The sequence below is a fragment of the Lacticaseibacillus thailandensis DSM 22698 = JCM 13996 genome (assembly GCF_001312865.1).
GTDB lineage: Bacteria > Bacillota > Bacilli > Lactobacillales > Lactobacillaceae > Lacticaseibacillus > Lacticaseibacillus thailandensis.
Genome location: NZ_BBER01000003.1, coordinates 115,344 through 173,014, shown reverse-complemented (window position 1 = coordinate 173,014; position 57,671 = coordinate 115,344). Strand labels below are relative to the sequence as shown.

Here is a 57,671-nt window from a genome sequence, read left to right as displayed (position 1 = left end):
CGGTTTGGTGCGCTAGTGGCTTGGTGTTGTTGTTAGCGGACCGGTGACCCAGGTAGATACGCTTCGTCCGCGGACCAATAACATCCATTAGGGCCGCTGCCCCATCCGCATTAGATAGGTGCCCCTCAGCACCCATAATTCTTTGCTTCAATCCCCACGGATACGGGCCCTCACGCAACATGGTGAGATCGTGGTTGGCCTCCATTAGGTACGCATCACTGTCACGGATAGTTCCCGCCAGCCGGTCGGAAACGTACCCCGTATCGGTCAGAATGGTAAACGCCTTGTCATCGTGGTGAAACTGGTAGAACTGGGGTTCAGCGGCATCGTGCGATACACCGAAACTCTCAATGTCGAGGTCGCCTAGGCTTAACGTGGTGCCCCGCTTGAAGATGGATAGCTGGTCATAGGGCAACTTGCCCACGCTCTTGGGCAACGCCGCAAAGGTGCCCTCATTGGCGTAAATACGCAGTTTCGGGTAGCGTCGAGCGAGCACCCCCATCCCCTGTACGTGATCCGTATGTTCATGGGTGATAAATAGGCTATCCACGTCATTCAGATCGCGCCCGATGCTAGCTAACAACGCCGCAATCTTTTTGCCGGAAAAGCCCGCGTCAACTAGCACCTTATGCTGAGGGGTCTCGATATAAGTAGTATTACCAGAACTGGAACTTGCTAGTACGCATACCCGCATACCGAAATCAGCATCTGCTGTCGTCAACATTATTACCTCCGTTGTGCGGCTTGCCAAAACAAACCACTATTGGTGCCATTCTATCACTTTTATGATGGTCTGTATTGCGGGCGCACGGTTCGCAATAGCGGTCTTGGCACCCTTTCTAACCCTGCTCGCGCACGCTAGCTGGGGGTGCCCATGACTGCGCTGTGCGCCTCACGCCCGTACCGGGCTAGCACGAACCGGGCGCAGTGTGGCAAGCCATAGTGCAGTCGCCAGTTCCAAATTCAAACAGCTAAATAACGGCTAACCATCCACACACAAAAAAAATCCATTCCCCAAGTGTTTCACGTGAAACACCGCGAATGGATTTTGGCTTAACGTTCCTTAATGACGGCTTTACTCATCGCGTTAACTTTATGCACGGTCACGTTCTTCGAGTTTTTACTCGAAATGCCCACGGACCACGTCGGAATATACACCGTGGTGCCCTTCGTCGTTAGTAGCTCCGTGTACCCCAGCTTGGTCCACGTAACCGACGAATTATTCACAATTTCATTATCCCGGTACAGCGTCAACACCGCTTCCCGCGCGCTGATCAACTTCTGCGCGTGGTGCATCGTCTTCACGTTGGTCACGTAAGTCTGCGTGTACCCCGTGATCTTGTGGTCGCGCACGCTGACTGCCAGCCGCCCGTGGCCATCGACAATCACCCCGTACTGAGTTTTCTGACAAAAGACGTAGTTGGTTCTGCTACTCATGTCCGCTTCAAATTCATACTGGTTACCACGCCAAACATTGTTGGTATCCGTCACAAACTTACGAACCTGCGCTGCAATCCCTTTGTGGCCTAATGCCAAGGGGGTCTTCAACTTAGCGGTGAGTTGTTCCACGCCGTTAGTAGTCTTCACCGTCGTCTCCGTGTTGCTCTCCCGCACCCGGTCAGCAGTACTGTTTTGTAGCACCTTATTATCACTATTACCGGCCAGGTACGAACCACGACTATTCGTCTTGCTGAGTGACGGCAGTGAAATCTGGTCCCGCTTCATTTCCGACAACGTTTCGGTCGTGGCGCCGGTGGCTGTAGTGGACATAAACACCTGCCGGTTCTGGGCCAAGCTCCACCCGAGGAAAATATCCATGCACAAAAAGACGACCAGTAAAATCCACTCGATGCGTCGAAAGTCCATTGGTATCCCCCCTAGTTGTCCGAATTAATAAGCGTTGACAATGCTACTTTGCCACTCAACAAATCGTTATAGTCCACAAACGTGCCGTTAATATTAACGTAATACGTTGGCGTTAGGTTCACCACCAGGCCGCTGTTCGTATCGCGCTCCCACTTATACGCCACCGTCAAGTCATCAATGTCACTCGGCTGGGCACCCATGCTGGCCAATTTATTCAGTACGTCCTGCCCAGCTGGCAGCTTCACTGCCGTTTGGCTAGTGGGAATCGCCGCCTCCAGGTTACTACCGGAAAACTCGATACGCTTACTGCTCGTGTTGTGTACCACGCGCACGGTGCCGTTGGATGTCTGGTTAAAGACGGGCACCCCGCGCACGTATGTCCGGAAGGTGACCGCATTTTCCTGCGTATTATACCCAAAGTAGCGGATGCCCTGCTTGCTAGCAAAGCTCAGGCTCGATAACGAAGTGAACGCCGCGCGTAACACCCCACGGTAGCTGGTCGCTGGGGCCGCGGCCGCGAAGTCCTCGTACTGCATCAAGCTATCATTCTTGTCGACCGCCAGCCGCTGGTTACTGTTCACAGTGTAAACGGTCTGGTTACCTATTTGCTTGGTGTCCACCGCACTGGTCGACGTGTTATCCGTCATCAGTAGTGCAATGTAATGCGTGGCGCTTTGCTTATCGATCAAATAGGTTTGCGGTGTGACCGCAATGCTTTGGTCCAGCAACGCGACCTCGTGGTGGTCAAAACGCTGCTCAGTGACCGCATACTTGGTAGTAGCATCCCCGAGCAGGTCCGCTATCGCCCCGTAATTAGGCTGCTTGATCGATAGCGGCCGCACCGTTTCGTGGTAGTCGTTGACTAGGTACGTCCGCTGGTTCCGCGTATCAAAGACGATGCGGTCAAAGACGTAGTTGGCGGCCGCCTTGGTCGTGCGCTTAAACAGGAGCGTACGAATCAGTGACCAAGAAACACTGCCCTGATATGTTAGTTGCAGCGACTGCGGTAACGTCAGGAGGTGATTGTACGCGTTGACCGATAGCTGCTTCACCGGTCCCACTTTGGTGACTTGCCACTTGGCAAGTTTAGTCCGCGCCTGAGCCGGCACGCCATTCCCCTTAGCGATGAGCTGATACTTTTGGTTACTTCCTTGCCAGAGGGCCTCCGTAGGGAGAAAGGTGTTCCGTTCGACCGCCTCGTTGGTGGTCTTAGTGGCCTTCTGTACGGTAACGTTACTGCTTTGCTGGCGGGCAAAGTTGGACGGGTTGTACCAAATAAACCACGTCAACAGGAGACTAATGGCAACCAGGCCGGTCAAACAAAGTCGTAATATTAGGCTTCTAAGCTTCATCCCAGTCATCCCCCCCGTCAGCAATATCTTCATACGGTAGGGAAATGTAGAAGGTACTGCCTTTGCCTTCTACCGAGTCGACCCAGATGCGGCCGCCCATTGCCTCAATAACTTCCTTACTGATGGCCAGGCCGAGACCCGTACCACCCTGCTTCCGGGACCGCGCCTTGTCGACACGATAGAACCGCTCAAAGACGTGGTTAATATCTTTGGCGGGGATTCCCAACCCCTGGTCGCTAATTGAAAGAATCACGTGGTTATTCGTTTCGACCAGCCGGGCCGTGATGGTACCCCCATCAGGTGAGTACTTGATCGCGTTGTTCATGATGTTGTCCACCACTTGCATAAACTTGTCCTGGTCCACATCGACCCACAGGCTGCGCTTGGTGATCTCCCGCTTGATGGTGTAATGCTTGTGCGGCTGACCCTGGTCATCCAACAGGGCGTGCCGGGAATCACCCGCGTGCTCATTATCGGTCTGCAACATCATGTCAAAGCGATTCAGGATGTAGTTGAAGAACTCATTTAAGTTGATGGTTTCAATGTCCATCTTGCTGGTCCCCATGTCCAGACGGGACAGCGACAGCAAGTCGTTGATCATCCGGATCATGCGGTCGGTTTCATCCTGGGTCACCTTGAGAAACTTTGGGGCCAGCTTGGGGTCCTGCCATGCCCCGTCGTTCAGGGCCTCAATGTAGCTACGCACCGAGGTGAGCGGCGTCCGCAGTTCGTGACTCACGTTCGACACGAACTGACGCCGTTCGCGTTCGTTCTTTTGCTGCTCGGTAACGTCGTGTAGCACCACGACCAACCCACTGATGAAGCCAGTCTCCCGCTGAATCATGGAAAAGTCCGCGCGCAGGATCATTTCCTGGTGATCCTCGGTCTCCATGTTCAGGAGCAATTCCGTCTGGCTATCCAGTAGGTCACGTAAAGTGTATTCTTTGTTGATCTTGAGCATCCGTAGAATCGACATGCCAATAGCGTCCTCATTCTTGATGTTCAAGAACTCGAGGGCGGTTTCGTTGATGATAATGACGTTACCCCGACGGTCGGTGGCAATCACCCCATCGGTCATGTGCGCCAGCACGCTATCCAGCCGCCGGCGTTCGGCCTCACTGGCTTCCTGGGCTTCCTCCACACGCACGGACAGGTCGTTGACCGCAATGGCCAACTGCCCTAACTCATCTTGGCTGTATACCCGCACCTGCCCGGAATAGTCGCCCTGGGCCATGCGGCTAGCCTGCCGCTTCATGGCGTCGATTGGCCGGGTAATTGCCCGGCTAATGACAATGGCGATAAAGATGCCTAACAAGACCGCCACCATGCTGGCAATAAAGAAAATACGGGTGATCGAGCTAATGTTGTCGTAGACCGAATCCATGTTGGCCCGGATGTAGATGGCACCAATAACACTGTTATCGTCACCAGTTGAGTTACTGCTCTTGAGCGGCGTAATTTTTACGTAGTAGGACGACCCGCCCGCCTTCGTAAACCCCTCGTAGTTTTGGCCCGTATACAGGGTGTTCTTAACCTGAGTGGACCCATTTTTTTTGCCCAATGACCGTCTGGGAGTTAACGTTACTGTCACCACGCAAAACTCCCTTCGCGTCCACCACCTGGATATCCGCGGAGTTCACAATGCTTGATTCATTTAAGGCATTACGAATTTGGCGGTCAGCCTTCGTGGTGTTACTTTCCTCGAGGGCATTGATCACCTTGTCTTCAACGTAGGTCTCAATCGTAATCTGCGACTTAAAACTATCGATATTCTGTTGCTCTAGCTGTTTGACAAAATACGCCCCGATCACCTCGACAGTCACGACGACTACAAGGATGAACACGAGCGCAATTTTGAAGTGAATCGAATGGAAAAACCGGATCTTTTTATTCATGCCGGCCACTTACCCCTGATCAGATTCTGGACTCCGTAAGTAATAACCCACACCCCGACGTGTCATCAACCAATCGGGATGACTAGGAGTGTCCTCAATCTTTTCGCGAAGCCGCCGCACCGTGACGTCGACCGTGCGGACATCACCAAAGTAGTCGTAGCCCCACACCGTCTGCAACAAGTGCTCACGGGTCATGACTTGCCCCTGGTGCCGGGCGAGGTAGTGCAACAATTCAAACTCACGGTGGGTGAGTTCAATGTTTTCACCACGCTTATTCACCGTGTAGGCTTCTGGCTTAATGACCAGGTCACCCACTTGAATATCCTTGTTTTCCTCTTCCTGCTCGGTTGGTGCTGGCGTTGAATTCTGGCGCCGTAAGTTGGCCTTCACGCGGGCGACCAGTTCCCGGTTGGAGAACGGCTTCGTGACATAATCGTCGGCACCAAGTTCAAGACCGAGCACCTTATCGATCTCGCTGTCCTTGGCCGTCAGCATAATAATCGGCACATCGCTGTCCTTACGAATCCGCCGGGCGACTTCCAAACCATCGATCTTTGGTAGCATTAAGTCCAGTAGGATGAGATCAGGCTTTTCATCAGCAAACTGCTGTAACGCCGCTTCACCATCAAACGCGGTAACAACGTCAAAACCTTCTTTGTTCAAATTAAACTTGACGATATCCGAAATCGGTTTTTCATCATCAACCACAAGTATTTTCTTAGCCATAATCGGCCCTCCATTAGGTGCTGTTCTGTTACTATTATACCGGTAAGACCGGTGAGTCGCAAAAATCACCCACCACAAACACACCGATAATTATTTCCCGGGAAATAATGGCGCAAGGAGGAGCAACATGTATCTAACAGTCAACCACACGACACTTTACTATACCCAGCATGGACACGGACACCCGCTGATCCTGTTACACGGTAACGGCACTAGCCACGCCATCTTTGCAGACCTCATTCCCCAGCTGGCGCCAAACTTCACGGTGTACGCGTTGGACGCACGCGACCACGGCCAAAGTAGCACCACGGATTACATTAGTTATCAGTTAATGGCCACGGATGTCAGGGACTTTATCCAAACATTGAACCTGCGCGCACCCACCGTCATTGGTGTTGGTGACGGTGGTATCAGTGCCCTCTTGGTCGCCAGCGCGCATCCTACCATCATTGGCCGGTTGATCCTGGCAGGTGTCCACACCCAACCACGTGACCTGCGGCTACGCAAGCGTATCGCCTTGGCGGCCGACTACTTCTCCCGTCCGCGGAAGAAACTGGGACTACAAATGTGGGGCCACATTACCAATGAACAGCTGGCGCGGGTCAGCGCACCCACCTCATCTTGGCGGGCGCCCAAGGTGACATCCACCTCCGGGCAGCACGGCACCTCGCCGCAGGCATTCCGGATGCCCACCTACGCTTGGTTGCGCATGCCAACCATATGTCCTACATTGAGGACACTGACCGTTTCTACAGTTTGATCCACGCCTTTCTGCAGGCATAAACAGGCCACCGGATGTTGGCGACGTATACGTCGTCGCACCCGGTGGCCTGTTTGTCGCTCAGGACTATTTATTTTCTTTACGGCCAAACCGCTTGGTGACGTTCTGCCACAGATTGTGGAACCGCTTGTTCATGGTCCCAGTCAACGTCGCCGCCTTGACGAGTTTGGCGCTACCTAGGTGGTCCCGCATGATTCGCAGCGCCTCCACGGCTTTGCTGGCTACAAAGTTGAAGCTGCGCCCGTCGTCAACATCAATAAAGAAGCCACGTATGTGCGTCTTCATGTAGACCTGTGCGCGCACCCGTTTGATGTTGGCCCAAGGAATCATGATGTACCCATGCCCACTATCAGCACGGAACTCGAGCCCCCCGTCACCCAAAATCAGAAAACCCGGTTTAGGGTCACTGGCACTCACCATGGAATTGACTTTAAAGGTCCCCTCCGCGGTATGGTTTAATATTTCGACTTCCACCATGATGTTTCCTCCTCATCGACAGCAACTATTAATAATTATGCCCTGATTATAACAAACCTCGTGAAAATAAAAACAGAACCGGCCTATTGCCGATTCTGTCGTTCAATAGCACATTGACGAGATTATGCGCCGAGGATACCTGCCCAGTAGGCCAGAATACCAACAACGAACAGTCCCAGAATGATAACGATTGGACTAACTTTCTTCCGTAGCAACCATACACATACCAGGGTGAGCAGCAAAGGCATCAGACCTGGAGTCAATTCATCAAAGATATCACCAAGAGTGGTAGTCTTTGTTGGCGTGACGGAGTTACCAGCGTTAACGGAAGCAATGACAGCGCGAATCTTGCCAACAGTCAGGTGACCGTGGTTAGCGGCATTGATGACTGGCTGGAAGTTAACCTGCGCGTCCTTGTCAACCTTAACGTTAGAAACAACGGCTGGGAAGTTCATGGTCATCCAACGAGGAACTAGGACACCCATGATGAACATACCTAGGACAGAAGCACCAACAGTGATCTTCTGCAGCAAACCACCAGAAACGTCGTTAGTGATCGCTTCACCTTGCTTGTAACCCATTTCTTGCGTGAACCACAGGAAACCCATACGGATAATCTGCCATACAACGAAGAACAGGATTGGACCAAGCCAGCTACCAGACAAGGCAAATGACGCCGTGAAGGCACCGAGGATAGGACGAGCGGTCGCCCAGAACACTGGGTCACCAACACCGGCCAGAGGGCCCATCATACCAACTTTAACACCCTGGATGGTTTGGTCGGTAACAGGAGCCCCGTTAGCACGACTTTCTTCCAGAGACATTTCAACACCAAGAATAGGTGCAACCAGGTATGGGTGCGTGTTAAAGAATTCCAGGTGACGCTTCAAAGCAGCGGCACGGTCTTCCTTAGTCTTGTACAACTTCTTCAGCGCTGGTGCGAGGGCAAAGGCCCAGCCAACGTTCTGCATACGTTCGTAGTTCCAGGAAGCCTGGAGGAATTGACTGTTCCAGAAGACCCAGAAACGGTCTGTTTTAGTTAACTTAATTTCATTAGCCATTATTATTTCCTCCCTTCCTAGTAATCATTCAGGATGTCGTCGATTGGGTCGCCGCCATCACTAGATGAAGAACCGCCGGACGTCTTGTTGAATTCTGGGTCAACCTGCAGGAACAGCAGGGCCATAACAACACCGATAATACCCATACCGATCAGAGTAATTTCGGATAGTGCAGCCAAGGCAAAGCCCAGGAAGAACCATGGCCACAGAGCAGGCGTAGCCATCATGTTGATAACCATGGCGTACCCAACGGCAACGATCATACCACCACCGACTTTCAAACCGTTGGTGACAACGTCTGGCAAAGCTGCCAGCAAGTCAGTCACAACGTGAGTTGGTACGGCAACGATCAGGCTGCAGGAATCGCGATACGCAGACCCTGCAGGGCCAAAGCGATAAAGTGGAATGCGTAAACACCAGCAAATGAACCGCGCTTACCAGCACCGTCAGCACCATGAGCCAAGAAGGTTGCAATGGTACGAACGATAATGGTCAGAACCAAACCGGCAACAGCCAGTGGAATGGCCAACGCGACACCGTTGGAAACACTGGTACCCTTAACACATACCAGGATTGCAGCGGCAACGGATGCCAGGGCGGCGTCAGGTGCAACAGCGGCACCAATGTTCATCCAGCCCAAGGCGATCAATTGGAGAGACCCACCTAATGCCAAACCTTCAGCTGGGTGGCCAGATACCAGACCGATCAACGGGCAAGCCAAAATTGGCTGATGGAAATCGAATTCGTCCAAGATACCTTCCATACCAGCAAGGAATGACACGATTAGGATCCCAATAACAGAAATAAATGACATTGTGGTCCTCCTTATATAATTGCGGACGCGAAGACGCGTCGATTAAAAGTCAAATCCCGCTTTCTTAAGCAAGTTACCCAAGTTCTCAGGGCTGTCAGCAGGCACCTTGCGAACATCGAACTTAACGCCCTTGTCCCGCAATGCCTTAAATGCGTCAACATCCTTTTGGTCAACCGAGAGAACCTTGTTGATAACCGTCTTACCTTCCGAGTGCGCCATGGAACCAATGTTCAGGGTTGGAATATCAACACCCGCATTGACAACTTCCAGTGCATCCTCAGGAGTTTCAAACAGAATCAACGCCTTCGTGTTACCGAACCGAGGATCTTTGCAAACGTCGATGAACTTCTTAATAGGAACGACGTTTGCCTTAACCCCAGGCGGTGCGGCCTCCACAATCATGGTCTTACGTAACTTGTCTTTTGCGACACCATCAGAAACAACGATAATCCGGTTCGGGCCAGTAGTCTTGGTCCAAGTCGTTGCAACTTGCCCATGCAACAGACGTGAGTCGACACGTGCGAGCACAAGCTTGATCTTACCATCACCGACAACCGTGCCTTCAGGCAATGCAGCTGCGTGCTTCTTAGCAGCAGGTGCGGCCTTTGGCTTCGGTTCGAGGGCTTCTGGCTTAACCTTGACACCATCGCGTCCAGCGGCAACTAGATGTGCGGCCAGTTCGTGAGCGGAGTTCATCGTCAAACGAGAACCGTATGCTTCAATCAGCATCGGTAGGTTCAGGCCAGTAACGATTGCCCACTTGTCCTTGTGTTCCTCAAAGATTCCGCTTGCCTGATTGAATGGTGAGCCACCCCACAAATCAATCAGAAACAGTACGTCGTCTTCGGGGTCGAACTTAGTCGTAGCATCTAGAAGATGTTGCTTCAGATCGTCAGGACTTTCGCCGTTCTTGAACGTGACAACTTCGACCTTGTCCTGCTCACCGAAGATCATTTCACCAGACTGCTTGATGCCTGCAGCGAATTCGCCGTGGCTGGCTAGAATGATTCCGACCATTGTTTCGCCTCCCAAAATATATTTATTTAGAAAGCCCCACACTTTAGGTTTACCTAAATAATGTACAATTGCTACTAAACTCGAAATGTAAGGGGTTTTCTTAACAGTGTTAAGTATGCGCAGATAGGGCACGTTTTGCAAGCCCTTTCTTGACAAAACCAACTTGTGTTTCATGAAAAGTCACTAATAGCAACCAAAAGCTCAAAAAAAATTTTTTTCGAATTTTGTTTACTTTGTTTGCCTAAAGGGCAAAATGCGCAACACCATACCCACAAAGGGGTACAGCATTTTTAGTCATCCCTAATCCACCGATACTCATTCCATCACTACCCAACATTGGCGCGGAGAGGGGCAGACACGTCTTGACAGGTTGCGTAAAACCGGGTAATTTTAGAGGCAACATGATATATACCACGACGAAATAGAGGTCGCGGGGACGACCACAGCTAGACGAGTAGCGGATACGATGACTCTAGTTGAAAGCAACCCCGCCGAAACGACAGTTGCTCCGCAGCAACTGTCGTTGGGCCGGTCGACGAAAGTCGCCGGACTGTCTTGCCACTGGCAAGGAGCGCTATGATTGTTGGTTTTACTACTTATATAGTGAGATTAGCGGGCCCATTGAGTTGTTCATTCAATTCAATGGGTCTTTTTCATACCCCTGTTTCCCCTCACGGTATGTGGGCCGCGCCCAACGCGTAGCTTGATCGACCGTTAGCCACGGTAGTCAGATGAAGGGAGAACACCAATGAAGAAAGTTTGGTTCGCAATTGTGAGCGCACTGATACTGACCGGGCTGTGGGTCACCGCGCCTAGTCACCAAGTAAGTGCCGCCAGCAGTAGTCAGTATTACAAAATTGGTATGGAGGCCGGGTACGCACCCTTTAACTGGACACAAAACTCTAGTAAACACGGCGCCGTAAGAATCCAGGGTTCAAAACTCTGGGCCAATGGGTATGACGTACAGATGGGCAAGAAGATTGCCCGTGCGTTAGGCAAAAAGCCCATCGTCGTTAAGACAAAGTGGGACGGACTGTTACCGTCATTAACCTCCGGCAAGATTGACGCTATCATCGCCGGTATGTCCCCCACACCAGCCCGGCGCAAGTCGATCGACTTCAGTAACACTTACTACGCATCTAAACTAACTATTGTTGTACGCAAAGATTCCAAGTACGCCCACGCCACTAAGTTATCGGACTTTAAAGGCGCCAAGCTAACCGCACAACTATCCACCTACCACTACACCGCCATCAAGCAGATCAAGGGCGTTAAGCGTCAATCCGCCATGGATGACTTTCCGGCCATGCGGGTTGCGCTGGAATCCGGTACCATTGACGGGTACGTCTCCGAAATTCCGGAAGGGATCACAGCAGAGCACGCCAATAACAAGCTCACCTACATCCACTTTGCCAAGAACAAAGGCTTCAAAACGGATGCAAGTGACACCGACCTCGCCATCGGCCTGCGCAAACAGGACCCTAATGAAGCCAAGATCAATCAAGTTTTGGCGGGAATTTCCACCAAGGAACGGAACCACATGATGACTCAGGCCGTCAAGGATCAGCCCGTCACCAATTCGAGTGGCAATTGGTTCACGAACATTCTTAAGCAGTATGGTGCTATGCTACTGCGCGGGACCGGGATGACATTGCTGTTAGCGTTAATTGGTACGCTCGTTGGGTTCATCATTGGCCTGCTAGTCGGCATCGTCCGGACCATTCCCCGTGCAAAAAAAGCCCGCCCAGCGGGGCTTGATGGCTATCATCAACTGGCTGTTATCCGTCTACATTGAGGTCTTCCGGGGCACACCAATGATTGTTCAGGCGGCCGTACTTTACTACGGGGCTGCCCAGGCCTTTGGGGTCAATATGGACCGGACCGTTGCCGCCCTGGTCATTGTATCGATCAACACCGGGGCCTACATTTCCGAAATCATCCGTGGCGGGATTATTTCCGTGGACGAGGGCCAGTTCGAAGCGGCCCACGCGCTCGGCTTCACCCATTGGCAAACCATGACCAAAGTCATCCTGCCACAAGCCATCCGCAACAGTTTGCCAGCCGTGACCAACGAATTTATCGTTAATATCAAGGACACTTCGGTGCTGTCCATCATCAGTGTGTCCGAACTGTTCTTTACCGCCGAAACCATTTCGGGGCAAAGCTTCCAGTTCTTCCACACCTACCTGATCGTGTGTGGCATCTATCTAATCATGACGTTTACCATCTCACGGCTCTTCCGTCTCATCGAAAAACACCTCGATGGGCCCAAAAACTACAACGTGATGAACAACCAGATGCAGGTGGAGACGCCATCCATTAAGGATACGGAAGGAGATGCTGAATAATGACGGAATCAGCTTTGCTAGAAGTACGCAACCTGCAGAAGCGGTTCGGCAACCACGAGGTGCTAAAAGACATCAACCTCGCCGTCACTAAGGGTGAAGTGTTAACTATCATCGGTCGTTCAGGGTCCGGTAAGTCCACCCTGTTGCGTGGGCTCAACCTACTAGAGCCACCAACCAGCGGCCAAATTCTGTTTCACGGCGAGAATGTTCTCGCTGATAACTTCGACCTCATCCGTTACCGCACCAAGGTAGGAATGGTGTTCCAAAACTTCAACCTATTCAATAACCTGTCCGTGCTCGACAACGTGGTGGTACCCCAAGTCACGGTCCTGAAGCGTGACAAAGGTGCAGCCAAAAAGCACGGCATGGAGATCCTCCAGCAAATGAATATGGGGCCCTTCGTCAACGCCAAGCCCGCCCAACTCTCCGGGGGCCAGAAGCAGCGGGTCGCTATTGCGCGTTCCGTAGCGATGGACCCAGAAATGCTGCTGTTCGACGAGCCAACCAGCGCGCTAGACCCAGAAATGGTGGACGACGTGCTCGCCGCCATGAAGGACCTAGCCAGCACCGGCCTCACCATGATCGTCGTCACTCACGAAATGGCTTTTGCCCGTGATGTCTCTGACACGGTCATCTTCATGCATGATGGCGTTGTTGGTGAGCAGGGCACGCCAGCACAAATCTTTGAGCACCCGCGTGAAGCCGCCACCCGGGACTTCCTTAAGCGGTACCTGAACCGGGCTTAACAGCATAATACTGCCAATTACCTTGACTACTAACAGTGGCCATCACCTGAACGCACCGGGTGGTGGCCATGACTGATGTGGGCCAATTATTTCCCGGGAAATAATTTCTCTTGATGCTGATAGTCCTTAGTGATTGTCAGTCACCCCGTTTTCGCCTAAGATAGGGGTTAAGTTATGCCGTAGGAGGGCAACCATCATGAACGTTTTTCAGGCACTCAAGTTATTGCAGGTCAACCACCGGCCCGTGAGCCAACACGAACTCGTTATCACCGATCCCAGTGGCAAACCCGATGCAGCCATGTCAGACCTACTGGCTGACGTGGTGGGTAAACTAGCGATTTTTGCCGACCTGGATAGCGCGCTGACCCCCGCAGATCTGATTAAGCAGTTACACGGTTGCACCCCCTTACCCGGCGATGTCTTGGCTGAATACAATAAAATTCTGACCCAAGAATTAGAGCACGTGAACTTTGCTACCCGCAAAGGCGTAATCGAACTGGTTTATCACCCCTTCGTTTAAAATAATGTTAGTCTTGCCCGGATGCCTGCATGCATCCGGGTTATTTTTGTCCGCTCATGATTAGTAGCGGTCAATCCGCCTGACAGGCTATTTTCAACTTTCAAATCAGCTAAAAAGCCTTGATTTCTTTAGGAAAGCGCTATCAGCGTTTCCAGAAGCAGCCGCTTTGCCAAGACATTTTCAAAAAAACACTTACACAAACGTTCTTTTTCTGTTAACATAACCAATTGTTGAAACGCACCATCACCAATTGCGTGGGTGTCGTCGCGTATAGCCGTTGATTTTGATCACGGCTATGCCACAGGGGGCGACACCAGCAGTCTATTCGGGATATATATGCGCCCCGCGCGTCTATTGGTATTAGTGCCGCTATTTTGATCAAGCGTATAGACTAGCAGCCTGGTCGTTACCGGACCGCTATTTTTTTGTGCGTCAGAGGAGGAGCATTACCAATGGAACAAGTATCAAGTACTGCCGTCAACCTGGATAAAGCCCGCGTTGACGTGCGCCACCCCATGCTCGCAATGGTCAGCATGTGTTGGTGCCTTTATCGGGATGTTCAGTGAAACGTCCCTAAACATTGCCCTGCCAAGCCTCATGAAGAGTCTCAACGTCAGCACCGCCACGATTCAGTGGCTCGTCACTGGTTACATGTTGGTCATCGGGATCGTGCTACCGTTCTCAAGCTTTCTGACTAAGTGGTTTACCACCCGTCAGCTAATCATCTTTGGCCTGGCCGACTTTATCGTCGGTGCCGTCATTGCTGCTACCGCTAGCGTCTTTCCGGTGCTACTGGTGGGTCGATTGATTCAGGGTATCGGGACCGGGATCATCCTGCCCCTGATGTTTACGGTGGCCATGTCCATTTTCCCACCCCACAAGTTGGGAGCGGCTATGGGGACCAACGCGTTAGTCATCATGTTCGCCCCAGCAATTGGACCCACTTTGACCGGGATCATCCTCGCCAAGTTGTCCTGGAACTGGATCTTCTGGGTCTTTGTCCCCGTATTGGCCGTTGGCTTGATTTTTGCCTTCACCAGCCTCAAAAACGTTGGTAACATCACTAAGCCTAAAGCTGACTTCCTATCGATGGCTGAATCCGTCATTGGTTTCTCAGCCATTGTCTTCGGTGTTAGTTCCGCCAGCTCTCGTGGCTGGGGTTCACCCGTTGTGCTCGTTGCCCTCGTTATTGGGGTAATCGTTCTGGGCTTCTATGCTCACCGTCAGTTACACCTCGACACGCCGGTGCTGAACCTGCGTGCCTTCAAGATTCCTGCATTTACTACCGGTGCCTTGTTGGTCATGATCGACTTTGGGATCATCCTTTCCGCCATGTACCTATTGCCAATGTACATTCAGAACGGTTTAGGTTTGGTCGTTGCGTTAACCGGGATCATCATGTTACCTGGTGGGGTGGTCAACGCCTTAGTTTCCGCCCTTGCTGGTCGCTTATACGACCGCTTTGGTGCTAAGGCTCCGGCCCGGATTGGCTTCATCATCGCCTTTATTGGTGCCGTGATGCTGGCTACCGCTTCGACGACTAGCTCCATTGCTTACGTCATTGCGGCCCACGTCATCATCATGATTGGTGCCCCACTGGCCATGTCCCCATCCCAGACTTACGCCCTCAACTCCTTGACCGGCGCCCTGTCTGCCGATGGTAGTACCATCATGAACACCATGCAGCAGATCATCGGTGCCATCGCTACGGCCGTGGCTACTAGTTTGCTAGGCATCGGTGAAGCGGCATACAGTGGTCATGGTACCGCTGCTGCGTTCACTAACGGTGTGCACTACGGCGCCTACTTCACGGTTGCCTTGACCATCGTCGGCTTCATCATCGCACTCTTCATCAAGCGTCCTGCCTACAGTAAAGACGTTAATCCTGAAGATTAGTATGTAATTATTACGGGCGACATCCTTAATGGATGGCGCCCGTTTTTTTGTTGACAAATCATGCGTGCAAATCCGTCGAATCATGAAGATCATCAGTCTGGCTGCGCAGTTGCGATTGCCACAACTAGCGGTGAAGGTGTCATGGCCCCAGCCGATGTCTCCACTGGGGATGGCGTGGACAAATTGCCGCAAACCGCTCTAGAACAAAGTGCCCGCGGTCGACCAGACTGGCGTGCCCTTGGGCTCACGGGCTGCACTGCCTACTTCAAAACACATCACCAGCCAGCTAACATTACCAACAGTCCTCCGTACACGAACGCATACCATGGCCAACTTTCGCTAGCTACGCGGCGGCTACGGGGAGCGTCAAGCTCTTTACCCAAACTATCGCCATGAAGTACGCTAAGGATAATATCCGCGTCAACGCCATTGGCCCTACGCAATCAATACGCCCAGACCGTCAACATGGTACCCATGCATCGAATCGGTACGCCGGAGGAAATTGCTACTGGCGCAGCCTGGCTTGCTTCCAGCGAGTCCAACTACGTCGCCGGCATCACGTTGTATCCCGTCTTTAAGAAAGGTCAAGGCTAAATAATTCAATCCCCCTGATGGCGCTAATAGCTTGTTAATCACTGGTAGCGCCCCCATGCGATGGTGTTACTTTTTTTGTATACCGTCGCGATGGGACTGGTGGTCAAGTACCGTTAGCGGACCGTCCATGATTGAACGGCAATAAAAAAAAGCAGTGTTTCACGTGAAACACTACCGTGGGATAAAATCTGAATGGACGGGGAATTGGCCGGACGCCGCCCCAATGGCTAACCGTAAGGCCGCTGCCCCCACATCCCGGAAGTGATGATCAATGGTCGGTATGCCCAGTAGCTGACCAGACAACTGGTTCTCCTGCCCCATCAACGCGGGCGCTTGGAGATGGTTGTCCCGGTAATACTGCAAAATGCCCGCCGCAATGTCATCGCCATTGGCAAATATAAAATCAGGGGCTAAATTCTGGGAGTGGTAATACTCCGCCGCCGCGTAACCGTCACTGTACGACATAACCCCCGTGCGCACGAGTCGCGGTTCTGGCGCCGTACCGAAAACGCGTGTGTAAGCAACGATGGTGGCGCTGCTCGTGGCGCTAATATCGACACCGCGCGGGAGTACCAGCCAACGTTATGGTAGTGCCGACGCTGAATCCAGCGAAACGCCGCTCGATATGATGGTCCGCGTTCCGTGTAGGCCGCGCTAATATCAATGCTGCCTGGGTCGTGGCAGACCACCACTTCACCATACTTTTTGTAGGGGACCATATCCGCCACCGGCATCGTGTGCGAAGTAAAAATCAAACCGTCAAAGGCACGACGACGTAATTGGTCCAGGTAACCGTGTTCCACCTGGGGCTCATAGCGTGATGGCAGCATCAGGACGTTGTACCCCGCCGCGAAGCTGCCGCCATGATACCCCGAATAATGTCGGTGTAGTACGGGTGCTCCACGTTGGGGACCACCACGCCAATATTTTTGGTTCTTCCCCGGCTGAGATCCCGGGCTACATCGTTGGGCACGTAATCAAGGTCGTTGATCACCTTCTGAATGTTACGCCGTACCCCGTCGGAAACGTAATTTTTATGGTTGAGGACACGCGACACGGTGGACACCGAATACCCGCTGATACGCGCAACGTCACGAATGGTTGTCAATATGGCCCTCTCCTTCTTAATGTCCTAGGGAATAGTATAACATGCGCACCGGGGAACCAGGGCTGGGAGGCGACCCACCCATGAGCTCCCCGCTACGCATGTTACGTAACGGGCGTCACGTTTGACGCTTATCGTTTATCCGGTTGTCACAAATATGCACCAGCCTAATTAGGGCCGTCATTACCGGTTAATTTCTTTCCATAATGTCTTCAAACCACTGTTACTACTCTTGAGCGTATTCAACTCATCAATGTGATCGCTGATTGCGACGCGTGCGTTATTAAGCAGCGTCTGGTACGCGCTGTCATCATTAACCGGTAGCACAATGGCAATAGCAATATCGACGCTACTGTTATCATCACCCCACTGTACCGGTGAATCAAAACTCAGTACAACCGCTTCAGGGTGGGTCAATGTTGAGGAAGTTGCCCGGAGAATGACCGCTTCATCGCCAATGATAACCGCGTCCTGCGCACCGCTGGCAAAAAAAGCCGCTCTTCAATTCTTGTTCGGCTAGATCCAACTTACCAGCCACGCGGTTTGCAATTGCCTTCAGGGCTGCCAACTCGTTGTTTTCGTCTAACGCCACGTTCGCAACAACGTTCTTCTTCTTCAGTAGAGACAGCATAATAATTTCCTCCTTGATTCAATCCGTTAGTTAATTTCCTGCAGGCCGGAACGGCAACCCCGCGGTAGTTGCAACCCCTTTCAACCTTGCAAACACAGTGTAATTTGTCGAACGCGTTTCAGGTCAAGTGTTTTGAGCAAAGTTTTTTTATTTTTATTTTTGTAGGCTAATCAACGGGGTTTGACATTGCTCACTGCCATCAATATTGTTATTCTTAATAGGAGTTGCTATAATGACGGTATTAGCTAACAAATAGTAAGTGTCGGGCAACTGTCCGCACCGGTGGAGGAGACCAAGATGGCAAAGCAGCAACGTTCTGGGCGACAGCATGTATGGCTCTGGCGGGTTTTAATCGTAATTTTGCTCATAGTGGGGTTGGCACTCACCTTTAACCAGCAAATCAAGGTGTTTACCATTAACTTACTATCGCAAAATCAGTACAGCTCGGCACAAAAGCTGACCCGCACCGACATTAAGCGTAACCAACGTCACCGTGCCAGCTACAACTTTAAGCAGGTCAACGCATTAGGCCTCAGTACGGTCACCAAAGCAGCAACTGACCGGAACCTCCACCCCATCGGTCTACTCTCCATCCCCAGCGTGAAAATTGATCTCCCCATCATGGCTGGACTGAGTAACGAAAATTTGGCGGTCGGTGCCGCTACCATGAAGGCCAAGCAGCACATGGGCAAAGGTAACTACGCGCTGGCGGGGCACCACATGGTCAACAAGCATATCCTGTTCTCACCCCTGACCAACATTAAGTTGGGCGAGCGTATCTACATCACCGACAAGAAGCACGTGTACACCTACAAGGTCACCCTCAGCAAGACCGTGTACAAGATGCAGGTCCAGTACATCGACAACGTTAAGGGCAAAAAGTTGATTACGTTGGTCACCTGCGCGTCATCGCTGGTCGGTGAGGAGGATCGCCACATCGTGCAGGGCCAGTTGCTCCAAAAGCAGGTAGCAACTAAGGCCCGGCTGGCCGTTTTTAAGAAGTAACATTAATGCACACAAATAGTGCCCCAACCAGGTCGTCTGACTCTGGTTGGGGCACTTTACGTTTGGTTTAGTTTTAAGGAGTTTAGTTAAGATTGGTGGTGCAGATGAGTGAACCAGCACCGCACGGGTGATGCGTGCTGCTTCTCCACACCGAAACTTTAGTCGTGGTAGACGCCTTCAGACCACTTCTTGTTTTCTTCATCGAAGAAGTGTGGGTTGTCCTTCTGGTCAGGATTTGGCGTAGCAATGTTGTCGATCTTGTCGATCAGCTTCTTGTTCTCGTCGGATGGCTTGTATTCAGCATTCAGGTAGTAGTCGATAATGTCGAAGACGAAGTCACGGCCCAGCACGATGCCACCAAAGCCAAGGACGTTAGCGTTCAACTGTTCCTTTGCGTAAACGGCCTGCGCAATGTCACCAACCATAGCAGCGCGGATACCTTCGTTCTTGTCCGCCGCGGTACTGATACCAATCCCAGTACCACAGAGAACGATCCCCAGGTCGGCGCGGCCATCGGCAACGTCTTCAGCAACCCGCTTGCCGTAGATTGGGTAGTGGGTCCGCGTGTGGTCATAAGTACCTTCGTCAATCACCTGGTAACCTTCAGCCTTTAGGTAGTCGGAGATCAGGGTCTTCAGGTCGGTAACAATGTGGTCATTACCAAGCGCAATAATTGTGTGCTTATCGGTCTTCACATCCGCAAATTCTGGTGCTGGCATATCTTTTTCAAACATTGAGTATTCCTCCTAAAAATTATCTGAATTAAATTATCAGAACGATGAACTAAATCATCTTTTCAAGCATGTCCAGGCGTACCTTGTGACGGCCACCAGCATAATCAGTGTCCAAGTACCGCTTAACAATTGAGTATGCTAGCTTCTCGCCAACAATGCCGGAACCCAATGCAATTGCTTTGGCACCATTGTGCAGCGCGGTCATGTGTGCGGTCCGCTCCTCGTTGACGTTCGCGGTCACCATACCCTTGACCTTGTTGCTTGCCATCGCACTACCAACACCATATTCATCGAACATGATGGCCTTCTTCACACCGTTGTCCAAAACCTGCTTGGTGACGGCCAACGAGGAGTCAACAAAGTCGGCAGCAGGCTTCTCGGTGACGTCGATCACGTTATAGTCGTGGTCCTGCAGGTACTGCTTAACCTTTTCCTTGAGTTCAAAACCAGCTTTGTCGGATCCAATTACAACATCCATCAGACATATCTCCTTTAGAAAAATTTGTTAACAGTTACAACTTACTTCTTCGCGGTCAATACCTGCGTGTGCCGACCGTAGTCAGCACGCTGATCGGCATCGATCCCAGAATCCGTAATCAAGGCGGTGACGTCATCCAGACTATAGAAGGCGTAGAAGTCTTCTGTGTCTAGTTTGGAATGGTCCGCCAGAATGTACCGCTTGCCGGCGTTGGCTAACGCTAGCCGCTGTACCTGACCCTCGTCGGCGTTGGCATTGCTGATGACCCCGTCGCAAACACCGTTCGCAGAAACGAACGCTTTGTTGCTCCGGAGATTTTGCAACATCTCCACCGCCAAGTTACCAATAAAGGCACCACTATGATCACGGTAGGTTCCCCCAACCAGGCACAGCTCGTAACGGTCTGCCTGACCCTTCCAGGTTTCAAAAACGGGCAGGCTGTTGGTTACGATCCGCACATCGCTAATAGATAGGTAGTTAGCGATAAACTCGTTGGTAGTCCCAGGGCCGATAAAGACCGTATCGCCGGGCTCAATCAGGCTCGCCGCCGTGGCAGCAATCTGCCGCTTCTCGTCCACGTGTAACTCACGTTTTTCGAGTCGCGTCAGTTCCTGACTTTGCTCCTGGGCTAACCGGGGACTCTGCGCGCCACCGTGAACGCGAATCACCGCGTTGTTCTCAGCCAATTCGGCCAAGTCACGGCGAACCGTCATCGTGGAGACGTGCAACGCCGCCCCGATTTCGTTGACAGTGACAATGCCTTTACGGTCAACCAAGTTACGGATAGTTAATAAACGTTGTCGTTTTAACACACGCGCATCACCTCCGCTTAGTTCATTTGTGTTCGTATTTGTTTGTATCCCAAGTACACTGTTAAAGTATCACCTGTTGAAAGCCTTGTCAATGCCTTAATGTAGCTTTTGTAATCGCTATAAAAAAAAGCGCTTTATAGGGTTGACTGTTGAAAGCGCTTGTATATAATTGCGTGTGTAATCAGGTAAACACAAACGAACAAAAACTAACGGAGGTGATGCCGCATGCCCGATGTAGCAAACAAGACGCTCTTCGATCCCACGGCGGTATTCGTAACTGAGCAGACTACGCAGGAAGGTATCTTTAAGGAAGTTTCCGACCAACTACTGGCCAAACAGTACGTCAAGCCGGAATTTCTGAAGAACCTATGGGAACGGGAACAGAACTACCCGACCGGGATTGACATGTCTGTCGTCAATCCTGATTACCCGAACGTCGCCATCCCGCACACTGAGGGTAATTTCGTCAACGTACGGTTGGTTGTTCCTATTAAACTGGTCACGCCCGTCGACTTTGGCAATATGATCGAACCGGCCGACAAGTTTCCCGTTTCCTTCTTGTTCATGATTTTGAACAACGATCCCGACGGACAGGCTAATGTTCTCTCGGAGATCATGGGCTTCTTGACCACGACGCCCGCTGAAGACCTACAACACTTCTTCAACGAGACCAATCGGGCCGCGATTTACTCGTTCCTGAACACATTCTTTAACCAAGGGTAACAATCACCATAATAGGTAACTAACAAATTAGGAGGAATTTATCATGACAGTAAAGATTCTTGCAGCTTGCGGTGCCGGTGTTAACTCTAGCCACCAGATTAAGGACGCTTTGGAAAGTGAAATGAAGAAGCGTGGCTACGACGTCAAGTGCGACGCTATTATGATCAAGGACTTGAACGAAGACATGATGAGCCACTACGACATTTACGCACAGATTGCGAAGACCGACATGTCCTTCACACCAAAGATTCCAGTTGTTGACGCCGGTGCGATCCTCTACCGGATGCCAGCCATGAGCAAGCCAGTCTTTGATAAAGTTGAGAGCATTATTAAGAGCGAAGGTTTGAGCTAAAACCCACCCGCCCATATCAATATTTAGTGAAGGACTGCCCAGCAGTCCTTCACTGCGCACTTATTTAATTCTGGGTTCCACTTATTTAGCAGTTAAAAAAACTGCGCAGTTTCTTTCTATATTATTCTGTTGGGTTTCACGGCAATATCGCAGTTGACCGCTGCGTTACATTCTCAAAGGGGTGAGATGTACCTATGCAATTTATTATTCATTGGTCGAACGTAATCTTCAAACCTATCATCAACCTCGGCGCTGCGCCTATGATGTTAATCGTCTTGACGCTGATTGCCTGGGCCATCGGGGTTAAGTTCTCCCGGGCCCTCGAAGGTGGTATTAAGTTAGCGATTGCGTTGACTGGTATCAGTGACGTCATCAACTTGCTGACCGGCGAGTACAGTACCGCGCTGCAAGCATTCGTTAAGTCCACCGGGATCAACCTCAGTATTACTGACTTAGGTTGGGCCCCACTGGCCACGATTACTTGGGGCTCGCCATACACGCTGTTCTTCCTGGCCCTGTTGGTGATCGTCAACTTGATTATGTTGGCTTTGAAGCTAACTGACACGCTGGACGTCGATATCTTCGATGTTTGGCACATGTCCTTCACGGGTTTGATGGCCATCTTCTTTGGTGCTAACCTGCTGACCGCTACGTTGCTGGTTATCTTCATCGGTGTTATGAAGATCTTCAACTCTGACCTGATGAAGCCAACCTTCAACGACTTGCTGGACAACTGGGACAACCCAATGACCACGACCCACTTGAACTACATGATGAACCCTGTGATCATGGTCTTCAACAAGTTGTTTGACGTCCTGTTCCCATGGCTCGACAAGTTCGACTTTGACGCTGCCAAGTTGAACGAAAAGATCGGGTTCTGGGGCAGCCGTTTCGCCATTGGTTGCTACCTTGGTGTGTTCATTGGCTTGATGTCTCGTCAGAGCGTCAAGGAAATCTTCACGCTGATGTTCGTTGCCGGTGCCTGCCTGGAACTGTTCTCCATCATCGGTTCCTGGTTCATCGCTTCTGTTGAACCACTGTCCCAAGGTGTTACCGACCTGGCTAACAAGCGTCTCCACGGCCGTGTTCTGAACATCGGTCTTGACTGGCCATTCATCGCTGGCCGTGCCGAAGTTTGGGCTGCTGCCAACGTCCTTGCACCAATCATGCTGCTCGAATCCCTGGTTCTGCCAGGCAACCGTATCCTGCCACTTGGTGGTATCATCGCCATGGGTGTTACCCCAGCGCTGCTGGTTGTTACCCGTGGTCGTCTGATTCGGATGATCGTTATTGGTGCTATTGAACTACCTATCTTCCTGTGGCTGGTACCCTGTCCGCGCCATTCGTTACTAAGATGGCTAAGCAGGTTGGTGCCTTCCCTAAGAACTTGGGTGGCCACCAAGAAATTGCTGAATCCACTAAGGAAGGTCCTTTGGAGCAATTCCTGGGCTACCTGCTTGGTAAAGGCCAAGGTGGCGATATGAAGATGCTGATTGGCTTCTTCGTCGCACTGGCTGCATACCTGCTACTCTTCCTGTGGTACCGTCGTCAGATGCTCAAGCGTAACCAGCAGTACGCTGACGAAGGCCACCACGTTAACGACAGTGTCAAGCTGCGTAAGACTAACGCAGAAGAAGCTGCCAAGGGTGATGCTTAGTGTTTGAATGATTCAGGTGGAACCACGTCGTCGACCAACGACGTGAAGCCTCCGCGCAATGGCGCGGGGGCTTTTGTTTGTCTAGAAATCAAAGTCATTGCACCTGATCAAGCAGTCCGCTCGTATTACTTTAGGCAATGGCCGATGCAAAGTAACCACAATCGTACTCAATTGATCCCGCAATCCACCATCTGGCCGTTAATTTCAACTATTTTGCCCTCACTTAGGTGTGTACTACCGCCCAAAAGCTGCAACATTGTCGTAATATGACCAAAATGTTGCCGCTTTTGGGCAATTTTTAGACCAATTTACGACCCTAATACTACAAAAACGGTTACATTTAAAAGTAACACCTGTTTCGTTGCATTCAAGTTACAACGTTGCAAAACAAGCCCAATTTGTAACCTTCTTGCGGTCTACATGACACACCCAGAAGCTATACTGCAGACAGTTGATAAACACAGGCAAAGAAATTAGGAGTGAATGATTATCAAAGCAGCTAATATGAAATGGATTGTTTCCGCAGCGTTCGCAATTGTTCCTGCAACATTGTTGGCACAGCAGAGCAACGTACACGCCGCAACAAACGATAATAACACCATCACGGTTCAGGCTGGGGATACCCTCTCACAGCTGGCCGCAACCCACAAGACGACCGTCAGCAAGTTGGTTAATGCCAACAACATCAAGGACGCCAACTTTATTCTGACCGGCCAGAAATTGCAGTTAGCTAGTGCCGCTACCAGCGTTGCTAGTTCCGCTGCAACAACCAACGTTACTAGTTACACCGTTCAGAGTGGTGACACGCTGAGTGCCATCGCCGCAAAGTTTAACGTGACCCTGACTAACCTGGTTAGTTACAACCACCTCGCCAACGCTAACACGTTGACGGTTGGCCAGAAGCTGAGTTTGGTTCCAACTGCTACTAGCGCCGCATCCAGCGCCGCTACTAGTGCTGCAACCTCATCAGCTACTAGTTCCGTAGCTAGTTCCGCTAATAGCTCTGTGGCCAGTTCCGCTACTAGTTCAGCCGCACCGGCAGCCAGCTCCGCAGCACCTTCTGCCGCTAGTTCCGCTGCTTCCAGCGTCGCAACCACTACGACGCAGGCGGCAACAACTACTAGCACGACAACGGCCAACAACAGTAGCAACACGACTACCACTGGTAGTAGCCGTCAGATGAAGCTGAGTTTCTATGACCCAGCCGTCATGGGTTCCAACATGGGCTACGGTGGTGTCGCCGCTAACCTCTCCGTTTACCCAAAGGCACGCGGTTGAAGATCACCCTGTCTAACGGTACGGTTTGGTACCGGACGGTTAATGATACTGGTTCCTTCGCTTACAGCAACCCTAACCAGTTGGATGTTGCGATGCCAAGTAGCCAAATTCCTTCCGCAGGTATCCTGTACGCATCCGTTCAGGTCATCGGCTAATTACAGAGTAAGTTTAATTCAATCCCAAAAACACGGCCCACGGGTCGTGTTTTTTTTGTTACACGAAAACATCCCTTGAGAAGCTGCGCGGACCCTGACCGTCACCACCCTTACCAGTGCGCCAGTACCCGCACCTTTGCCCCGCACTCACCATCAGTACCAAACTTTCTGAAATTAATCTGTGATTTGCACTAGACAACCATGAGTTGTTCGGGCATAATGGTCACATATCAAAAACACATGTCTACACTGCGTAGACAAATTGCGGTGAGTTGGAGGGATTGGCATGTTTCAACGCTATAAAAGTGTACCGCTTATTATGCGGATCGTAATTGGGATTATCATTGGGGCTATCTTGGGGCTCACGGTGCCATCATGGACCTTCATTAACATTCTCGGTAGCCTCTTTGTGGGTGCCCTGAAGGCCATCGCCCCGCTACTGGTGTTTATGCTGATCCTATCAGCCATTTCCAAGTACGAGCAGGGCGCGAAAAATCACTTTAGCTCCGTAGTCCTCCTGTACGCGGGGGCAACGTTGATTGCGGCGCTAGCCGCGGTGGGTGCATCATACATCTTCAAGATCCACCTGATTTTCCCTCAGGCAACTAAAATCGCTGCCAAAGCACCACAGGACTTAGGCAGCGTCATTAGTAACTTACTCACCAATGCCGTCAGCAATCCCATTGCGGCCATCGTCAACGCCAGCTACCTCACCATTCTCTTCTGGGGCCTCGTGATTGGCTTCGGTTTACGGCACGCGCACCAAGGCACCAAGCAGGTCATCGCTGACTTTGCCCAAACCATTGAACGGGCCGCGCAGTTCATCATTGAATTTGCTCCGTTCGGGATTGTCGGTCTACTCCACAATTCCATCGCCACAACCGGTCTGGCGGGTATCGCGCGTTACGGGCAGCTCGTGCTGCTCCTAGTGGGCACCATGGCGTTTACCTACCTGGTGGTTTACTCCGGTATGGTGTTCCTGATGACACACCAGAACCCCTTCCCGTTGGTCTTATGGACCCTGAAGGTATCCGGAATCCCTGCGTTCTTTACCCGGAGCTCGGCGGTAAACATCCCGATCAACCTGCAGGCGTGTGCTGACCTGGGGCTCAACGAAAAGTCGTACGCCGTCTCCATCGCGCTCGGGGGTACCGCCAACAGTGGTGGGGCTGCCATCACCGTTTCAATTATGACACTGGCTGCAGCCAACACCTTGGGCATCCACGTCTCCTTCCCGTTAGCGCTGATTTTGTGCGTGCTGAGCGCCGTTTCCGCCACCGGTTCCTCCGGGATTGCCGGTGGGTCACTGCTGCTCATCCCAATGGCCGCCAGTTTGTTTGGCATTAGCAATGATGTTGCCATGCAGGTGGTCGCCATTGGCTTCATCATCGGGGTGATCCAGGACTCCGTGGAAACGGCAGTCAACTCCGCGTCGGACCTCCTCTTCACGGCAACCGCTGAGTACCATGACCTGATGAAGGAGGGCCACCCCGTAAACATTCGGGCCGCCATTGCCCGGGCTGACCATCACCGTGCACAGGCTAGCGACGATTTGAAGTCACCCGCCGCGGTTGAAAGTGCTGAATAAGCCCATACTAAAAGCCCTGACCACCTCACTTGAAGTGATCAGGCCTTTTACCTTGCATGCTTACTTAGCCTTTTTGGAGTTCAAGTTTTCGTTATCAAATGTCCCGTCCTGATTCCGCATTGAACTGGCGCTCCGGAACGCTTTGTAAACCCGGTGGAACCGCCGATCCAATGACAACAGACGAAACAGGGCAAAGACGGTGATACAGATTACCACGCTAGTAACCATGGGAATCTGTACCTTCTTTGCGAACGCGTTGGTGGCGATGACCACTACCGCCCAAAATAAGTAGGCATTGTGCCGTTGTTTCGATGTTAATTGCTTCGTTGCCATGTGCGATTACCTCCCGTACCACGTCATCTCGTTAACCCAATTATAGCGCAAAGTAACCGCTAACAACAGCATAAAATCAACATTTATGAACAAAAGCGCACAGCACCACTGCGCACTAAACAACCATTACGGTGACGCACCCACTCGACCTACGCCCGGCCGATGATCCAGCAAATTGCCAGACCAATTACACCCACCACCACCGCAACTATGGGGTAAGCGCTCAGCCACAATATCGTCGCGACGGCCGCCGTCACGATTAATACTAGTAGGATAACCAGAGCGTCACTCATCGCCCGTAACCGCATGGCGCGTACAGCCAGTTAGACCGTACCGCTCAATATCCTCTGCACTGAATTTACAGGCGTTGATTGCCTCTGGGCGGCGCACCAGGAAGGTTTGTGGCAGGATGCACAGTTGCCCGTCCATGACCGCGTACAACGCCTGAAACGGCGCTGGCAGCTTCCCTGGTACCACCACGTAGTACCGTTGCGTTTGTTCACTCGTTGCATCCATCTGTCATCAGCTCCCTAATATCAGAACATACTTTTATTATAGTATGCCCAGGAGTTGTGAAGTAGCCTTGACGAAAACTTCATTAAATCACCACAAGCATAAACTTTACCTTAAGGCGCAGTGTCCGCCACACAGCCCGTGGCCAGTATGCAGCCTATAAATTAAATTACACCAATCAATGTAAGCCTTACCAACAAATTATGGTACATTGTTTATGTACGGGAAAGGAAGGAATAACGATGTACAAAGCTGATGCAAACCGATACGACCATTGCGCTCCACGTCCCGCTGGCCACAGCGGGTTGGTGCTCCCACCTGTGTCCTTGGGTCTCTGGCACCACTTTAGTTCGGCCGACCCCCTGGCGGACCGGCGGCAGCTGATTCTCGACGCCTTTGACCGTGGTGTCTTCCACTTTGACGTGGCTAACCACTACGGCGATGGCGACGAAGGTAGCAGTGAAACGTTACTGGGCCAGGTTCTAGCTCATGACCTGCGCCCTTACCGTGATGAATTGGTCATTGCCACCAAGATTGGCTATGAGATCCACCCCGGCCCCTTTGGCGATGGCACCTCACGCAAAGCCATCCTGCAGGGCATCGATGACTCGCTCACCCGTCTGCAATTGGATTACGTCGACATTCTGTACGCCCACCGATTCGACGATACGGTGCCACTGGCGGAGACCGTCCGGGCGCTGGATGACGTAGTGCGGTCCGGGAAGGCGCTCTATATTGGCGTCTCCAACTTTGAAACCGCGCAAGCCCAAAAGGCCATCCAACTGTTCAAAGAACTGGGTACGCCGTTTGTGCTCGATCAGATGAGCTATAACGTTTTGAACCGTAACGTCGAGGATACGGGCCTCCTAGACACGTTGCGTCAAGGTGGTGTCGGGGTCGTTGCGTACGGCCCACTGGCGGAAGGGCTGCTCAGTGGCCGTTACCTGGATGGCATTCCGGCAGACTTCCCGATCCACCCGACCAACAAACACATCTTCGCCCACGGACTCGATGCGGCCACCAAGAAGCTGAACGATCTCAACGCCATCGCCACGGCCCGGCACCAGACCCTCGCCCAGATGGCACTAGCTTGGTTGCTCCACGACCCCGTTGTCGCCAGCGTGGTGATTGGCACCACCAACACGGCACACCTGGAGGACAATCTCAAGGCCGTCGACAACACGCAGTTTAGTGATGATGAGCTAGCTGCCATCGACCGTATCGTCCGCGCATAATTTCACCAAAAAAAACTCTGGGGCCAATCACCCCAGAGTTTTTTTCTGATCCATATTTCAAAAAAAAGTGGGCGTACACCATCAGCAGCACTACGAGGTTCACCACGGCCATACCCCATGGTAACCAGGTACGCAACTTGCTGATCTTGCGGCCAATCACCCCGTCGATTCCGGCCACCACGATCATCATGATGCTGACCGCCGCCAGGTAGGCAAGGTTATGAAACGTGAACACGCCGCAGCAAATAAGCGCCATGGCGACGCTACGCGAAAAGCTGTACAACGCGTTATTCCGCGCGGCGGACCCATCATTAGGCACCGACATGAGTGCAAAGCAAGCAAAGCCTAGGCTAAGAATGCTACTAAGAGCTGTAATGATGGCACAGATCGTATAAAAGATAGTAACCCCTCCAAATAAGCCAGTCCGCCCGACGTCAGCACGTGGCGACTGCAATGTAATGGTCGTGCTACCATCATTTTACACTAACCCGTCCCGGCTGCAGCAGCCTATTTCGCGTTACGCGTCAGCCCCTTCAGCTTAGTCAAAACGGCATCCATATCCGGCAAAATGGCATCAGCACGGGTCTGGTCGATGACGTACTTCCGCGGCTTGAGCGCCCACGTCTCCATGTGGGCACGCTTAGCCGCCTGAATTCCGTTGACGCTATCCTCGAGCACCACGCACTCTTCCGGCTGAACGTTGAGTTTCTGCGCGACGTTAACGTAAATTTCTGGGTCCGGTTTGTTGTGACTCAACTTTTCACCGTACTCCACTACGTCAAAGTAACCCTTGAGCTGGCACTGCTCTAACATCCGGTTAATGTGGGCCGTGACGCCAGCCGACGCCAAGGCAATGCTATAACCATTAATTTGTAAGTACTCGAGCACTTCCTTCACCCCGGGGTTCAACAGTGGCGCGTAGTTAACTGGGTGCTTAGCTTCATACTTGGCAAACTCGGCCTGGGCATTCTCCCGCTGCGCCTCGTCAGGGAAGAGCTGCACCCAGCCCTCGTCGTCACCCAAACCGAGGTAATCACTCAACTGCACGTTTTGTGGTTCCAACCCCAATTTGTGGAAGAAGTGCATCCGCCGGTCAAAGTAGTACTGCTCACTGTCGACTAACACGCCATCCATATCGAAAATAACGGCTTTCTTCATCGTGATACCCCCATACATTATGTCTTTGCACCACTAGCGAAAGCGGTTAACCTCACACTACAATAGGTGCGCATGCAATTCAAGCGCTTTCAGATTTATTTCCCGGGAAATATTTGCGCCACGCTGAAGCAACCACCACTACGTATAAATATGTCCCCGTTGGCGTTAAAACTGCTATGATAAACATATTAAACGACCAGCAGGAGGAATTATTGTGGCCTTAGATACTTTCCCTGGCGACTTTGCCCAGAGCTTTTCCATCATTCACCGTGCGTTTCAACGTGACGTTCTGTCCCGTTACAAAAAAAATGGGGCTTAATGCCACCAGCGCCTACATCCTCTTACTGCTACACCAGCAGGGAGATAGTAGTCAAAACGACCTGGCGCGCACCCTCGTCATCAACAAGGGGCAGATTGCCCGCGAAGTCCACCGCCTCAGTACGGACAGCTACGTGTCGCAAACCCAGTCGCCAGACAACCGAACGACTAACATCATCCACATTACCACCGCTGGGGAAGCCATCATCCCGGAGATTATCGCCATCCGTAACCAATGGTGGCAAGCCCGCCTGGAGCATAATCATATTGACCCCGATGATTCCTTTCAGGCAACCCTACAAAAGCTGTCAACGGAGTTAAAAGACCAGCACCACCAATCATAGCACCGCGAAAATAGGGACCAACAGCGTAATTGCCGTTGATCCTTATTTTTACGCTTATGCAAAAAAAGTCAGTGGGTACCAAGCCTGACCATAGTTGCTTCAGCGTATCGATGGCATCCAAGTGTCCCACACGGCGAGTACGCTTCAGGAATACGCGGCAATCCGCCGCGGCTTTGGCATCACCATCCACCAACATTAAAGCAAGGAGCCATGATCCTATAGCCGTCCAGGCTCTGGTGACGCGTTTTGTCCGTGGGGTAACCAATCTAATTGCTGTAAGAACTCATGCGCGTCTTCCTTATTATCGGCTTTAACCAGACGCACTAACGAGCGATTTAATCCGTCAAAGAAGTGACCCCGACCCAATAAAAATTGCGGGGAATTGTCCAATATACGACGGCCATGCTGGAACAACGGAATCATCTGCGCGGGGGTCAACCACGAACCCAATGCCTGTACCGCCATCAGTTCCATAATCTTCCACAAGTCGGACTGCATTAGTAGCGCGAAGACGCGATCCGCATCACGCCGCATTGTTGGCGGGTCCCCTACGCCCGCCAGCGTGTAAAGAATAAACATTTGCTCCCTTAATATGGACGTCGGTTTATCCTGCACTTCCAACTCAAACTGTTGGCACACCGCCATAGGCCCAGGATACCTAATCGATGGTGCAAACTGGCTCAGCTTGACGTACGCTGCCCGTAGCCCTATCACCCCTAACGGATGATTATCCGTGCGCCCCAAATAAGTGAAAAATTGTGAGGGTTGTAGTCCCAATGCACCTAGGAGCCGTGTTAATCCACCAAACGCAAGCTGTGTGTCCCCCGTTTCAAAACGACGTAGCGCACTAACACTAAACTCCTGGCTGATATCATGTAGCGTGAGGCCAAAGTACTGACGCTGGTTACGGAGCAACTCACCAATGGTGTGGCTGGCCGTCATCGTCATGGGATGATCAACGATGCTGTAGTTGTGGTAAACCCGCGCGTGTTGCATCCGGGCAAACATGTTCTTAAACCAGCGGGCATCATCCACACCGCCCATAACCATCAAATCATCCACCATTTGGTGAACACGCGCTTCATTAGCTACTGTTGGCTCCCGTAACCACCGCACCGCGGCTTCACCATAGGTCCAGTTTGGTAAGTACTCTAAAGTAAACTTATTGTCCCAATAGTGCGTAAAAATGGGCTTCAACTTGGCCTCAATGGCATCGACCAAGGATATATCACGATCCATAATCGCACCCAACCACACCATGAGTAACCGAATCCCGTAAAGTGGCCATTTGGGGCCCAACCGTTCGATCCGCTGCCATAACAAAGTTAACAATTCGTGACTCGCCGGGCCACCTACAACTTTCAGAATGGAAATTTCTAGCATCATATAATGTTCGGGCAACGCTAACCGGTCGGCGAGGCATTGTTCCTGCGCATCACTAAACCGAAAATCTGGTTGTCCCCAATGCTCGGCAGCATCTAACAGGACCGCCGCCAGTTGTGTCAACGTGTTGTGCTCGGGATGCTCAACGAAGTAAGCCTTGCGCCGTTTCACCACACTTTTAACATTATGAGCGAGCGCATCGTCAAGCACCGTCAACGGAAAATTACCCGGTTGTGCCTCGTAGAACGCCAGAAAATCGGTATCCTCCAACCCCAATCGGGCCATTAGGTCAACGGCTTTGACAGCACTAATGTCTTGTTCCCCGTGCTCAAAGCGCGACAATGTCGACGCCGACCAGTTGCCCGCCGCTGCGCGTAACGTCACACCACGACCAACACGGATGTCATGGAAGAATTTACCTAATCGTTGTAAGTAATCACTTGCAGTCTCGACCATGCTACAACCCCTACCTTTACGCCAAATGCTCGTATGCACTTCAACATTCCCGCTTAAATAACGCCTCCGGAACGAGATCGCCCCATGATTCCTGCATCGCATCCACCGCATCAAGGTGCCCGACCCGCCGCGACCGCGCTACAAACGAACGGCACGCAGCCATGGCTTTTGGCCCAGGCGATATCAACGCGCGGGCAAACAACCACGAACCGGTGGCCGTCCACGCACCCGGCGTGAAGTTCGCCCCCCGCGGTAACCAGTCAAACTGCTTGAGAAACATGCGGGCCACACCGTGCGGGCTAGTCTTGGTCACATGCACTAATGCGTAATTGAGGCCCTCAAAGAAATAGGTGCCGCCCAACATTTCCGGCGACTTCACCAGGAGCCGGTGTCCATGCTGAAACAACGGCACGATTTGCTCCGGCGCCAACCAATGGACAAGCGCTTGCGCGGCCAACATTTCCATTACTTGCCACTGGTTCGATTGCATTAATAACGTGAATATAGCTTGTAACCCCCCGCTAATTTCAACGGGCAGCGCTAAACCGGCGACTGTGTACAACACAAGCATCTGTACCGATAACACTGACTGCGGCTTCTCTGGTATTTGTAAAACAAATTGCTGACAAATTACCACTGGTGCTGGTTGTTCGCTATCAGGAACGTAATGTTTGAGTCTAATATACGTCGCTCGCAACCCAATCACCCCCAAAGGATGACGGTCAGTGCGTCCCAAATACGTAAAATACTGTGATGGCTGCAAGCCCAACGACCCCATCAAGCGCATCAAACCAGCAAACGCAATTTGCGTTGCTCCAGCTTCGAAACGGCGCAAAGCGCTAACGCTAAATCCCTGACTAATATCCCGTAAACTAAGGCCAAAGTAATGCCGCTGATTTTGCAGTAACTGCCCTAAAGTATGGCTGACGGCCAGCGTCAGTGGGTGATCAACCAGGGTGTCGTTATGGCGCACGTGTGCGTGCTGCATCCGGGTAAACATATTGTTAAACCAGTGGGCATCATCAGCGGCGCCCATCACCATTAAATCGTCAATCAATTGCTGGATACGGGCTGCATTGGCCGCCGTCGGGTCCCGCAACCACCGCACGGCAGCTTGGCCATACGCCCAGTTTGGTAGGTACTCGAGGGTAAATTTATTCTCTGCGTAATGCGTAAAGATAGGTGTCAGCTTGGCCTCAATTCCGTCAATGAGGGGCATATCCCGATCCATGATTGCACCGAGCCACACCATAAGTAGCCTTATTCCGTAATACGGCCACTTCGGCCCCATACGTTCAATACGCTGCCACAGCAAGGTCAACAGTTCATGGCTTGCCGGACCTCCGATTACTTTAAGCATCGCCACTTCCAAGAATGCGTAGTGTTCGGGTACGGCCAGCCGGTCAGCTAAAAGCTGTTCTTCCGCGTCACTAAACCGGAAGTCCGGCTCCCGCCAATGTTCCGCCGCGTTCAGACACGTCGCCACTACTGAAGTAAGCGTATTTCGTTCCGGGTGCTCCGCAAAGTACGCGGCGCGGCGACGCACCACCATTGCCGGTTCGTACGACAGCGCCGCGTCCATAGCAAGCACCGGCAAGTTGCCCGGCTGCCGGTTATAGAATGACAAAAAGTCAGTATCCTCTAACCCCAACCGGGCCATCAGTTCCACGCCCTTATCCGCACTAATATCGTGCTCACCGCGTTCAAAGCGCGACAACGTGGATACCGACCAGTCACCCGCCGCTTCCCGTAGCTTGACCCCACGGCCCACGCGGACATCATGGAAGAATTGACCCAGTCGCTGTAAATATGTACTTTGTTCCGTACCCATACGCTCACTCCCAGCTAGTTGCACAGTGACGTTACCCAATAAATTGCTACCGTTTAACATAACATTATAACTAATTATTCTTACTTGCAGTACGGTTACGTCCAAGAAACTTTGTTCCGTCACCACTGACAGGCACCACGACGCGCTGAAATCCGCCCGCAGTACTGCGCCCACCAAAAAAACCGGCTGCCCATGGACCGCCGGTTAGTACGTACCACCTAAATATTCGTCCAAGTAACCGCAACAGCCATTGACCACCTATCAATCCGCTTGCGGCCGGTACTATTAATGCAATAGTAGTAACAGCAGCAACGCCACAATCGCCGGACTACCCTGGGTCAAAATAATCTGCTTATTAGCCGTCAGCGCACCGAAGATGGCGGCGACCACGACGAAACCCACAAAGACGAGTTGCATACGGTACGCAGCCGCCCCGGTGAGGCCATAACGCGCGTACAGTAGACCTACGCCGACAAAACCATTATAGAGTCCCTGATTAGCCATCGCCGACCGTGCCGTCCTCGTGGCGAGATACTCCCGGGACAGCCCAAACGCCCGCCGTGCCATTGCCGTCTGGGTCCCAAATATTTCTAGCCCCATAATGAAAAGTGCTTCGAGTGCTACCAGTACGACAAAAATATCCGTCACCATTGCGTATTCAACCTCCATTACGTCCAGGTCCATTGTCCGTACACGTACTAAGTAATTGATAACCTGGCCACCACCATCTAGCGATCAGCCCGAATAAAAAAAAGCGCCCCACCAGTCAAAACTGATGAGGTTCTCGCCGATATTTGCTGGGCGGTCAGGGGATCGAACCCTGGACACCCGGATTAAGAGTCCGGTGCTCTGCCAGCTGAGCTAACCGCCCATGTTACTGCCTGTCGCCTTGACGACTTAAATATATTATCATGCATACGCCCGCCACGCAAGGGGTTGCGCACATTTTTTTCAAGATAACGGTCATCAGGCTACGGCCTACCCATCCACGCCGTGTTCACGCCGCCATTTAGTTAGGCGTTGGACCATGGTCTGGTATTCCCGTCGAAAACGATCATGGTACAGGTTCGCGTAGTACATCACACCCGCCAGGGTTTGCTGGCGCGTTGCCAACGTGATGGGAATAAACTTTTCCGTGGGTGGCACTAAGCTGGCATCAACCACCTCACCCAACACGAGCTGCGCCGTGGAGGTTGCCGCCATAATGTACAGCGACAGTACGTATCCCCGTACTGCTGGGGGCCTATCCAACGTGGTAATCATCTCGGGGTACTTGGCCAACACGGCGTTTTCCGCTAAGTGTGCGACCGTGTCGACCGCCGCATCATCAGCCTGTTGCTGCCTGACCATCACGCACACCCCCTACTTCGGGATCGCCTGCCAGTGTGATCCAGACATGACGGATATCGTCGATGGCTACCCGCCGACCGTCGATAAACACATCGTTATCCTCATAGCCATCCACCATGCCGGAAAACATCTCGTCTAATTGGCCATTCGTATCCACGTGGCGGGTCTGCACGGTCACCTCACGACCATTACGAAACCCCTCATCGAGGATGGTCGTGACGTACAGCGTACTCTGCTCGGACAGCGGTTGCTCCGGATGCATGTAGCGTTGGTGCATCTTATTCAGCGCACTGGTATGGTCACTCAGGTAGTAACCCTGCCACTTCTTCATCCCCCGATCACGGTATTGGTGGGCAAAGAAGTCCTGGACCAGCCCTGGTGTCACCGCCGTGTACATATCTAGTAACCCGTAGCGTCGTTGCTTAGACATCCCCATCACCTCCAACGAGTTGATACCCTTATTATACGAACATATGTTCGTATAAGCAACCTGTTGCTGGCTCCACCCCACTAAAAAGACGGCGTGCCACCCGACAGGATGACGTACGCCGTCTCAATCACTTTGCGCTATTACTTACATTGCTGGATACCCGTTTCCAGCATCGAAATTTGTTCAATGGTTTCCTCGTCCCGGACGATCTTCGGCGCGCCTTGGGCCAACGTGGCGTATATGCCCGCGTACACACGGCTATAATCGCCCCGCACCGTGGGCACCTTCTCCTCGTGGTATTGACCGTCATCATCATAGTAGATGAGCGTCCCGTAATCTTCGGGCCGATCCAGGCCAAAGTCGTCGTGGTCTGGCATGTAAAAGTGCTTCAAGTCCACCTCCTGCCGGTCCATTGCGGCTTTGGTAAACATCCCCCGCCGGCCATAAACCACGAAACTCGGCCGTGCTTGCACGCGGAAATAGCTCGACGCCACGCGCACCTTGGTCCGACCGTAATACATATCGATATCAAAGTAATCGTTCATGCGACCGGGGCCCAGCAACTGCCGAACGTCGTAATGGGTCCGGTCCGGGTGCCCAAAGTAACTGATGATTTGGTCGAGCGTGTGGCACCCGTGGCCGTACAGAAAACTATCAATTTTGCTGAAGCTAGTCGCCTGCTCGGGCACGTACGGCCGGTAGTAATCGTAATTGGATTCCAACTCAAAGAGGTCACCCAGCACGCCGCTCTTGATCACCTTTTGCACGGTCAACCAGTCAGAATCAAAGCGCCGGTTCTGGTAACACTGGATGAACAGTCCGCGTTCATGGGCGAGATCAAACAACTCCCGCGCTTGCGCGGACGTTTCCGTGAACGGCTTTTCCACCAGCACGTTCTTGCCGTGCGCCAAGACATCCTTGGCCGTCGCGTAGTGGAACCGGCTCGGCGTCGTCACCACCACTAAATCAATACTATCGTCACCGTAAATATCATTGAGGTCGGTCGTGTAGTGCACCCCATCAATCTTGGCCCAACGGATGCGCCCGCTTGGTGAATAGATCGTCTTAACGTGAAACTGGTCCTTGAGTTGGAGCACAAACGGCAAGTGGTAGCGGTTGGTGCTCTTACCATTACCAATATAAGCAACATTCAGCATACGTAGCAGTCCTCCTTGTAATCGTTACCACTAGCATAGCCCAAATCCGGGCGGGTGACTACAGTTGCGCCGCTGACACCGCGTTGGTTACGGTTGGACACCTTTCCCCTTTGCATGTAGACTTACAGTGACTAGCTGCAAAGAAGAAGGGTGCCCACATGAAGATTGCAATTGTTACCGACAGTACCGCCTACATCACACCGGAGCAGATTGGTGACCTCCCCATTCGCGTCGCCACGACCCCGGTGATCATTGACGGAACGACGTACAACGAGGGGGTCGACATTACCACTTCGGAGTACTACGCGCACCTAAAAACGGCCAAAGAGTTCCCGCACACCTCGCAGCCGCGGTTAGGTGACGTGATCGACATTCACCACCAGCTGCTCGCAGAGGGGTACGATACCGTCATCAACATCTACCTATCCGCCACGATTTCTGGGATCAACAGTACCGTGAGTGCCCTCGCACGGGAGACCACCGATCAGCACATCATCGTGTATGATTCCCAGATCACGGTCATCCTCATGGGCGAGATGGTGTTGACCGCCGGACGGATGGCCGCGGCGGGCGCGAGCGTGGATGAGATCATCCACCAACTGGACATCCTGCGTGCTTCAACCGGTGAGTACTTCATCGTGAACGACCTGCAGCACCTCGTGCGGGGTGGGCGCCTGAGCAACACCGCAGGTATCCTGGGTAGCATGTTGCGCATCAAACCCCTGCTTACTTTTGATGACACCACCCATAAAATCGTGGTGGCGGACAAGGTGCGCACCCTGCCCCGCGCTTACCGTCACGTGGAAACACTGTTTGCGCAAGCTCAAGAGGACGCGGACTACCCATTACGCGCGTGGGTCATCGACGGTAACGATCCCCAGGCTGGGGATGACTGGCAACACAGTCTGCAGCAACAGTTTCCCGATGTCCGCATCCAACGGTCCTACTTTGGGCCGGCCATCGGTACCCACCTGGGCGCCAAGGCTATCGCGCTGGCGTGGATGCGGGACTTGCACCAAGACTAACCGTAGCGGACAGATTAAACCAAGACGCTCCCACCACATCCCCGTATTGGGAACGTGGTGGGAGCGTCTTTACTTTAAACTTGTTTCACGTGAACTTTTAGACACGACGCCGCTTAGTCATCCCGATACCCAGTAAGCTCATTAATGCTAAACCAACCATGGCTAATGTCGCACTGGCAGTATCACCAGTTTGTGGGAATTGCTGCTGATGATGCGTCACCGTTGTGCTTTTTGCTATAGTCTTGGTGCTACCAACCGGAATTGTCCCGGCTTTATTGATAGTACGTATCGGTACACCCGCACTACCCACGTGTTGTACTTGCGTAACGTGGACTTCTCGCTCAGTGGCTGTTGCATTTGCACCAGTAGTAGCATTACCTTGAACCTGTTCGTTTGACGCTGGTGCCTGCTTAGATTTGCCTGGCTTGACCACTAACGGGCTGACCTTTTGTGCCGTCGTATCCACGACCCGCATCAATGCCAGCCTTGTTTGTGCTTGATCCAGCTTGTTCTGGGCCGCTTGGGCTTCGACAGTTGTGCTGGCCAGCGCAATTTTAGCATCCTCCAGACTATTAGCGAGTGCTGTTTGTTTTGCTTCAGCATCCGGTAACGCTTCACCCACATTGTCAACATCAACCAACGCCTGTTGAGCGGCTGATTGAGCGGCGGTTGCTACCTGAACGACTTTAATTGCCGCAGCAACCGCCGTCTGTGCTTGATCCGTTGCGCGTTGCGCCGCATCAACTGCCGCTTGGTCAGCTGATAGTTTTGCTTTGGCCGTTGCTAAAGCAGCCGTAGCAGTCTGCAGGGCGGCTTGTGCCTGAGTGACGGCCGACTGATCAGTAGCAGCAGGCGCCTGTAATTGGTCAAGTGCTGTTTGCGCTTGCTGCATCGCAGCCTGAGCAGCGGCTTGCTGCTTCTGTGCTGAAGCTAGATCCTCGGCGGCAGCTGTTTGCATTTGAACAAATTGCTGTAGCGAGGAATCGGCCTTAGCCACCGCAACATTGTCCTGTTGAACCGCAAAGCTAGCATCTGCCTGGGCCGCCAAAGCAGTAGATCTAGCATTAGATGCATCAATCTGTGCTTGCTTAGCCTGTGCTACCACCTGACGCTGCGAGGTGATTTGTTCCGCTAAACCAGTATCAACTGTGGGAATAGGGTATGACGCAGTGATACGCGAATCATTATTGGTAAGACCAAAATTTACAAAATGTAGCTAGTCTCTCCGACGTGGTCATGTGAGATACCCTCGTACATCGTAACCTGATCACTTGGACCATCAAGTAAGGTGTTCCAATTGAGTACATTGTGCGTATGACCAAACTGCGAAGCCTCATCATTAAAAATACAACTCAATAAGCTGTAGTAGAGGCTTTCCTTTTCAGCATCTAGTGACGTAAATGGTTCGCCTCCAATATTGGAATACGGTAATCCACTTTCACTGATTCCCAGGATATTGTTTTCACTTTCAACTTTCGCAAATGCTGGAAGATCGTGATCACCCGTAGCTCCCATATCAAACTTGTCCTGATCATATTGATCAGCCATATCCTGAGCAACCTTGACCGATAAATCGGTGACCTGCCACTGGTTAAAGTTCAATTGCTTGCATAATGGGTTAAGTAAGCTGGCTGCAAAGATACTTAGTTCTCGCTCAATTTCTGGGCTGTCTAGATTAGTGGTCACCTTCTCATCAGCCTCGTTGTGATGAAATTCCGCGTTTAAGTCAAAACCCGGTGCCAAAATTGCCTCAATCTGGTCATTAGTTAGCCCTCGATTAAATAGTGTTCGGTCCACACCGGCCGGCAGCACAATTACGTTTGCGGACGACTGTGCCTCTGCCTTCTGTTCTTCTGCAGCCAACGTCTTTTCAGCGGTCGATACTGTTGTGTTAGCATCCGCAATCTTTTGGTCAACTTGATTCAACTTAGCTTGTGCCGCATCCAGGTTAGCTTGATCCTTACTCAATTTTGCCTTGGCCGCTACATCCTCCTGTTGTGCCGAAGCAACCGATTGGTCGGCTAGCTTCTTAATAGTGGCCTTGTTAGCAGCAGTCTGGTCAGCCTGGTTGGCTTGCTGCTGAGTCTGACGTAACTTCTGCTTAGCATTAGCCAACGTTGTGGCATTGACTGGTGTCGTATTTGTCTGAGCCTTCTCATCCGCTGCCAATGCAGTTTGACGATTATTGACCTCCTTTTGCGCTGCAGCAACCGCGGACTGATCCTGACTTAGCAATGTTTGTGCCTGGGCTAACGTGTTCTGTTTGCTGGTTTGGTTATTTTGGGCCGCTGTTAATGTTTGCTTGGCGGCGGCAAGCGCGCCTTGTGTTTGCGCCAACTGTGCTTGTGCCGCTTCCAGCGCTGCTGGCTGATCATCTTGAGTGGCCTTCAATTTCGCCACTTCAGCCTGCTGATCAGCTAGTTGCGTCGTCAAACTACTAACTTTGGCTTGAGCTTGCTGTAACGCTACCTGAGCTTGTGTTACCGCCGCCGTTGCGGAGTTAACATTTGCCTGTGCTTGCTCTAATTGTGCCTGCGTGACTGTTATCTGGTTTGTCTGTGCTGTATCGGCACTGACACGATGCATTTGATTTATCCAGCCCGTACCAACTAAGGCAACTGCCGCAGTACCAACCACTGCGGCCTGTTTAACGCTCAACTTCATAATCGGTCCCTCCATGAGTACAAAATAGTACCAAAAATCACCCAGTATTGTTTCAACTACAAATATTGTTATTTCATCAACATTATCCTTCACCAAATTGATGAAGAAACTAAAGTCACGCAATTTTGAGCACTAAGTTAACCAAACATTGCATATATGTAATTTTGTGCCAGATAGTTTTCTCATCAAAAAAATTCCCATAGATAAAACCAGCCCCTCGTTAGCATACTTTGCTAACGAGGGGCTGGTTTTTGGTGAAACAGCTTCAAATTATAGCTGTGTCACCCCGATACGGTGTTCGTCGACCGGCCGCGGTGCGTACTGCTCCGTGGTTGGCCCTAACGTGATGCCGCAGGTTGGCACAAAGCCGGCCGGTAACTGCAGTTGAGCGACAGTGTCGGGCGACTGCACGAGCCCCGCAACCGCGCCCCAGATATAGCACGTACCCAGGCCGAGGTCGGTGGCTGCTAGCGCCATCGTGTGCGCGATAATTGCAGCGCTGGAGTAATCCGCGTTGCTCAACTCACCACCATTAGCGTCGACCGAAACCAACACGAAGACCGGGGCACCGTACAGCATTGGGCCTCCATCACCATGAAAGGCCGCGGCAGCCGCCGTATTAATGGCAGCTAACGTGTCCGGATCCTCAATCACCGTTAAGTGGTACCGTTCAAACTGTCCCATTGCGACCGGTGCCGACTCGGCCGCCGTCAGAATCTGCTTCAGTTGCTCTGTGGTTGGCTTTGCACCCGTGTAATTGCGAATAGCGTGCCGCTGGTTAATCGTTGTTAAAGTGTCCATAAATGCCTCCACGCTCCTTTGGTGTCCTGTGTGTATTGCCACCCTTATGGTAGCGCATTCACCAAGCTGGTCAACCATTGTTTACCCTGCGCGTGCACGTCCAGATTGATAACTAATTACACCGCATGCTTACTTTTGCGCTATACTAAAAGTAAGCGCAATCATAACCGGCTTGTTGCCATCAGCGCCACAACCGTTTGACGGGCGCCACTTTCACTGAACGTTAAAGGGGGATCATTTATGCAATATACAACACTTGGTCATACCGGTTTGAAGGTCAGCCGTCTAGTCTTGGGCACCATGAACTTTGGCCCACGGACCAGCGAAGAGGACGCGGACAAGATCATGGACCGCGCTCGGGAACTAGGTATCAACTTCTTCGATACTGCTAATGTTTATGGCCGGGGCGCCAACCCTGACGCGCACGCTGGTTGGACCGAAGAAATTGTTGGCCGCTGGTTCGCTAAGGGTGACGGCCGCCGTGAGAGCACCGTCCTCGCCACTAAGTTCTACAACCACATGGACGACCCGAGTTACGGGCCTAACGACCCAGCTGGGGTTTCCGCCTACAAGCTCAAGCGGAGCCTGAACGACTCACTCCGGCGCCTGCAGACCGACCACGTGGAATTACTACAGATGCACCACATTGACCACCACATTAACTGGGACGAAATCTTTGGCGCCTACGAAGACGTTATCGCGCAGGGCAAAGTCCTGTACGCGGGTTCAAGCAACTTTGGTGCCCGTCACCTTGCCTTTGCCGCTGCACACGCACACGACCGCCACTTCCTGGGCCTAGTGTCCGAGCAGCACAAGTACAACCTGCTGACCCGGCTACCAGAACTTGAATTGCTCCCGACGATCAAGGACCTGGGGATGGGTATGCTGATTTGGAGCCCACTAGAGTCCGGTCAGCTGGCGGAAAACATTCTGCACCCAACGGACCCAAACGGCCGGCGCGCGGCCCAGAACAAGCTGCTCAGCGCGGCCCGCAAGGCACAGTTGCAGCGCTACGAAGACCTGTGCAAAGAGCTCGGCGAAACCCAGTCGACCGTAGCTTTGGCTTGGTTGCTCCAGAACCCCGTGGTGACCGCGCCAATCATCGGCCCACGCACGATGGAACAGTTAGAAGCCGCTGTCCACGCCCTGGACGTGCACCTATCACCAGACGTACTGGAAGAACTCGACCAGATCTTCCCACCAGTCGGCGCCGCACCAGAGGCCTATGCTTGGTAATGCCCGCGTCCGTTGCAGTTCAACCTGATTAGGCCAAAAGCGGCCTGTCACCCAGCACTATCTGGATGACGGCCGCTTTTTTTTGGTTATCGGCACCAAGTGACACTACACCGCGTTCCACGTGAAACGTCCCCTTGCTGCTAGGCAATATTGTGCCTGGTAGCCACCCATCAGGGGTGACCGTTAGTTACCCCGTAACTCCCGGAGCAGCCCCGCCTGGAGCTGGGCCAACTGCGGCGCCAAGTACACGTGGTAAGTGTCTGGGTTCACCAACCGCAAGACCGGGGCCGGCAACTCCCGTAACCACGTTTGACTCCGGTGCTGAATCGCAAAGACATCATCCACGCTAGCCGCGGAGGTCACGGACTGCAGCAACGGGCGCGCCTCATAGTCGGTTAACGTGACCTCTTTGTGCGTACTTAACGGGTCACTATTGACCGCCGTCAGCGGCTGACCGGCCACCGCCTCGTCAGCCAAGGCGATAACGTCCGCAAAGGCGGTGTGGGCACCAGGCCGGTACAGGCGGTACACCTGCTTACGGCCCGGCAACGTAACTTTGGCCTTGCTGGCACTCAGTTTCATCTTCGGCACCACTTGACCGTCCTGCTCGATAGCCGCCAGCTTGTACACCCCGCTGAGGACGGGGGCTGACGAACTGGTAATCAGCTCTTCACCCACCCCAAAATTATCAATGGGGGCGCTCTCCTGGAGCAACGACGTGATGATCTGCTCGTTCAGCGCGTTGGACGCGGTGATCTTAGCCTCGGGGAACCCGGCGGCATCGAGCATTGCCCGTGCGGCTTTGGCAAGGGCCGTAATGTCGCCCGAGTCAATGCGGATTCCGACCGGCTGGTGACCGGCCGCCGCCAACTCCTTAAAGACCGTGATGGCGTGCGGGACCCCAGAGCCCAAAACATCATACGTGTCCACCAGCAACGCGCTGTTGTCCGGATACATCCGGGCCCAGGCCCGGAACGCGTCCAGCTCACTGTTGAATGACTCCACAACTGTGGGCCATCGTCCCCGCCGCGGGGATGCCAAACATCTTGGCGGCCAGAACGTTAGACGTGCTTCCACAGCCGCCGATCACGGCTGCGCGCGTCCCGTATACGGCACTATCCGGACCCTGCGCCCGCCGCGCCCCAAACTCCATAACGGGCCGGCCAGCTGCCGCAAAATTAATTCGCCGCGATTTAGTTGCAATCAACGACTGATGATTTAGTATATTTAGTATTAGGGTCTCAAGCATTTGCGCCTGCGCGATGGGACCAGTAACGGTCATGAGCGGCTCCCGTGGAAAGACCGGTAGCCCCTCCGGCACCGCCTGCACCGTGCAATCCAGCTTGATGGTTCTGAGCATGGTTAAAAACCGCTCATTATACAAGTCCAGCGAGCGCAGGTAAGCCAAGTCATCCTCGTCGAAATGAAAGTTATTCAGCGCCTGCACCACCTGCTGGAGCCCCGCAGCCACCACGAAGCTCCCCTGGTCTGGGACCTGGCGAAAGAATACGTCAAAGGTAGCGCGGGTGGGCGGCAACTCGGCTCAAAACCGTTGGCCATCGAGTACTCGTATAGATCCGTTAGTAAAGTTAAATTCCGCATGTTTCCATCCTTTTCCGGGGTGTTAAGGTGTCTTGACACCCCGCGCCATTGTTCGTAATTGTACCACTAATCACCGTCTGTGGTGACCCACACAGATACATAACGTTCAGGCTATTCAAGCAGTAATACTGCCAACACACGGAGGAACTCATCATGAACAAAACCGATCGCCGCACCTTTATCCAGGGGCTCATTAGCAACGCGAGTGCACCCATCAGCGCCACCCAAATCGCCCGGCGCCTGAATGTCAGCCGGCAAACGATCGTCGCGACGTCGCCTTACTACGCGCACGGGGTGAAGACATCATCGCCACCCCCGCGGGTTACCAATACAACCACGTTAACGCGAACGAGGCGCTGATCGTTTGCCGCCACCTCCCCGCGGATACGGCGGACGAGATGCAACGCATCATCGACAAGGGTGGTATCATTCGTGACGTGATCGTTGACCACCCGCTTTACGGGGTGTTGCGCGGTGAACTTAACATTAGCACGCCAGGCGACATCAAACTCTTTGTCGCCAAGATGGCCGCGCAAAAGGGACACCTGCTATCGGAACTGACTAGCGGCGTGCACTCGCACACCATTTTGTACCAGGATCAGCCCCAGCTTGACGCCATCCGCGCCTCACTGCGAGCCGCGGGGTACTTATACGAATAACACCCAGAAGGAGGCACCCGCGTGGTGGGTACCCCCTTTGCATGACCCCCAGTTCCCCATCGCGGATACCAAGCAGCGGCCGCGTAGAAAAATGGCGGCGTTTTCCCCAAAAGCAGCATAGGACCTATTGCAAAATAGCGCCGCCATCCGCGCTAAACCCCACCCCACCGGCATTGATGTATAGAAAGCAAAATAGGCACCACCAGAACCATCGCAGTGCATCAACGCTGCTACCCAAAATGGCGCCTATGAAAAAATATGTCCTATGCCGTTAACGCTTTTTTTTGGCCACAGCGGTTTGTGCGTCGCAACGCACCCCTTCACATTGCGGGGGCGGCGCGGCCATCCTTCAGTAAAACAAAGCAGGCGCGAGCAGGAATTTTCAAATTTCTGCTCGCGCCTACTTGATTATATGCTGAATGAATAATGGTTGTGCTTTACTCGCCGGGACCAGATCCTTACCGCGGATCGCTAGCTGCGAGCCGCAACAAGTGCGGACGCCCATAATAGTAACCCTGCCGGTACTCAATACCCATGCGGTCGGCCACCTGGTCATCGTGTCGGTCCTCAATACCTTCCAGCACAAAGCGGAGGTGGTTTTGATGGGCCACACTCGTCCAGAACGAAATCCGCCGCGGCACGATTGGGTTCGCAAACCCCTGATCAAAGTTCTGAATGGCAAACTTGATCTCATCGACAAACGGTAAGAGCGGTACTGACGTCACCTCGGTATTCTCACCACAGTCGACGTCATCCAAGCTAATTTCAATCCCGCGCGCGTATAACTGTTGGAAGGCCGCGCGGACCGCCCCCATCGGGACAACGGGGTCGGACCGGTCTTCCGTTATCTCGACGACGATTCGCAAGGGCCGCACCCGGTTCTGCACGGCGATGACGGCCGCAGTCACTTCCGGTTTGACCAACTGTACGCGGTTCAGGTTCACTGCGACGTACTTCATCTTGAGTGACAACCGGTCCGCAACTTTGAGTAACTCGTCGGCAATGATCGCGGTTGGCAGTTTGGTAAAATCCGCCGGTGGCCGCCAGCCATTTTCAGTATATTGCTTCATAAACAACTCATAACCAGTCACTGCTGCGTTAAATTTATCAATTTGTGGCTGTACAAAGTAACGATACATCGAGTAGCCCCCTGTCGCCTCCACGTAGGGCGGGTGCCACCAGGGGCAAGCACCGTGATACGTGCGATTACCTTAATTTTAGCGACCTTACAGGTGATAGTAAACGCTACCACAATAAATAATGGTAATTATTGGTAATAAGTCACCTATTTTTCACTAAATTGGCGGCACAGGCGCGCTACTGCGATGTAAGTGGTACGTTCAATGAGAAAATATAGGCGTTCATAACGTAAACGTACGGGGCGCCCCAAAAGTCGCGGTGGGTGCTGGCCAGCACCGCCGTTTCCTGACCAAAATACCCTGCGGTGACCGTAATTCGGCGTCACAACGTTGACAACTGGTGTTTACAGAAAGTGGATCCCCGCTACGCCAAAATCTTGCTGCGCCGGTACAATACGAGCCCAACCAGGAAGGTCAGCACGTCAGCGGCCGCCTGGGCCCAAATTACTCCGTTGAAGCCCATCAGGCGCGGCAACACCAACATGACGACGGCAAAGATGACCCCTTGCCGCGAAATGGACATAACCAACGCCCCCAGAGACTGCCCGGTTGACTGGAACACCGTCGTGAACACCAGAATCGCCCCGACGAACGGTGTCGTGAGTAGCAGTGCCCGCAACATTTGGCTACCCATGGTCACGATTGCTGGCTGGTTCATGAATAATCGCAAGACGGGCCGCGCCGCCAGCATCAAGACCACCGCGCACACGACGGCGTAGACCACTTCAACTTTGAAATCATAGTGCAAAATGGCCCGGAGCCGTTCGCGATTGTGCGCACCATAGTTATACCCCACGAGCGGCTGGGCGCCAAAGGCAAAGCCGACCATGATCAGCATCACGATCATGTAGACCTTCTGCGCGATGCCCATCGCCGCCACTGCGTTCGCCCCGTATGGCGCTAGGTGCTGGTTCAGCAGCATCGTGCCGAAACTTTGCATGAAGTTGGTCAACGATGCAGGAATCCCAATGGCGATGACCTCCCAGAGTGCCGTGCGGTCAATGTGTGCGGCCCGTACACTTAAACTGAGGTAGTGGGACTTGGTGGCCATGAACCACACTAGTAACCCCGTGTTCAATACGTAACCAATAACGTTGGCCAACCCAACACCGCCGGCCCCCCAGTGCAGCACAAACAGGAAGATCGGGTCCAGGATGATGGTAAAGATGGTGCCCGCCATCGTCGCTATCATCGATTGCCGGGCCATCCCCTCCGTCCGGATGATGTTCCCGGGCACGAGGGACACGATGATGAAGGCCGCACCACCGACCAGCATCTGGTAGAAGGCCCCCGCGTACGGACGCGTGGCTGCCGTGGCCCCAAGTAGCGTCAAGATGGGCCGCTCAAAGCCGAGCATGAGGGCGGTCACTACCAGGCTCAGACCGATAGCCGCGTAGAAGCAAAAGCTACTAACGCGGCGCACCTCGGCGTAGCTATGTTTGCCCATGAGCCGCGAGAGTAACGCGCTCCCGCCGAGGCCAAAGATGTCACCCAGGGCCAACATGAACGAAAATAACGGCGCTCCCAGCGCCACGCCCGCCACCAGGTCGGCGTTGCCCGTTTTGGCAATGAAGAAGGTATCAGCGAGGTTGTACACCATGCTGGCAACCATCCCCACCACGACTGGGAGTGCCAGTTGCATGTAAACTTTGGGTACCGGTGCTTTTTCAAATAGTTCGTCCACTCTATGTAAACCTCCGTTTCGTCGTGACAGCATCATACGCTACGCGTCGCAATACTCCTAACATACAACAACATCGCCATTGACGTAACCATAAAAGAACTCCTCTGCGTCTGCCGAGGAGTCAACAACCTCCCGCCACAATGGCAATTTAATCCGTCAATCGATCTTGTAGCCTTTGGATAAACCGTTCCGCAATGGGAAAAAAAACGTCTGGTATTTTTCCATATAATGTACATTTTCGTGCTCAACCGTGGCCGTAACGGTCGGAATACTAAGTCACTACCAGCACTGGGGGATAATGAGCCCCTCGAATGTGAGTAATACGCCTAACCCATTACGGACAAATATCGTTATAAAAAAAAGATTAGTCGTACCACACTGAACTCAATGATGGTGGTATTAACCGCACCTTAAGTCCGTTTGATAAGCTTGAATCATTCTTCAACCAATACCTTAGGTAACTACCGAGTAAATCATAATATTCACCAAAGCCACTAAAAAGCACCGACCAAACAGATGGCTAACAGCCGCGTGGTCGGTGCTTTCTGTCTTGGGGGAGTGATTTGCCCCCAATTCCTGGATCAATTGGCGGCCCAGAATGATTACGCTGGTTTCTGTAATAAAAAAAGTGTTGGTAGCTACTTACGCAACTACCAACACTAACTACTGGAAATATGCTGGGCGGTCAGGGGATCGAACCCTGGACACCCGGATTAAGAGTCCGGTGCTCTGCCAGCTGAGCTAACCGCCCATGGAACTTGTCGTGACGTTCACGACTTAAATATATTATCACTAATATGTAGACCCGGCAAGGGTGACACGCATTTTTATACGGAAAAGGGTAACAAAAATGCGCTCCCTCAGCGGAAGCGCACTGCACATACTCGTTCAAATATCGCCAACCACGTGACCTGACACACTTGGGGGTCAGCCAATAACTTTTACTTCAACGGCACGTCCACAACCCAGCCATCAGGACCCTTTTCGTCGCCAAACTGGATGGCGGTCAACCGGTTGTACAACTTGGTCGTGTACGGCCCCACTTCGGTTTCGGAGTAGAACACGTGCTTGTGACCATGGTGCGTAATGGAACCCACTGGCGAGATGACCGCCGCCGTCCCCATCGCGCCGGCTTCACTGAACTTGTCGAGGTCGTAAATACTGATAGTCGTCTGTTCGGGAATCAGCCCAAACTCCTTAGAAAGTTCCAGGAGGGAGAACTTGGTAATGGATGGCAAAATGGAAGGTGACTTCGGCGTCTGGAAGCGACCGTCCTTGGTGATGCCAAAGAAGTTGGCCCCACCTAGTTCCTCAATGTTTTCGTGTAACCTGGGATCCAAGTAGACGGCATCCGAGTAGCCACCTTTGTGGGCAATATCGCCAGGGAGCAGACTGGAGCCGTAGTTGCCGGCAACTTTGGCCGCACCAGTCCCACCGTGGGCTGCCCGATCATAGTCACTCGTCACGTAGGAAGTTGGCGTCAGACCACCTGGATAGTAGGCCCCGACTGGGGTAGCAAAGATTTCAAAGGTGTAAGCATCAGCCGGGTGCACCCCAACCATTGGTGTCGTCCCAAAGTAGAAGGGACGCAGGTACAACGTGGCACCCGTACCGTAGGGTGGCACAAAGTCCTGGTTGGCCTTGACGACCTGCTTAACGGCGTCCAGGAACATCTCTTCGGGCACGTGTGGCATCTTCAGCCGGTCAGCTGACGTGTTAATCCGCTTAGCGTTCATATCCGGGCGGAAGACGTTCACACCTCCGTCTTTGCGGCGGTAGGCCTTCAAACCTTCAAAGACTTCCTGACCGTAATGGAAGGCCTGGGCGGCTTCACTCACCTGCAAGTATGAGTCTTCTTCCAACCCACCCTGGGACCACTTGCCGTCCTTGTAGTAAGCGCGGTAACGGTACGGTAGGTCATGATAACCAAAACCTAGTTTGCTCCAATCAAAATCTGATGGTTGTGCTTTTGCCATGAGTATTCCCCCTATTGTGTGCACGTGGTGCCATAACGGCCACGACGGTATCGGCAACCGACCCGAATCATTCGGATCCGCAAATCAATTAACTATAGTTGTACCACATTTTTTTGAGAATATGATTAGATTATTGTAATTATTAACCAGTTCGTCCCCCAGTAGGCGTCTGGCTGCGCCAAGATGCAAATAGGCCACCACGATGACGTCCCGTGGCGGCCTACTGATTATTATTCTTGTTACTACTAATCAAACAGTGGATGGATCGATTCGTTCTTACTAATCAGGGTAATGGCCCGACCAATCAAGTCACCCACGGAAATGATGACCATGTTGTCGAGGCGATCCTCTTCGGGAATATCAATCGTATCCGTTACCACGATCTTCTTCAACCCAAGCTTGGACAACCGTTCACTGGCGCCAGCGGACAGCACCGCATGGGTCGCACAAGCGTAAATGTCGGTGACCCCGTGCTCCCGCAAAGCCTCAACGGATTCTACGATGCGCTGTCCCGTGTCGATCATGTCGTCCACGATGATGGCGGTCTTGCCCTCCACATCACCGATAACACCGATGTTCTCGTCACCAGGACGGCTATCAACGATTGCCAGCGGGGCGTCGAGGTGTTCCGCTAACTTCCGTGCCAGCTTAGTCCCAGAGTGATCCGGGGCGATAGCCACCACGTTGTCGTTAATACCATGGTCAATGAAGTAGTTGGCCAACAAACCGAGCGCATTCAGGTGGTCCACGGGAATATCAAAGAAACCCTGAACCTGATCTGCATGGAGGTCGACGGCAATCACCCGGGCGGATCCGTCCATTTCCAGCATGTTGGCTACCAGTTTGGCCGTAATGGGCTCACGGGAGCGGGCCTTCCGGTCGGCACGGGCGTAACCATAGTAAGGAATGACCACGTTGATCTGGTGCGCACTAGCCCGCCGGAGTGCATCAATCATAATCAGCAGTGCCATCAAGTTTTCGTTAACCGGATCCGACACGGACTGAATGACGTACACATCAGCGCCCCGGACACTTTCTTCCAGGTCAATTTGAATTTCGCCATCCGCAAAGTGCTTGACGCTCGCGTTTGACAACGGTACGCCGACTGACTGGGAAATCTTTTCAGCAAGCGGTTCGTTGCTGTTCAACGCAAACAATTTCAGTTTTGACATATTTCCTCCGCTAATCCACTCTTATTATCACAACAATTATACACGACTGGTGCACGCGTCACCACCGCCCGTTAAGGTATAATGTGCTTATTAGTAATCGTCACGGAAAGGATGGCATAACGATGAAGACTCGTACCATTGTGGGACTGAGTGTGCCCCTAATTGCGACTGGTGCCTTGGCAGCAACCGCCGAGAAGTTTTACCAGTTCGCCTTCAAGCGCATCGACTACATTCCTAACGCCGGCGCCACCATGCTCAAGTATGCGCCAGACTATTACACCGACGTCAACTGGGTCAAAATGCGGCCCGACCTCGCCGTGTGGCACCAGGAAGCGCCCGATGGTGAACGCCTGAGTGCCTGTGGGTTCCGTGTCGAGGCAGTCACAAAGCCGTGGTGATTGGCCATGGCTACAAGGGCACTGGTATCACCATGAGTAATTATGCGCGTATGTTCCACCGGATGGGCTTCAACGTCTTGATGCCGGACGACCGGGGCCACGGCGGCTCGGGCAGTAACTACATCAGTTTTGGCTGGCTCGACCGCCTGGACTACCTCCGCTGGATCGACCAGATTGTTGCCCATCTGGGCAGCGAGGTAGCCATCCTCTTGTTCGGTACGAGCATGGGTGGCGCCACGGTCAGTCTCGTGAGCGGCGAAAAGCACCTGCAGTCGCAGGTCAAAGCCGTGGTGGAAGACTGCGGGTATTCCAGTCTGGACGGCGAATTCACCTACGTACTCAAACACGTCTTTCACCTTCCCCGGCGGCCCATTGTTCCGTTGGCGAGCCTGATCAACTACCGCCGCCTTGGCTACTTCTTTAAGGCGGTCGACGTGGCGGGGGCGCTCAGCCGCAGTAAACTGCCACTGCTAGTGATTCACGGTCAGGAAGACACCTACGTGCCCACGTTTATGGGTCGCGAAAACTTTGCGGCCGCGGGTGGGCCCAAAGACCTGTGGCTGGTCCCCGGTGCCGCGCACGCAGAGAGTTACTGGGTGGATCCGAACCAATATCAAAATCACATCGCCAGTTTTCTTGACACTTATTTTCGCTACTAGCATTTCCCGGGAAATAACGCCCGGTACTAAGGAGGCACTACATGCAAACCGCTGAATTCCGCTGGTCGTGGCGTTGGCTCGTCCGGCAAACTCTGTCTGTGCTCCTGATGGCAGTCTGCACCATTGGCCTCTTCTTTTATCAAGTTCCCATCGTCATAGTGACGCGCTGGCTGCGCGCCGCGGTCGGTCCCATTACTGAACTCCAGCTGCTACACCAATACGATTGGTGGCTCGCCCTCATCACCATTACCGCAGCCCTGATACAGTTCGGCGTACTCATGTGGCTATACCGGCGGCAATTACGTCGGGCTAACCCCCTTGGCATTCACCGTCGTCGCTTTCGGATTGAAAGTTTATTCTTCTTGGTGACCATGTACGCCGTGATCATTGGGGCTAACCTGGGCTACAACCACTTTAGCCACTTTACCCAGGCACACAACCAACAGTTGATTACGTCCAGCTTTAATTACATGCCATTAACCTACTTTGTCATGATTGCACTGTTGGCACCGTTCCTCGAGGAGCTCACCTTCCGCGGCATTTTCATGAACCTGTTCTGGCGGCGTAATAACCGGTTAAATAACATTATGGCGTGTGTAACGAGTGCCCTGTTGTTTGCGTTCATGCACGAACAGCACCTGTCCCTTGCCTACCTGTTATACTTTTCACTTGGTCTGGTATTAGCCGCTACCTACCGGTACCATCATGACCTCCGTTATTCGATTGGCCTACACATGTTTAACAATGGTATCCCGGCCATTGCCATGCTTGTGCAGACCTTCGTCCATTAGTGGTTAGGCAACGTTACCGGTAAATATACATTGTGCTGAATAAGCCCGGCACACCAGGCTTGTGAAATACAGCCGCACGCGTAATCCCAGCCATGCCAATGGCTGCAGCAATCATCATTATTGTGTTGCACAAGCATAAGTGGACTTTTATTTGTAATATTTATGGCCCTAATTCTCTGCTATAATTTGCAGTGCGCATTAATCAGCGTCACCTATCCCGGGATGGGTGACCAATGGAGGGGTCTCATGATTGAACAAACAACTTTAACGAACCGTATTGCCATCAATGATAGTACTTTTATCACAATCTCTCCGAAAAAAAACATACAATCTGGAAGTGTGGGAGTACGCAGACGACGGTACCAAGCTGCACCGGATGGGCCGAATGGATTACAAATTCCGCAGGGATACGTTTGCAGGTTTTCTCTACCGTCTGTTCCCGGACATTGATTTCATTCAGATTCACGCCTTACAAAAGCAGATCAATCCTTTCTTTGACTTTGAAGTGTAATTATTTCCCGGGAAATAATTAGCAGTGCACCAGCCAAGGAACGAAAAAAGCTCACCATCAACCGATGGTGAGCTTTTTGTTTGACCCTAGGCGTTGACCCGCTGGCCCTGTTCAATAAATACAGCTAAGATGGCAAGATCTGCCGGGTTCACCCCACTGATTCGGCCCGCTTGGGCGAGCGTAGTGGCTCAATCTTACTCAACTTTTGCCGGGCTTCCGTGGCCAGGCCGGAAATCTGGTCGTAGTCTACCCAGGCCGGAATCTTCTTGGCTTCCTGACGGCGTAACTTAGCAATCCGCTGCTCGTCCTTCCGGATGTAACCCTGGTACTTTTCCTGAATCTCAACCTGTTCCAGCACCTGGTGATCCAAATCGGGCACGTCAATTAATTGCCGTAAAACGTCGTAATCGACCTCAGGCCGCCGTAAGAACTCAGCAGCGGTGACGCTGTCCTTCAGCGGGGCATCACCATGAGCCGTCAGCCACGGGTTAGCCACGGCTGGCTTAATGCGCACCTTGTTAATCCGTTCACGTTCGGCGTTGATGGCATCGCGCTTAGCACAGAAGCGTGCGTAATCCGCGTCGCTGACCAGTCCCAACGAGTGGCCCTTGTCCGTTAACCGTAAGTCCGCGTTATCATGCCGCAAAATCAGACGGTATTCCGCCCGGCTCGTCAGCAAGCGGTACGGCTCGTTAGTCCCCTTGGTGACCAAATCGTCGATCATGACGCCAATATAGGCCTCATCACGCCCCAGAATGAACGGATCGCGACCCTGAACGCGCAACGCAGCGTTGATACCAGCGATCAGGCCCTGCCCAGCGGCTTCTTCATACCCGCTCGTCCCGTTCATCTGTCCGGCAGTAAAGAGGTTCTGCACCCGCTTGGTTTCCAGGTTGGCCCGCAGTTGCCACGGCTCGATGATGTCGTACTCAATCGCGTAACCCGGCCGCATCAAACGGGCATTCTGGAGTCCCGCCACGCTGTGGAGCATCTGCAACTGAATCTCTTCGGGCATGGACGTAGAAAAGTCGCCGACATAGTACTCATCCGTGTCCCGACCTTCTGGCTCGAGGAACAGTTGGTGCCGCGGTTTATCCGCAAAACGGACCACCTTGTCCTCAATCGACGGGCAGTAGCGCGGACCGACGCCTTCAATGACACCAGAAAACATCGGAGCACGGTCCAAGTTATCACGAATAATTTTGTGAGTCGTACTGTTGGTGTAGGTCATCCAGCAGGACAGCTGGTCCTTCAGGTACACCGAATCCGGGGTACTAAAGCTAAAGTGGTGCGGCTCCTTGTCGCCCGGCTGCTCTTCGGTCTGGTCAAAGTCGATGGTGTTGCCATCCACACGCGGCGGCGTCCCGGTCTTGAAACGGCGAAGCTTGAAACCCAGTTTCTCCAGGTTCTCGGACAGGTGGATGCTTGGTAGGGAATTATTGGGACCACTACTGTACATTAACTCACCAATGATGATCTTGCCCCGGGAACTCGTGCCGGCCGTCAGCACCACAGCCTGGGCGTGGTAACGCGCGCCGGTGGCGGTCACGATGCCCTTGCAAACGCCGTCTTCGACGATCAGCTTTTCCGCCAATCCCTGACGTAATGTCAGGTGTGGTGTCTGTTCAATCGTATGCTTCATGGTGCGGTGATAAGCGGCTTTGTCCGCCTGCGCGCGCAAGGCCCGCACGGCCGGGCCCTTGCCCGTGTTGAGCATCCGCATCTGTACGTAGGTTTGGTCAATGTTGCGCCCCATTTGACCACCGAGGGCATCAATTTCGCGCACCACGACCCCTTTGGCGGGTCCCCCGACGGACGGGTTGCACGGCATAAACGCCAGCATGTCCAAATTAAGGGTCACGAGTAACGTTTCTTGCCCCATCCGGGCGGCGGCTAGCGCAGCTTCACAGCCGGCATGGCCTGCACCCACTACGATCACATCATACGTAGCCGCATCGAATTCTTTTACTGCCTTTGGTTCTGTCACAATCGTTCCTCCTACTACTTGCCCAAACAAAATTGACTGAATAACGTCGTAATCAATTCGTCGGGCGCTGCATCACCGGTTATTTCACCCAGTCGGTCCCACGCATCCGTGAGGTCCATCTGTACCATATCCAGTGGCACCTCGTTGTCCAGTCCCGTGAGGACGTCCCGGAGTGACTGCCGGGCCTGCCGTAACAAGCCCGCCTGCCGTGCGTTGGTGACCATCACCTCGGCCTGCCGGTTGGCAATGCCGCCCATAAACATGGTGCTGATACGCTCTGCTAAGCGTCCATCCCCGCTGTCGTGACCACGGAGGTCGCCAACACGTCAGCCGGTTCTACCCACTCTGCCAGGTCCGCCGCCGTAAACGCGGTCGGCAGGTCCTGCTTGTTGAGTAACACGATGCGATGTTGCTTCTGAGTCGCTTGTAACAGTTCGCGGTCCTCATCCGTGAGTGGGTGGCTGGCATCCAGCACCAGCAGCACGAGGTCTGCGGCCGCCAACGCCGCCCGGGAGCGTTCGACACCAATTTTTTTCCACCTTATCGTCGGTATCGTGAATCCCGGCCGTATCGACCAGCCGCAACGGGACGCCGCGCACGTTGACATACTCTTCCAGCACGTCACGCGTGGTACCCGCCACGTCCGTCACAATGGCTTTGTCTTCGTGCAGGAGGTAATTAAGCAGGCTGCTCTTTCCCACGTTAGGACGACCGACGATGGCCGTAGCCAGGCCGTCACGCATAATCTGGCCCTCCGTCGCCGTCTGGAGTAACCGGTCAATGTCCTTGATAACCAGCTCGGCACACTGGCGCATGGCCTGGGCCGTCATCTGGTCCGTGTCGTACTCCGGGTAGTCGATGTTGACCTCCTCCTGGGCGAGGACGTCTAGCACTTTCTGGCGGGTCGCGCGAATTTCGGTCTCCAAACCACCAGCGAGTTGGTGCTCCGCTACGTCCATTGCCCGGTCGGTTTTGGCGCGAATAATATCCATCACGCCCTCCGCCTGGGTCAAATCGATGCGCCCATTCAGAAAGGCGCGCTTGGTAAACTCACCGGGTTCGGCCATCCGGGCCCCCGTGCCAACAACTAGGTGTAGCACGCGGTTGGTGGCCAAAATACCCCCGTGGGTATTGATTTCGACTACGTCTTCGCAAGTGTACGTCTTGGGCGCCCGCATCACGCTGACCATGACCTCATCGATCACGGCGTGCGTATCGGGGTCGACAATGTGCCCGTAATTGATCGTGTTCGTGGCCACCTTGGTCAAGTCGCGACCACGAAACAGCGCGTTCACCGTCTTGATGGCATCCTGACCAGAGACACGAATAATGGCAATGGCCCCCTCACCAGGCGGCGTAGCAATCGCCGCAATGGTATCAAACGCAGTTACATTCTGACTCATAACGCTCCTCCTTACCGTAATTACTCGTAACGGGAACAAAAAAAAGCGCCCACCACCCCCACCACGTCGGGGGTGACTAAGCACTTTGACTGCCTCGTCACTAGATCGGAAGCGCACTGCCAAAGTAGCAGCGCGACCCAACCAATACGTTTTCTATTCTGTCGTTAAATATACTCAATTACCCGGGCACTGTCAAAAGCGGCTACCGCTGGGGGCTCACGATCACCGCGCGATCGTCGCCACGCCCCTCAGAGCGCGTCTCCACGTGCGGATTATCGCCGAGCTCCTGGTGAATCACCTTCCGCTCAAAGGGAGGCATCGGGTCTAAATACACGGGCCGGCCCGTAGCAACCACCTCGAGCGCCGTACGCTTTGCCAGCCGCCGCAACGTGGCCCGACGCCGTTCACGGTAGTCGCCCACATCTAGCGTCATGATCCACTTACCATGGCTATGGCGGTCATAGACCGTCTGCGCCACGAACTGCAAAGCGTTGATCGTCCGGCCGTGGCGTCCAATTAGGGACGCCTCCCGGTTGCTGGTAAGGTGAAACGTCATCCCGCCATGCACCTTCTCGTGGCGGACCGTGACCTTCATCCCCATGTCGGCCCCCACGGCCTGGAGCATGGTGGTGATGGCCTGCACGGCCGCGTGGTTGGCGGCTGCGTGCTTGCTGACGTGACTGCCCACCTGTTCCGACGAGGCAGCCGCATTCAGGGCCAGTTCACGTTCGTCGGCGTGGTCCGGCGTACTCTTACGCGCTTCTGCCCGTGCAGCCGACTCAACAGCGGCGGTCCGCACCAGTGACGCCGTCGGTTCCGGCGTTACCGGATCGACCCGGGTCAAT

The 57,671-nt window shown here is 53.0% G+C and carries 50 protein-coding genes, 2 tRNA genes, 10 pseudogenes and 1 riboswitch (2 of these 63 cut by a window edge); of the genes and pseudogenes, 21 read left to right on the top strand and 41 right to left on the bottom strand.

Going from position 1 to position 57,671, the window contains the following annotated elements; all coding sequences use genetic code 11:
* The 5 genes and pseudogenes from JCM13996_RS06045 to yycF all read right to left on the bottom strand — a co-directional run.
* A protein-coding gene (locus tag JCM13996_RS06045) for an MBL fold metallo-hydrolase (RefSeq protein WP_420836031.1) crosses the window boundary here: on the bottom strand, positions 1-721 show its 5' portion. The gene continues 98 nt to the left of window position 1, outside the view; 721 of the gene's 819 nt are visible here — the first part of the coding sequence; the start codon lies at positions 719-721; the stop codon falls past the left edge of the window.
* 332 nt (positions 722-1,053) lie between these two features.
* Complete coding sequence (locus JCM13996_RS06040; RefSeq protein WP_054750448.1) at positions 1,054-1,866, bottom strand: two-component system regulatory protein YycI; 813 nt, start codon at positions 1,864-1,866, stop codon at positions 1,054-1,056.
* A gap of 11 nt (positions 1,867-1,877) precedes the next feature.
* Positions 1,878-3,218: a YycH family regulatory protein gene (locus tag JCM13996_RS06035; protein WP_162205188.1), complete on the bottom strand. Its 1,341-nt coding sequence runs from the start codon at positions 3,216-3,218 to the stop codon at positions 1,878-1,880.
* Positions 3,208-5,113, bottom strand: a pseudogene (gene walK / locus JCM13996_RS06030) (cell wall metabolism sensor histidine kinase WalK). The gene JCM13996_RS06035 and the pseudogene walK overlap by 11 nt, the downstream one beginning before the upstream one ends.
* A 9-nt stretch (positions 5,114-5,122) precedes the next feature.
* Positions 5,123-5,839: a response regulator YycF gene (gene yycF / locus JCM13996_RS06025; protein WP_054750444.1), complete on the bottom strand. Its 717-nt coding sequence runs from the start codon at positions 5,837-5,839 to the stop codon at positions 5,123-5,125.
* 127 nt (positions 5,840-5,966) lie between these two features.
* Between yycF and JCM13996_RS06020 the strand changes: the two genes are divergently transcribed.
* The gene (locus JCM13996_RS06020) at positions 5,967-6,599 is read left to right on the top strand and encodes an alpha/beta fold hydrolase (protein ID WP_054750442.1); all 633 of its coding nucleotides are present in this window, start codon (positions 5,967-5,969) and stop codon (positions 6,597-6,599) included.
* A gap of 87 nt (positions 6,600-6,686) precedes the next feature.
* Here the strand turns inward: JCM13996_RS06020 and JCM13996_RS06015 are convergent, their stop codons facing one another.
* From JCM13996_RS06015 to JCM13996_RS06000, 4 genes and pseudogenes are all read right to left on the bottom strand, one after another.
* A complete protein-coding gene (locus tag JCM13996_RS06015; protein ID WP_054750440.1) occupies positions 6,687-7,097 on the bottom strand; it encodes a DUF956 family protein in 411 nt (136 codons plus the stop codon).
* A gap of 122 nt (positions 7,098-7,219) precedes the next feature.
* The gene (locus JCM13996_RS06010) at positions 7,220-8,158 is read right to left on the bottom strand and encodes a PTS system mannose/fructose/sorbose family transporter subunit IID (RefSeq protein WP_054750438.1); all 939 of its coding nucleotides are present in this window, start codon (positions 8,156-8,158) and stop codon (positions 7,220-7,222) included.
* A 17-nt stretch (positions 8,159-8,175) separates the two neighbouring features.
* Positions 8,176-8,972: pseudogene (locus JCM13996_RS06005) on the bottom strand (PTS mannose/fructose/sorbose transporter subunit IIC).
* A 42-nt stretch (positions 8,973-9,014) separates the two neighbouring features.
* Positions 9,015-9,989: a mannose/fructose/sorbose PTS transporter subunit IIB gene (locus JCM13996_RS06000; protein WP_054750436.1), complete on the bottom strand. Its 975-nt coding sequence runs from the start codon at positions 9,987-9,989 to the stop codon at positions 9,015-9,017.
* A gap of 414 nt (positions 9,990-10,403) precedes the next feature.
* Positions 10,404-10,574, top strand: a riboswitch (Lysine riboswitch).
* 163 nt (positions 10,575-10,737) lie between these two features.
* Between JCM13996_RS06000 and JCM13996_RS05995 the strand changes: the two are divergent.
* The 5 genes and pseudogenes from JCM13996_RS05995 to JCM13996_RS10860 all read left to right on the top strand — a co-directional run.
* Positions 10,738-12,337, top strand: a pseudogene (locus JCM13996_RS05995) (ABC transporter permease subunit).
* Entirely contained in the window at positions 12,337-13,083 is a 747-nt protein-coding gene (locus tag JCM13996_RS05990) for an amino acid ABC transporter ATP-binding protein (RefSeq protein WP_054750434.1), read from the top strand. Before JCM13996_RS05995 ends, JCM13996_RS05990 begins: the two are co-directional and overlap by 1 nt.
* A 196-nt stretch (positions 13,084-13,279) precedes the next feature.
* On the top strand, positions 13,280-13,603 hold the full coding sequence (locus JCM13996_RS05985) for a hypothetical protein (protein WP_054750433.1): 324 nt from the start codon (positions 13,280-13,282) through the stop codon (positions 13,601-13,603).
* 452 nt (positions 13,604-14,055) lie between these two features.
* Positions 14,056-15,499, top strand: a pseudogene (locus JCM13996_RS05980) (DHA2 family efflux MFS transporter permease subunit).
* Positions 15,500-15,701: 202 nt separating this feature from the next.
* Positions 15,702-16,093 (top strand): annotated as a pseudogene (locus JCM13996_RS10860) (SDR family oxidoreductase); the annotation flags it as partial.
* A gap of 171 nt (positions 16,094-16,264) precedes the next feature.
* Here JCM13996_RS10860 and JCM13996_RS11760 read toward each other — a convergent pair.
* The 5 genes from JCM13996_RS11760 to JCM13996_RS05960 all read right to left on the bottom strand — a co-directional run bounded on the left by JCM13996_RS11760 (position 16,265) and on the right by JCM13996_RS05960 (position 17,829).
* The gene (locus JCM13996_RS11760) at positions 16,265-16,558 is read right to left on the bottom strand and encodes a type 1 periplasmic-binding domain-containing protein (RefSeq protein ID WP_225353501.1); all 294 of its coding nucleotides are present in this window, start codon (positions 16,556-16,558) and stop codon (positions 16,265-16,267) included.
* A complete protein-coding gene (locus JCM13996_RS11755; RefSeq protein WP_263848875.1) occupies positions 16,504-16,923 on the bottom strand; it encodes a type 1 periplasmic-binding domain-containing protein in 420 nt (139 codons plus the stop codon). The genes JCM13996_RS11760 and JCM13996_RS11755 overlap by 55 nt, the downstream gene beginning before the upstream one ends.
* Complete coding sequence (locus tag JCM13996_RS11750) at positions 16,923-17,201, bottom strand: LacI family DNA-binding transcriptional regulator (protein ID WP_225353500.1); 279 nt, start codon at positions 17,199-17,201, stop codon at positions 16,923-16,925. The genes JCM13996_RS11755 and JCM13996_RS11750 overlap by 1 nt, the downstream gene beginning before the upstream one ends.
* Positions 17,202-17,381: 180 nt before the next feature.
* On the bottom strand, positions 17,382-17,615 hold the full coding sequence (locus tag JCM13996_RS05965; protein ID WP_054750429.1) for a hypothetical protein: 234 nt from the start codon (positions 17,613-17,615) through the stop codon (positions 17,382-17,384).
* A 31-nt stretch (positions 17,616-17,646) separates the two neighbouring features.
* Positions 17,647-17,829 (bottom strand): hypothetical protein, encoded by a 183-nt coding sequence (locus tag JCM13996_RS05960; protein ID WP_054750427.1) that lies wholly within the window; start codon positions 17,827-17,829, stop codon positions 17,647-17,649.
* Positions 17,830-18,126: 297 nt separating this feature from the next.
* Between JCM13996_RS05960 and JCM13996_RS05955 the strand changes: the two genes are divergently transcribed.
* A complete protein-coding gene (locus tag JCM13996_RS05955) occupies positions 18,127-18,834 on the top strand; it encodes a class A sortase (protein WP_054750425.1) in 708 nt (235 codons plus the stop codon).
* Between the two features lie 158 nt (positions 18,835-18,992).
* Here JCM13996_RS05955 and lacB read toward each other — a convergent pair whose 3' ends face one another.
* The 3 genes from lacB to JCM13996_RS05940 are packed head-to-tail and all read right to left on the bottom strand — an operon-like array spanning position 18,993 to position 20,858.
* Positions 18,993-19,568 (bottom strand): galactose-6-phosphate isomerase subunit LacB, encoded by a 576-nt coding sequence (gene lacB, locus JCM13996_RS05950; protein WP_054750423.1) that lies wholly within the window; start codon positions 19,566-19,568, stop codon positions 18,993-18,995.
* 49 nt (positions 19,569-19,617) lie between these two features.
* Entirely contained in the window at positions 19,618-20,046 is a 429-nt protein-coding gene (gene lacA / locus JCM13996_RS05945) for a galactose-6-phosphate isomerase subunit LacA (protein ID WP_054750421.1), read from the bottom strand.
* Between the two features lie 41 nt (positions 20,047-20,087).
* A complete protein-coding gene (locus JCM13996_RS05940) occupies positions 20,088-20,858 on the bottom strand; it encodes a DeoR/GlpR family DNA-binding transcription regulator (protein ID WP_054750419.1) in 771 nt (256 codons plus the stop codon).
* A gap of 225 nt (positions 20,859-21,083) precedes the next feature.
* On the opposite strand from JCM13996_RS05940, the gene JCM13996_RS05935 reads away from it, so the two are divergent.
* The 6 genes and pseudogenes from JCM13996_RS05935 to sstT all read left to right on the top strand — a co-directional run bounded on the left by JCM13996_RS05935 (position 21,084) and on the right by sstT (position 26,611).
* Complete coding sequence (locus JCM13996_RS05935; protein WP_054750417.1) at positions 21,084-21,581, top strand: PTS sugar transporter subunit IIA; 498 nt, start codon at positions 21,084-21,086, stop codon at positions 21,579-21,581.
* Positions 21,582-21,624: 43 nt separating this feature from the next.
* On the top strand, positions 21,625-21,933 hold the full coding sequence (locus JCM13996_RS05930; protein WP_054750414.1) for a PTS sugar transporter subunit IIB: 309 nt from the start codon (positions 21,625-21,627) through the stop codon (positions 21,931-21,933).
* A 194-nt stretch (positions 21,934-22,127) separates the two neighbouring features.
* Positions 22,128-23,590, top strand: a pseudogene (locus tag JCM13996_RS05925) (PTS galactitol transporter subunit IIC).
* 504 nt (positions 23,591-24,094) lie between these two features.
* Positions 24,095-24,868: a LysM peptidoglycan-binding domain-containing protein gene (locus JCM13996_RS13175; RefSeq protein WP_439646473.1), complete on the top strand. Its 774-nt coding sequence runs from the start codon at positions 24,095-24,097 to the stop codon at positions 24,866-24,868.
* Positions 24,865-25,023 carry a hypothetical protein gene (locus JCM13996_RS13170; RefSeq protein WP_439646472.1) on the top strand — a complete coding sequence of 53 codons (159 nt, stop codon included), beginning with the start codon at positions 24,865-24,867 and terminating at the stop codon, positions 25,021-25,023. Before JCM13996_RS13175 ends, JCM13996_RS13170 begins: the two co-directional genes overlap by 4 nt.
* Positions 25,024-25,309: 286 nt before the next feature.
* Positions 25,310-26,611 (top strand): serine/threonine transporter SstT, encoded by a 1,302-nt coding sequence (sstT, locus tag JCM13996_RS05915; protein WP_054750410.1) that lies wholly within the window; start codon positions 25,310-25,312, stop codon positions 26,609-26,611.
* Between the two features lie 60 nt (positions 26,612-26,671).
* Here the strand turns inward: sstT and JCM13996_RS05910 are convergent, their stop codons facing one another.
* From JCM13996_RS05910 to JCM13996_RS05905, 3 genes are all read right to left on the bottom strand, one after another.
* On the bottom strand, positions 26,672-26,944 hold the full coding sequence (locus tag JCM13996_RS05910; protein ID WP_054750408.1) for a hypothetical protein: 273 nt from the start codon (positions 26,942-26,944) through the stop codon (positions 26,672-26,674).
* Positions 26,945-27,093: 149 nt separating this feature from the next.
* Complete coding sequence (locus tag JCM13996_RS10855) at positions 27,094-27,237, bottom strand: hypothetical protein (protein ID WP_156321886.1); 144 nt, start codon at positions 27,235-27,237, stop codon at positions 27,094-27,096.
* Positions 27,230-27,460: a hypothetical protein gene (locus tag JCM13996_RS05905; RefSeq protein WP_054750406.1), complete on the bottom strand. Its 231-nt coding sequence runs from the start codon at positions 27,458-27,460 to the stop codon at positions 27,230-27,232. Before JCM13996_RS05905 ends, JCM13996_RS10855 begins: the two co-directional genes overlap by 8 nt.
* Before the next feature lie 239 nt (positions 27,461-27,699).
* On the opposite strand from JCM13996_RS05905, the gene JCM13996_RS05900 reads away from it, so the two are divergent.
* A complete protein-coding gene (locus tag JCM13996_RS05900) occupies positions 27,700-28,692 on the top strand; it encodes an aldo/keto reductase (RefSeq protein WP_054750405.1) in 993 nt (330 codons plus the stop codon).
* Here JCM13996_RS05900 and JCM13996_RS05895 read toward each other — a convergent pair.
* Entirely contained in the window at positions 28,646-29,011 is a 366-nt protein-coding gene (locus tag JCM13996_RS05895) for a hypothetical protein (protein WP_156321885.1), read from the bottom strand. The two genes, JCM13996_RS05900 and JCM13996_RS05895, sit on opposite strands and share 47 nt — an antisense overlap.
* Before the next feature lie 188 nt (positions 29,012-29,199).
* Positions 29,200-29,850, bottom strand: a complete 651-nt coding sequence (locus JCM13996_RS05890) for an HAD family hydrolase (protein WP_054750401.1) — start codon at positions 29,848-29,850, stop codon at positions 29,200-29,202.
* A gap of 308 nt (positions 29,851-30,158) precedes the next feature.
* Here JCM13996_RS05890 and JCM13996_RS05885 point away from each other — a divergent pair, with 308 nt between their 5' ends.
* On the top strand, positions 30,159-30,512 hold the full coding sequence (locus tag JCM13996_RS05885; protein WP_054750399.1) for a MarR family winged helix-turn-helix transcriptional regulator: 354 nt from the start codon (positions 30,159-30,161) through the stop codon (positions 30,510-30,512).
* A gap of 216 nt (positions 30,513-30,728) precedes the next feature.
* Here the strand turns inward: JCM13996_RS05885 and JCM13996_RS05880 are convergent, their stop codons facing one another.
* From JCM13996_RS05880 to JCM13996_RS05850, 7 genes are all read right to left on the bottom strand, one after another.
* Entirely contained in the window at positions 30,729-32,351 is a 1,623-nt protein-coding gene (locus JCM13996_RS05880; protein WP_054750397.1) for a helix-turn-helix domain-containing protein, read from the bottom strand.
* A gap of 40 nt (positions 32,352-32,391) precedes the next feature.
* Complete coding sequence (locus tag JCM13996_RS05875; RefSeq protein ID WP_054750395.1) at positions 32,392-34,182, bottom strand: helix-turn-helix domain-containing protein; 1,791 nt, start codon at positions 34,180-34,182, stop codon at positions 32,392-32,394.
* Positions 34,183-34,467: 285 nt separating this feature from the next.
* Positions 34,468-34,833 (bottom strand): DUF1304 domain-containing protein, encoded by a 366-nt coding sequence (locus tag JCM13996_RS05870; RefSeq protein WP_173585374.1) that lies wholly within the window; start codon positions 34,831-34,833, stop codon positions 34,468-34,470.
* A gap of 147 nt (positions 34,834-34,980) precedes the next feature.
* Positions 34,981-35,053, bottom strand: a tRNA-Lys gene (locus JCM13996_RS05865).
* A gap of 107 nt (positions 35,054-35,160) precedes the next feature.
* Complete coding sequence (locus tag JCM13996_RS05860; protein WP_054750393.1) at positions 35,161-35,532, bottom strand: hypothetical protein; 372 nt, start codon at positions 35,530-35,532, stop codon at positions 35,161-35,163.
* Positions 35,510-35,962 carry a hypothetical protein gene (locus tag JCM13996_RS05855; RefSeq protein ID WP_054750391.1) on the bottom strand — a complete coding sequence of 151 codons (453 nt, stop codon included), beginning with the start codon at positions 35,960-35,962 and terminating at the stop codon, positions 35,510-35,512. Before JCM13996_RS05855 ends, JCM13996_RS05860 begins: the two co-directional genes overlap by 23 nt.
* A 140-nt stretch (positions 35,963-36,102) precedes the next feature.
* Positions 36,103-37,119, bottom strand: coding sequence for a Gfo/Idh/MocA family oxidoreductase (locus JCM13996_RS05850; RefSeq protein WP_054750389.1), 1,017 nt, complete (start codon positions 37,117-37,119; stop codon positions 36,103-36,105).
* 158 nt (positions 37,120-37,277) lie between these two features.
* Between JCM13996_RS05850 and JCM13996_RS05845 the strand changes: the two genes are divergently transcribed.
* Positions 37,278-38,144 (top strand): DegV family protein, encoded by an 867-nt coding sequence (locus tag JCM13996_RS05845; protein ID WP_054750387.1) that lies wholly within the window; start codon positions 37,278-37,280, stop codon positions 38,142-38,144.
* 97 nt (positions 38,145-38,241) lie between these two features.
* Here JCM13996_RS05845 and JCM13996_RS05840 read toward each other — a convergent pair whose 3' ends face one another.
* From JCM13996_RS05840 to JCM13996_RS05830, 3 genes are all read right to left on the bottom strand, one after another.
* Positions 38,242-39,249 (bottom strand): LPXTG cell wall anchor domain-containing protein, encoded by a 1,008-nt coding sequence (locus JCM13996_RS05840; RefSeq protein WP_054750385.1) that lies wholly within the window; start codon positions 39,247-39,249, stop codon positions 38,242-38,244.
* Between the two features lie 98 nt (positions 39,250-39,347).
* Positions 39,348-40,931 carry an SEC10/PgrA surface exclusion domain-containing protein gene (locus tag JCM13996_RS05835; protein ID WP_082383849.1) on the bottom strand — a complete coding sequence of 528 codons (1,584 nt, stop codon included), beginning with the start codon at positions 40,929-40,931 and terminating at the stop codon, positions 39,348-39,350.
* 147 nt (positions 40,932-41,078) lie between these two features.
* On the bottom strand, positions 41,079-41,609 hold the full coding sequence (locus tag JCM13996_RS05830) for a nitroreductase family protein (RefSeq protein WP_054750381.1): 531 nt from the start codon (positions 41,607-41,609) through the stop codon (positions 41,079-41,081).
* Positions 41,610-41,849: 240 nt separating this feature from the next.
* Between JCM13996_RS05830 and JCM13996_RS05825 the strand changes: the two genes are divergently transcribed.
* Entirely contained in the window at positions 41,850-42,845 is a 996-nt protein-coding gene (locus tag JCM13996_RS05825; protein WP_054750379.1) for an aldo/keto reductase, read from the top strand.
* Positions 42,846-43,028: 183 nt separating this feature from the next.
* Here JCM13996_RS05825 and JCM13996_RS05820 read toward each other — a convergent pair.
* Positions 43,029-44,447: pseudogene (locus JCM13996_RS05820) on the bottom strand (nicotinate phosphoribosyltransferase).
* A gap of 153 nt (positions 44,448-44,600) precedes the next feature.
* Here JCM13996_RS05820 and JCM13996_RS11745 point away from each other — a divergent pair.
* Both JCM13996_RS11745 and JCM13996_RS11740 read left to right on the top strand, forming a co-directional pair.
* On the top strand, positions 44,601-44,807 hold the full coding sequence (locus tag JCM13996_RS11745) for an HTH domain-containing protein (RefSeq protein WP_225353499.1): 207 nt from the start codon (positions 44,601-44,603) through the stop codon (positions 44,805-44,807).
* A gap of 38 nt (positions 44,808-44,845) precedes the next feature.
* A complete protein-coding gene (locus tag JCM13996_RS11740) occupies positions 44,846-45,106 on the top strand; it encodes a 3H domain-containing protein (protein WP_263848874.1) in 261 nt (86 codons plus the stop codon).
* Positions 45,107-45,564: 458 nt separating this feature from the next.
* On the opposite strand, the gene JCM13996_RS05810 is transcribed toward JCM13996_RS11740, so the two are convergent.
* From JCM13996_RS05810 to JCM13996_RS05790, 5 genes are all read right to left on the bottom strand, one after another.
* On the bottom strand, positions 45,565-46,245 hold the full coding sequence (locus JCM13996_RS05810) for an EAL domain-containing protein (RefSeq protein WP_054750377.1): 681 nt from the start codon (positions 46,243-46,245) through the stop codon (positions 45,565-45,567).
* 364 nt (positions 46,246-46,609) lie between these two features.
* The gene (locus JCM13996_RS05805; protein ID WP_054750375.1) at positions 46,610-47,929 is read right to left on the bottom strand and encodes an MATE family efflux transporter; all 1,320 of its coding nucleotides are present in this window, start codon (positions 47,927-47,929) and stop codon (positions 46,610-46,612) included.
* Between the two features lie 678 nt (positions 47,930-48,607).
* A tRNA-Lys gene (locus JCM13996_RS05800) sits at positions 48,608-48,680 on the bottom strand.
* 190 nt (positions 48,681-48,870) lie between these two features.
* Positions 48,871-49,905, bottom strand: a complete 1,035-nt coding sequence (locus tag JCM13996_RS05795) for a branched-chain amino acid aminotransferase (protein WP_054750373.1) — start codon at positions 49,903-49,905, stop codon at positions 48,871-48,873.
* Between the two features lie 245 nt (positions 49,906-50,150).
* The gene (locus JCM13996_RS05790) at positions 50,151-51,077 is read right to left on the bottom strand and encodes a ribose-phosphate diphosphokinase (RefSeq protein WP_054750371.1); all 927 of its coding nucleotides are present in this window, start codon (positions 51,075-51,077) and stop codon (positions 50,151-50,153) included.
* A 122-nt stretch (positions 51,078-51,199) separates the two neighbouring features.
* Here JCM13996_RS05790 and JCM13996_RS05785 point away from each other — a divergent pair.
* Positions 51,200-52,134 (top strand): annotated as a pseudogene (locus tag JCM13996_RS05785) (alpha/beta hydrolase).
* A gap of 41 nt (positions 52,135-52,175) precedes the next feature.
* Positions 52,176-52,925 carry a CPBP family intramembrane glutamic endopeptidase gene (locus tag JCM13996_RS05780; RefSeq protein ID WP_054750369.1) on the top strand — a complete coding sequence of 250 codons (750 nt, stop codon included), beginning with the start codon at positions 52,176-52,178 and terminating at the stop codon, positions 52,923-52,925.
* Between the two features lie 597 nt (positions 52,926-53,522).
* On the opposite strand, the pseudogene mnmG reads toward JCM13996_RS05780, so the two are convergent.
* From mnmG to jag, 3 genes and pseudogenes are all read right to left on the bottom strand, one after another.
* Positions 53,523-55,423, bottom strand: a pseudogene (mnmG, locus tag JCM13996_RS05770) (tRNA uridine-5-carboxymethylaminomethyl(34) synthesis enzyme MnmG).
* 14 nt (positions 55,424-55,437) lie between these two features.
* Positions 55,438-56,826: pseudogene (gene mnmE, locus JCM13996_RS05765) on the bottom strand (tRNA uridine-5-carboxymethylaminomethyl(34) synthesis GTPase MnmE).
* Positions 56,827-57,028: 202 nt separating this feature from the next.
* A protein-coding gene (gene jag / locus JCM13996_RS05760) for an RNA-binding cell elongation regulator Jag/EloR (protein WP_054750367.1) crosses the window boundary here: on the bottom strand, positions 57,029-57,671 show its 3' portion. It continues 149 nt past the right edge of the window; the window shows 643 of its 792 coding nt (coding positions 150-792); its start codon lies off the right edge, out of view; its stop codon occupies positions 57,029-57,031.

Coding starts and splice junctions, on each gene's coding strand:
- JCM13996_RS13175 (WP_439646473.1), top strand. CDS start 24,095: ATGAAATGGATTGTTTCCGCAGCGTTCGCAATTGTTCCTGCAACATTG.
- sstT (WP_054750410.1), top strand. CDS start 25,310: ATGTTTCAACGCTATAAAAGTGTACCGCTTATTATGCGGATCGTAATT.
- JCM13996_RS05830 (WP_054750381.1), bottom strand. CDS start 41,609: ATGGACACTTTAACAACGATTAACCAGCGGCACGCTATTCGCAATTAC.
- JCM13996_RS11740 (WP_263848874.1), top strand. CDS start 44,846: ATGCAACGCATCATCGACAAGGGTGGTATCATTCGTGACGTGATCGTT.
- JCM13996_RS05960 (WP_054750427.1), bottom strand. CDS start 17,829: ATGCTGTCTCTACTGAAGAAGAAGAACGTTGTTGCGAACGTGGCGTTA.
- JCM13996_RS05795 (WP_054750373.1), bottom strand. CDS start 49,905: ATGGCAAAAGCACAACCATCAGATTTTGATTGGAGCAAACTAGGTTTT.
- JCM13996_RS05955 (WP_054750425.1), top strand. CDS start 18,127: ATGGCAAAGCAGCAACGTTCTGGGCGACAGCATGTATGGCTCTGGCGG.
- JCM13996_RS05870 (WP_173585374.1), bottom strand. CDS start 34,833: ATGGTGACGGATATTTTTGTCGTACTGGTAGCACTCGAAGCACTTTTC.
- JCM13996_RS06040 (WP_054750448.1), bottom strand. CDS start 1,866: ATGGACTTTCGACGCATCGAGTGGATTTTACTGGTCGTCTTTTTGTGC.
- JCM13996_RS05990 (WP_054750434.1), top strand. CDS start 12,337: ATGACGGAATCAGCTTTGCTAGAAGTACGCAACCTGCAGAAGCGGTTC.
- JCM13996_RS11755 (WP_263848875.1), bottom strand. CDS start 16,923: ATGCTGCCATCACGCTATGAGCCCCAGGTGGAACACGGTTACCTGGAC.
- JCM13996_RS05845 (WP_054750387.1), top strand. CDS start 37,278: ATGAAGATTGCAATTGTTACCGACAGTACCGCCTACATCACACCGGAG.
- JCM13996_RS05885 (WP_054750399.1), top strand. CDS start 30,159: ATGGGGCTTAATGCCACCAGCGCCTACATCCTCTTACTGCTACACCAG.
- JCM13996_RS05875 (WP_054750395.1), bottom strand. CDS start 34,182: ATGGGTACGGAACAAAGTACATATTTACAGCGACTGGGTCAATTCTTC.
- JCM13996_RS05810 (WP_054750377.1), bottom strand. CDS start 46,245: ATGTATCGTTACTTTGTACAGCCACAAATTGATAAATTTAACGCAGCA.
- JCM13996_RS05930 (WP_054750414.1), top strand. CDS start 21,625: ATGACAGTAAAGATTCTTGCAGCTTGCGGTGCCGGTGTTAACTCTAGC.
- JCM13996_RS05935 (WP_054750417.1), top strand. CDS start 21,084: ATGCCCGATGTAGCAAACAAGACGCTCTTCGATCCCACGGCGGTATTC.
- JCM13996_RS05850 (WP_054750389.1), bottom strand. CDS start 37,119: ATGCTGAATGTTGCTTATATTGGTAATGGTAAGAGCACCAACCGCTAC.
- JCM13996_RS06015 (WP_054750440.1), bottom strand. CDS start 7,097: ATGGTGGAAGTCGAAATATTAAACCATACCGCGGAGGGGACCTTTAAA.
- JCM13996_RS05905 (WP_054750406.1), bottom strand. CDS start 27,460: ATGGATGCAACGAGTGAACAAACGCAACGGTACTACGTGGTGGTACCA.
- JCM13996_RS06000 (WP_054750436.1), bottom strand. CDS start 9,989: ATGGTCGGAATCATTCTAGCCAGCCACGGCGAATTCGCTGCAGGCATC.
- JCM13996_RS10855 (WP_156321886.1), bottom strand. CDS start 27,237: ATGAGTGACGCTCTGGTTATCCTACTAGTATTAATCGTGACGGCGGCC.
- JCM13996_RS05890 (WP_054750401.1), bottom strand. CDS start 29,850: ATGAAGAAAGCCGTTATTTTCGATATGGATGGCGTGTTAGTCGACAGT.
- JCM13996_RS05790 (WP_054750371.1), bottom strand. CDS start 51,077: ATGTCAAAACTGAAATTGTTTGCGTTGAACAGCAACGAACCGCTTGCT.
- JCM13996_RS05985 (WP_054750433.1), top strand. CDS start 13,280: ATGAACGTTTTTCAGGCACTCAAGTTATTGCAGGTCAACCACCGGCCC.
- JCM13996_RS11745 (WP_225353499.1), top strand. CDS start 44,601: ATGAACAAAACCGATCGCCGCACCTTTATCCAGGGGCTCATTAGCAAC.
- JCM13996_RS05900 (WP_054750405.1), top strand. CDS start 27,700: ATGTACAAAGCTGATGCAAACCGATACGACCATTGCGCTCCACGTCCC.
- JCM13996_RS05860 (WP_054750393.1), bottom strand. CDS start 35,532: ATGGTCAGGCAGCAACAGGCTGATGATGCGGCGGTCGACACGGTCGCA.
- JCM13996_RS06020 (WP_054750442.1), top strand. CDS start 5,967: ATGTATCTAACAGTCAACCACACGACACTTTACTATACCCAGCATGGA.
- yycF (WP_054750444.1), bottom strand. CDS start 5,839: ATGGCTAAGAAAATACTTGTGGTTGATGATGAAAAACCGATTTCGGAT.
- JCM13996_RS06035 (WP_162205188.1), bottom strand. CDS start 3,218: ATGAAGCTTAGAAGCCTAATATTACGACTTTGTTTGACCGGCCTGGTT.
- JCM13996_RS05880 (WP_054750397.1), bottom strand. CDS start 32,351: ATGGTCGAGACTGCAAGTGATTACTTACAACGATTAGGTAAATTCTTC.
- JCM13996_RS05780 (WP_054750369.1), top strand. CDS start 52,176: ATGCAAACCGCTGAATTCCGCTGGTCGTGGCGTTGGCTCGTCCGGCAA.
- lacA (WP_054750421.1), bottom strand. CDS start 20,046: ATGGATGTTGTAATTGGATCCGACAAAGCTGGTTTTGAACTCAAGGAA.
- JCM13996_RS11760 (WP_225353501.1), bottom strand. CDS start 16,558: ATGTCGTACAGTGACGGTTACGCGGCGGCGGAGTATTACCACTCCCAG.
- JCM13996_RS06010 (WP_054750438.1), bottom strand. CDS start 8,158: ATGGCTAATGAAATTAAGTTAACTAAAACAGACCGTTTCTGGGTCTTC.
- JCM13996_RS05825 (WP_054750379.1), top strand. CDS start 41,850: ATGCAATATACAACACTTGGTCATACCGGTTTGAAGGTCAGCCGTCTA.
- JCM13996_RS05910 (WP_054750408.1), bottom strand. CDS start 26,944: ATGGCAACGAAGCAATTAACATCGAAACAACGGCACAATGCCTACTTA.
- lacB (WP_054750423.1), bottom strand. CDS start 19,568: ATGTTTGAAAAAGATATGCCAGCACCAGAATTTGCGGATGTGAAGACC.
- JCM13996_RS05855 (WP_054750391.1), bottom strand. CDS start 35,962: ATGTCTAAGCAACGACGCTACGGGTTACTAGATATGTACACGGCGGTG.